Consider the following 55,419-nt stretch of genomic DNA (forward strand, 5'->3'; position numbering starts at 1 on the left):
ATCGGCAGGGGTGGCGCTGAGGGTGTTGTTGCGGCCCTTGCGGAAGGTGGTGCCGATCGGGTGGACGGGCGGCAGATACACCACGTCGAAGCCCATGGCGGCGATCGGCTCCAGCCGCCGGGCGGCCGTGCGGAACGTGCCGTGCGGGCGCTCGGGCGTACCCTCCGAACGCGGGAAGAACTCGTACCAGGAACCGAACAGCGCCCGCTCCCGCTCCACCAGCAGCGGCAGCGGATCCGACGCGCTGATCAGCTCCCGCAGCGGGTGGCGGGCCAGCACCTGGTCCGTCTCCGGGACGAGTCCTCCGGCCAGCCGCACGGACACCGGCAGCAGGTCGTCGCGGAGCGTCGCGGCGGCCGTCAGCAGCGTCGTGCGGTCGGGGCCTTCCGGCACTCCGGCGGCGGCCCGCTCGTAGAGGTCGGCACCCTCCTCCAGGACCACCCCGGTGTCGATCCCGGCCGGGATCTTGATGCGGGCGTGATGGCGCCAGGTGGCGATCGGATCGCTCCACGCCTCCACCCGGTAGGTCCAGCGTCCCTCGGAGTCCGGGGTGACCTCGGCGCCCCACCGGTCGGTGCCGGGCGCCAGTTCGCGCATCGGGGTCCACGGGCCGTGCCGGCCGTCGGGGGCGGTCAGTACGACGTTGGCGGCGACGACGTCGTGTCCCTCACGGAACACCGTCGCGGTGACCTGGAACGTCTCACCGACGACCGCCTTCGCCGGACGCCTGCCGCACTCCACTGCGGGACGGACGTCCCGGACCGGGATACGGCCGATGGCCGGGGTCGCACTCATCAGGTCTCACCTCCGCCGTAGTCGCGCCGGGCCCGCCGATCGGGCCTGGGTCCTGCGCCGGACGGGGGCTACCTCCCCGCCCGGGTCTCCGGTGACCGCCGTATCGACGGCGGACCGGGCCGGGTGCGCCCCGGCGTGCCGGTGCGTGCCGTCGCCCCGCGGCCGGCGCCGAGATAGTGCTCGGCGGCGTCCGCGGCCTCCCGCGCGCACCGCTTCCCCATCAGCACGCACAAGGTGTAGCCCGAGTCCTCGAAGGCCGCGCGCACGGCACGGTCGGCGGGGGAGGCGAGCATCATCTGCTCCCAGGTCCGGTACCGCCGCAACTGCCGGGTCACTTCGGCCTTCGAGGGCAGCAGCATGACGCCGTCCGCCTGCCGGGGCTCGCGAGCTTCCATGGCTACTCATGGTGCACGGACCACGACCCAACGTCCTGTTGGAGGTTCAACTACCGCATCGGGAGCCCCATCACTCTCATCGGCCCCTCGTGTTGCACGAATGGACTAACCCCTGCACCGTGGAGGTGACTCAGAAGCGAACCGTGCTCACGCTCCGCATCCCTCAGCCCGGCCCACCCGGGTGTTCCGGCAGCGCGAGCCTCGCGGTGAGGAGCCAACGAGATGAAGACCGCAGTGCCCTGCTACTACCACCTCGACGTGGAGGTCAGCCCCGAGCGGGTCGGACAGGTCAGGCGCATCCTGGCCGCTCACCTGCGGTACTGGGACCTCGACACACTCGTCGACCCCGTCTGCCGCGGCGCCGAGATGCTGCTGCGCGCCATCGACGAGCACGCGACGGACAAGAACACCTCCATCGAGATGTGGTGGAACGGCCAGCACCTCATCACGGCCGTGGGGGGCCACGACCGGGACCTGCGTCCCGACCCGGACCTGCGCGCCTGCCTGGGCCGCATCGCCGCGATGAGCGACGGCTGGGGGTGCTGCGCCACCAACGGGGGCGGCAACGTCATCTGGTTCTCGCAGCGCGCCCGCGCCGACGAGCGCGCCCCGCTGGTGCCGGTCGCGCCCGCGCCCAGCCTGCGTGAGGGGCTCCAGGTGCCGCGCGCGGTACCCGTCGCCGTACTCGCCGGCGCCGCCGGGGGCGCCCGGTGACCGGGGGGCGGAACAGGAAGGCAGGGGTGCCCGTGTGGAGCGGGCATCCCTACCCGTTGGGTGCCGAATTCGACGGCCAGGGCACCAATTTCGCCGTGTTCAGCGAGGTCGCCGAGCGCGTCGAGCTGGTCCTCGTCGACGACGCCGGACGGGCCCGGCAGCTGCCGCTCACCGAGGTCGACGGGTTCGTCTGGCACGGTTACGTCCCCGGGGTCGGCCCCGGCCAGCGCTACGGCTACCGGGTGCACGGGCCCTGGGCCCCGGCCGCCGGACACCGCTGCAATCCCGCGAAGCTGCTCCTCGACCCCTACGCCCGCGCCGTCGACGGACAGGTCGACAACCACGCCTCCCTCTTCGAGCGGGCGGGCGACCGCCCCGATCCGGCCGACAGCGCCGGGCACACCCTGCTCGGCGTGGTCACCGACCCGGCCTTCGACTGGGGCGGCGACCGCCCGCCCCGGCAGCCGTACGCCGACACGGTCATCTACGAGGCGCACGTACGCGGCCTGACCCGCACCCACCCCGACGTACCCCCCGAACTCCGGGGCACCTACGCGGGACTCGCCCACCCGGCGGTCGTCGGGCACCTCGTCGACCTCGGGGTGACCGCGGTGGAGCTGATGCCGGTCCACCAGTTCGTCCAGGACGGCGTCCTCACCGACCGGGGCCTGTCCAACTACTGGGGCTACAACACCATCGGCTACTTCGCGCCCCACAACGCCTACGCGGCGGGCGGCACCCGGGGTCAGCAGGTCAGCGAGTTCAAGGCCATGGTGAAGGCGCTGCACGCGGCCGGCCTGGAGGTCATCCTCGACGTCGTCTACAACCACACAGCCGAGGGCAACGAGCAAGGGCCCACGCTCTCCTTCCGGGGCATCGACAACTCCTCGTACTACCGCCTCGTCGACGGCGACTGGGCGCACTACTACGACACCACCGGCACCGGCAACAGCCTGCTGATGCGCCACCCCTACGTCCTGCAGCTGATCATGGACTCACTGCGGTACTGGGTGACCGAGATGCACGTCGACGGCTTCCGCTTCGACCTGGCGGCCACCCTGGCCCGGCAGTTCCACGAGGTGGACCGGCTGTCGGCGTTCTTCGACCTGATCCAGCAGGACCCGGTGATCAGCCGCGTCAAACTGATCGCCGAGCCGTGGGACGTCGGTGAGGGCGGCTACCAGGTGGGCAACTTCCCGCCGCTGTGGTCGGAGTGGAACGGCCGCTACCGGGACGCCGTGCGGGACTTCTGGCGCGCCCAGCCCGGCTCGCTGGGCGAGTTCGCCTCCCGGCTGACCGGCTCCTCCGACCTGTACGCCCGCAGCCGGCGCCGGCCGCGCGCCAGCGTCAACTTCGTCACCGCGCATGACGGGTTCACCCTGCGCGACCTCGTCTCGTACAACGACAAGCACAACCAGGCCAACGGCGAGGGCAACGGGGACGGCGAGAGCCACAACCGGTCCTGGAACTGCGGCGTGGAGGGCGAGACCGGCGACCGGGCGGTGCTCGCGCTGCGCGCCCGCCAGCAGCGCAACCTGCTGGCGACGCTGCTGCTGTCCCAGGGCATCCCGATGCTGCTGCACGGCGACGAACTCGGACGCACCCAGCGCGGCAACAACAACGCCTACTGCCAGGACAACGAGTTGTCGTGGATCGACTGGCGGCTCGGCGACGACCAGCGCCACCTGGTGGACTTCACCCGTCGGCTGCTCGCCCTGCGCGCCGCCCACCCGGTGCTGCGCCGGCGCCGCTTCTTCCTCGGCGAGACGGTCACCCACGCCGACCAGCCGCTGCCCGACCTGGTGTGGCTGCTGCCGGACGGGCGGGAGATGACCGACGCCGACTGGCAGGAGCCGGACGCGCACTGCCTGTCGGCCTTCCTCAACGGCGACGCCATCGCCGAACCGGACCAGTGCGGCCGGCCCGTCGTCGACGACTCCTTCCTGCTGCTGTTCAACGGCCACTGGGAGCCGGCGCGGTTCCGGCTGCCCCCGGCGGCCTACGGGGAGCGGTGGACCGTGTGCGTCGACACCGCCGAGCCGGACGGCGGCCCGGACGAGACCGAGTACAAGGCGGGTGCCCTGGTGCGGTTGATCCCCCGCAGCCTGATGGTGCTGTCGCGGCCCTCCCGCGGCCGTCCTTCGCGCACCCCGCGTTCCTCGCGCGCCCGGGCCCCGCGTTCCACGCGCGCCCGGGACTGACCGGCGCTCCCACGCGACCGCGGACCGGCCCACCAAGGGGCTGGTCCGCGGTCGTCGGTTCGGGGACGGGTCAGCGGCGCGAGCGGGACGTCACCGTGAACTGGGCGCCGTCCGGGTCGCGCAGCACCGCCTCGTCCTCGGTCACCTGCAGCACGCTGCCGCCGTGCTTCTCCGCCGTCCGCGCGCAGACCTCCACGTCGGGCGCGGCGAAGTGGACCTGCCAGTGCGGCCGGATCGTCGGGTCGGGCGCCGCCTCCAGAGCCCCGGAGACGATCCGCGCCACCACGTCGCCGCCGCTGCGCAGCACCACCTCGTCGCCCTCGTAGTGCACCTCGCAGCAGCCGGGCAGGTCGGTGGCCCAGTCGAGGATCTCCCCGTAGAAGATGGCGGCCGCGAACGCGTCGCGGGTGTGCAGCCGGATGAAGGCCGGTGCCGAGGAGCGCCACAGATCCCAGTTGCCGATCAGCTCGCCCTCCCACACCCCGAACGTCGCGCCGTCCCGGTCGGCGAGCAGCGCGGCCCGCCCGGGCGGCAGCGAGATCGGCCCCACCGCCGCCGTGCCGCCGCGCTCGCGCACCCGGGAGGCGGCCACGTCCGCGCTGGGCACGGCGAAGTACGGCGTCCAGGCGACGGCCATCTGCCACATCGTGGCGACCGCGGCGATCCCCGCCACCGGCATCTCGTCGGCGAGCGCGATCCGGAAGCGGTCGCCGAGCCGCCCCTTGCGCCACCGCCAGCCGAACACCGCACCGTAGAAGTCCTGCGTGGCCTCCAGGTCACGGCTGGTCAGACTCACCCAGCAGGGCGCTCCGAACACGGAGTGCGTGGTGACCCGGGTCGTGCCGGGAGGGGAAGACGGCTGGTTCATGGGCTCGCGTCCTGATCTGGTCGGCTGCCGGCCGGGGGTGGGGTGGTCGTGCTCCCAGTGTCCGACGGGAACCGCTCGGGGCGCCTGCCGAGAGGGCCGGTGGCACGATGGAGTCGTGGCACGAGTACCGCGGGGCACACCCGACGAAACTGCCGCGCAACTGCGCGAAGAGGTCGACCAGCTCAAGGAGGCGGTCGCCTCGCACGCTGTCGTCGACCAGGCCATCGGCATGGTCGTGGCCCTCGGCCGGGTCTCGCCCGACCAGGCGTGGACGGTGCTCAGGGAGGTGTCCCAGCACACCAACATCAAGCTGCGCAACGTCGCCGAGCTGATCCTCCTCTGGGGCCGCACCGGACGGATGCCGCTGGAGATCCACGCGGCACTGGAGGACTGCCTGGACCGGCTCGGCCCCACCCAGATCCCGGGGGCGCCGCCGACGGAGTGAACCGGCCGGGACGGACCGCCGGCCCGTCCCGGCCGGTTGCTCAGCGCCTTCGCCGCTCAGCGTGCCCCGTCTTCAGCGCGACCCGGCGAGGATCTCCTCGCGCAGGCGGTCGAAGCAGCCGTTGAGCAGCCGTGAGACGTGCATCTGCGAGATGCCGAGGTGCTGGGCGATCCGGCTCTGCGTCATCCCCAGGAAGAAGCGCAGGTAGAGGATGGTCCGCTCACGCTCGGGCAGCGCGCGCAGACAGGGCGCGGCGGCGACCCGGTCCACCACCGTGTCGAAGCCGGGGTCGCGGTCGCCGAGCGCGTCCTGGAGGGCGTAGCCCTCGGTGCCGGGCAGCTCGGCCTCCAGCGACAGCGCGGAGAAGCACTCGAGGGCCTCCACGCCGGTGCGGACCTCCTCCTCGGTGAGCTGCGCGTGGTCCGCGATCTCCGCGACCGTCGGCTCCCGGCCCTCGGTGACCTGCGCCAGCTCCTTCACCGCGTGCCGCACCCGGTTGCGCAGGTCCTGGACGCGGCGCGGCACGTGCAGGGTCCACATGTGGTCGCGGAAGTGCCGCTTGATCTCGCCGGTGATCGTCGGTACCGCGTACGCCTCGAAGGCGCGGCCACGCGTGGGGTCGTAGTGGTCGACGGCCTTGACCAGGCCGAGTGCCGCAACCTGGTAGAGGTCCTCCAGCGTTTCGCCGCGGCCCCGGAACCGGACGGCGATGCGCTCGGCCATCGGCAGCCATGCCTGGACCAGTTCGTCCTTCAGTGCCTGGCGTTCCGTGCCCTCGGGCGTGGAGGCCAGCCGGGTGAAGCCGGCGGTGGTGTCCGGGGCGTCGTCGTGCGGATGCGGTCGCGTTCTGACGGTGGGACGCATCGTGCGCGCCTCCCTCAGGGGTGTGCCGTGGGGACGGGCACCGTGGGAAAGCGCGCTCGGACCACGCAGAACTGCCGGAGCCGCCGCGCGGGAACCCGCGGAGGTGCCTCCGGTCCGAAGCACATCTGGTCTCGTTCCCCCGACCGGGTGGTTCGAAACACGTACGGGCGAACCGATGATCTTGCCGGTCGACGTGATGTGCGGCACGCCCGCCCGGGCGGCTTCGGGGAGCGCCTGGCGGATTACCGCTGGGCAGCGCTTGATCATCGATCAAAAGGGGCGATTGCCCTGGCCACAGCGCATTCCGCTCATTTGACAGTGTGCTGAGCACACGGATAGGAAGCAGCCCGGGAGCAGGCGAGAGGGCGGATTGTGTACGAGCCGAACGTGGTCGGGGACTGGCAGGAGTACGAGGAGCATGCCGGTCTGCGTCTGCGCGTCCACCGACTGGAGCGGGGCGAGCCGCCGCGCGGACGCGACGACGCCGCCGACGGACTGACCTACTTCCGGCTGCGCGTCACCGTGGAGAACCGCGGCGACCGGCCCCGCACCGTCCATCTGGAGGACGGTCAGATCGATGTGCGCACGGGCCCCGACGGGGAGAGCGCGTTCGTCGACTGGCGCAGCACCCAGTTCATCGAGGGCTTCGACGTCTACCCGCTGCGCCGGGCCACCGCCGTGCTGTACGCGGCCGGCCCCGAGGCGGCCCTCGGCCAGATCGACGTCCAGATCCAGCTGCGCGTCGACGACGAGTGGAGCGAGCGCCGGATGTGGACCGGCCGTATCGGCGCCCAGGGGGAGTCCGTCGCCGCCCCGGCCGGTGGCGCGGCACACGACGGGCTCGCCGACGGGCTCGCGCACCAGGTGAGCTGCTTCCTGCGCCGCCAGGCGGAGGAGGGCACCGCCTGACCCGGACGGGGATCAGTGCGGGATGCCGTCGATCAGCTCCCGGGCGCCCTGCCGCAGCAGGGTCACCGCGACCGAGGTGCCCAGCGTGGCCGGGTCCAGGGGGCCCGCCCACTCGTGGGCGTTGAGCCGGGTCTTGCCGTCGGGGGTGAACACACACGCGCGCAGCGACAGGTCGCCGGACCGCTCCGCGTGGGCGTAGCCGGCGATCGGGCTGTTGCAGTGCCCTTGCAGGACGTGCAGGAACATGCGCTCGGCCGTCGCCTCCCGGTGGGTCGCGGGGTCGCCGAGGGCGCTGACCGCCTCTATCAGGGCGGTGTCGCCCTCGCGGCACTGCAGGGCGAGGATGCCGGCGCCGATCGGCGGCATCATCGTCTCCGGCGACAGCACCTCGCTGATCACGTCCGTCCGGCCGATGCGTTCCAGGCCGGACACGGCGAGCAGCAGCGCGTCCGCCTCCCCGGCGGCCAGCTTCTCCAGCCGCCGGTTGGCGTTGCCCCGGAACGGCACGCACCGCAGCTGCGGATGGCTGGCGGCCAGCTGGGCGGCGCGGCGCACCGAGGAGGTCCCGATCCGCGTCCCGGCCGGCAGCTCGTCCAGGGTCAGTCCCCGAGGGTGCACCAGGGCGTCACGGATGTCGTCGCGCTTGAGGAACGCGGCGAACACGGTGCCCGCCGGCAGCGGACGGTCCGCCGGGACGTCCTTCACGCAGTGCACCGCGAGGTCCGCCTCACCGGCCAGCAGCGCGGCGTCGACCTCCTTGGTGAACGCGCCCTTGCCCTCCACCTTCGACAGGTCGCCCAGCCACTTGTCGCCGGTGGTCCGCACCGGCACCACCTCGGTGCGCACGCCGGGCTGCGCCGCGGCCAACTCGGCGCGCACCCGTTCCACTTGGGCCAGCGCCATGGGCGAGTCCCGGGAGACGATCCGGATCAGGCGGTGAGAGGGCATGCGGGACACGATAGACCCTCGCGCGGGCTCACCGGTCCACGTCCGGGAAGTACCGCACCTTGTGCACGGCGCGCGCCCCGAGCCGGTCGTAGAAGCGGATCGCGCCCTCGTTCCAGGCCGGGGGACGCCACTGTTCCGGCCGTCATGGGCGGCCGGCCCCCCGGTGGACCAGGGGGCCGGCTCCCTCGGACGGTGCTCAGGCGTAGGGATCGAAGGCGATGCCCGACGGTTTGGCCTCCGCCAGGTGGCCGGCGAACGAGGCGTCCTTGAGGCCGAAGTGTGCGCTGCCGAAGTCGTGGGAGCTCAACTTGTCGCGCAGGCCCGCCGGGTAGCCGTCCCAGCCCACCAGCGGCGGGTACTGCCAGGTGCCCCGGTGGTTCTCCGGCGGCTCGTCGTTGCCGTTCGCGAGCCGGAAGCAGTGGGTGCCGATGCCGTCCTTGTGGTAGACGACCTTCGCGTGCGTGCCCTCGAAGCGGACGGTGGAGGCGGCGTGCACGGTGAACGACCCGTGGTTGGACGTCGCCACGTACCGGACCTGGCCGCCCTGCACCCACACCACCACGTGCTCCCAGTCGTGCCGGTGCCCGCCGAGGCTGATGCCCGGCAGCGCCTGGTCCTTCTCGAAGTACAGGCCGTAGAGGTAGGCGCACCAGTCGTGGTCGCACTTGGCGCGCGAGTAGCTGTTGGTGTTCTCCAGGTCACCGGCGTCGCGGCAGTTGCCGTTGAGCGCGCCGGTCGGCTTCAGGCCGCCGTTGACCGTGCCGTCGGGGCCGATCGCGGCGGAGGAGTAGCAGCCGTCGGTGTCGTAGTCGAACGCCGGACGGTACGTCAGCTCCTCCTGGGTCGCGTTCTGCGGCAGCGCCGGGGGCGGCGCGGCGTGGGCCACGGTGGGGACGGCGAGCACGAGCGCCGCGGCACCGGCGAGTCCGGTGAGCCATCTCCTGCGGTGTGCCTTGAACGACGGTGACGCCACTGCGTCCTCCTCGAAGAATCCGAGTGCAGCCCAACGGCTGGGATGCAAAACGGAGTTCAGCTTCCCGGCTTATCGCGTCCATGCCAAGAGGAGGGGGTGTACTCGCGGTGAAGCCCGGCTCGACAGACGGGTGGGCGGGAGCCGGCCCGGGTCAGCCGGTGCCGTCGGGGACGTCCGCCGCCGACTCCTCGGGCGTGAGATCCGGCCGCAGCCGCAGCCAGGACGGCTGACGCAGCAGCCCCGAACGGGTCCGGGTGCTGTGCCGGACCTCGCCCACCAGCCGGGGCTCCACCCAGTGCGCGCCCGTGACCTGCGGCACCGGGTCGAAGGGGCAGCGGGGCGTCGCGATGTCCCGCAGCCGCGCCGCCAGATCGGCCCTCTCGGCCTCGCTCCAGCCGGTGCCCACACCGCCGACGTACCGCAGGGCCGTCCCGGCGCGCTGCCCCACCAGGAGGGCGCCGAAGGTTCCCGTCAGCCGGCCCCTGCCGGGCGACCATCCGCCGATCACCACGTCCACGCCCAGCATGTTGCGGATCTTGATCCAGTTCCGGGAACGCACACCGGGCTCGTAGGGCGAGTCCAGCCGCTTGCACACCAGCCCCTCCAGGCCGTGCTCCCGGGTGGCCGCCAGCGCCTGCGGGCCGTGTCCGACGAGCGCCGACGGCGTGGACCACGTGGGCCCCGTCAGTTCCAGGCCCTCCAGCTCGGCGCGACGCCGGACGTACGGAAGCCGCAGCAGCGCGCGCCCCGCCAGGTGCATCACGTCGAACAGCACCAGGTGCACCGGCGCCCGGGCCGCCAGCCGCTCCGCGCGCGCCGGCGCGTGCGCCAGTCCCATCCGCGACTGCAGCGCCTGGAAGTCGGCCCGCCCCCGCGCGTCGAGCGCCAGGATCTCCCCGTCCAGCACCGCGGGCGTCCCGCCGAGCGCCGTGCCCAGCGGCCGCAGCTCCGGATAGGCCCCGGTGATGTCCTCCCCCGAACGGGCCCGCAGCACCAGGCCGCCGTCCCCGGGCAGATACACCACGGCCCGTTGGCCGTCCTGCTTGGTCTCGTACGCCCACCGCGCGTCCTGCGAGGCGGACGGCAACCCGCCCGGGGTGGCGAGCATCGGTGCGATCAGGGGCAGCTCCACGGGTCACTTGTCGACGGCTCCGCCCGTGCGCACGCCCCCGGGCGGCTGGTTTCCCCTGAACGGGGCAGCCTCCGCCGCCACCGCGCTCACCGTCGTCGACCTCGGCGCCGCGACCGGCGCCGGCGAACGCACTCTCAGCGGTTCTCTTCCGCGCCGAGTCCGGCATGACCTCCCCCCAGTGGCGCACCCGGTCCCGCCTCCACCACGCCCTGCGCCTGCTCGCCGACGGCGCCCCCGTCACCGTCGTCGCGCACCGCTGCGGCTGGTCGTCGGCCGGCGCGTTCACCGGCATGTTCCGCCGGCCGTCCGGCCGCACGCCGGGGCAGCACCGGCGGCACGGGCAGCGCCACCCGTGACGGCGTCCGCCGAGGGGCGCCTGCCACCACGCCCCTACCGTCGAGTAATATCGCGCGCCCGTCCATCGGAGGAGGAACCGTGCCCCGGTCCGAACGCTCACCCCTGTTGCTCGCCGGCCTGCTGGCCGCGGCGGGCGCCGCCCACTTCGCCGTGCCGAGGAACTTCGACGCGATCGTGCCGCGTGCCCTGCCCGGCTCGCCCCGTGCCTGGACCTACGCCAGCGGCGCCGCCGAACTGGTGCTGGCGGCCGGGGTGGCGCTGCCGCGCACCCGGCGCGCCGCCGCGCTGGCCACGGCGGCGTTCTTCGTCGGCGTGTTCCCGGCCAACGTCAAGATGGCGCTGGACTGGCGCGAGCGCCCCGCCCCGCAGCGGGCGGCGGCCCTCGGCAGGCTGCCCCTGCAGGTGCCGCTCGTCCTGTGGGCCCGCGGGGTGGCCGAGCGGGCGGAGGGCCGGGCATGAGCCGCGTCCCGAAGGCCGGTGACCGCGTCGACGACTTCACGCTGCCCGACGAGACCGGCACTCCGCGCACCCTGACCACACTGCTCGCCGACGGCCCCGTCGTCCTGTTCTTCTACCCGGCCGCCCTCACCCCCGGCTGCACCGCTCAGGCCTGCCACTTCCGCGACCTCGCCGCGGAGTTCGCCGAGGCCGGCGCGCGGCCCGTCGGCATCAGCGGTGATTCCGTCGACCGGCAGCAGGAGTTCGCCGGACGGCACACCCTCGGCATGCCGCTGCTGTCCGACGTGGACGGCGCGGTGCGGGACCGGTTCGGGGTGTCACGGGGCTTCGCGCTGGCGCCGACCAAGCGGGCCACCTTCGTCATAGCCGAGGACCGCACCGTCCTGGAGGTGGTCCGCAGTGAGCTGCGCATGAACACCCACGCCGACCGGGCCCTCGCCGCGCTGCGCGCCCGCCGCGCAACCGGTTGACCCGCCCGCCCGCGTCCGCAACCGCCGGGCCGACGGGCCACCCGCGCCGCTGACTGTCGACCGCTGACCGCTGACCGCTGACCGCTGACCGCCGGGCGGCGGGACCCACCCGTCCCGGCGGTCCCGCCGACCGCTTGACGCCCAGCTCACCCAGGGCTGGGGCGGCCGGCGGACCGTCGTCGGCAAGACCCTCTGGGCCGAACGGGGGCGACCGCCGCCCCCGTGAACCGGTCGGCCGGACGCCGCGCGCGGCCCGGACGGCCGCGCCGGTCAGAAGTTGGAGATCACACTGGTGAGGACATCGCTGATGACCTTCGGGTCCTGCGCCTTGTAGGCCCGGCCCCCGCCGGCGGCGGCGATCTTCTCCAGCACCGTCCGGCCGCCGGCGTCCTGCTCGTCCGCCTCGGAACCGTAGGCGATGGTGAAGATCCGGATCTGTTCCTTCATGCCGTCGATCCGGGCGAGCACGTCGTCCAGCGTCGGCGTGTCCGGCACCCCCTCGTTGCGCCCGTCGGTGAGCAGCACGAGCGCGTTGATGGAGTCCGCCGCGTAGCCTCCGCGCAGGGTGGCCAGGGCCGCGTCGACCGTGCCGTACAGCCCGGTGGCGCCGTTCGGGACGAGCCCCTTCACCTCCTTGGTGAGCTGCTCGCGGCGGGACCCGCCGCCCGCCAGGCCGGCGGACATCGGCCCGATGGGCACCAGCGATTGGTAGTGGTGCTCGCCGTCGATGTTCGCCGCGTTGGAGAACCGCCACAGCCCGACCCGGTCGGCGTCCCCGAACCCGCCGAACAGCGCAGGCTCGGCCTCCTTCAGCAGTTCCATCTTGGTCCTGCCGGTGCCCGGCACCTTGTCCTCCATCGACAGCGAGGTGTCGATGACGACGAGTACGTTGGCGGGCCGGCGCAGCCGGGACCACGCCTGCTGGATCCGGTCCAGGACCGGCCCCTGCGGCGCGCGGTAGGGGGAGAGTTCGGTGTCGGGCAGGGCGCCGTTGTCCGTGGTGACCTCCGAGCCCGGCAGCCGGTCGTGGGTGCGGAAGCCGTAGGGCGCGAAGTACCGGTCGAACACGGCACGGGTGTGCAGATGGGCGAGGAAGTCCGCGGCCACCGTCTGCTTGGGCGCCGGCAGCCCGTTGAGGACGACGTACGGGTGGTCGCTCTCCGGATTGCTGTCCTTCGGGTACAGCGAGACCAGGGGAGTGGTCGGCGGGCTGGTGCGCGCGCACCCCCGGGTGCCGTCGGTGGAGTACGAGCCGCACGGGTAGCCCTGGTTGTAGGCGACGACCGCGGCCTCCTCCACCGTCACCGCGGATATGTAGTCCAGCGCCTCGTCCGAGCCGCCGTGGTCGTCGGCGGCGCGCAGGTTGGACAGGAACGTCAGCGTGTCGTCCCCGTAGTGCACCACCGACTTCTCGATGTCCCGCACCAGCGCCTGGTTGTCCGGGTCGTCGATGTCCTTGACGGACAGTTCGGCGCTGGTGCCGGTGCGGGCGTAGAACGCGCCGACGGTCGCGTTCAGCCCCGAAGTCGAGTAGTTCGGGTTGGTCTTGCCGAGCTTCAGGGCACCCCACTGCCGCTGGCCGCGCTCGGCCCAGAAGTTCTTCGGGTCCTGCGCCCACCGGGCGAGGTCCTTCCAGCCGATCCGCTGCTCCGGCCAGCCCAGCGCCTGGGCCATCTTCTTGGGCATGGCGATGGTCAGCGGGCTGGTCACGATCGGCTCGGCCGTCTCCGGCAGCACCTTCAGCGCCTGGGGCGTGGCCCGCGACCGGGCGAGGGCGAGCCAGTCGCGTCCGGCGGGCGACCACACGTCGGGCGTCGGCCCGTCGTCCTCCGACCAGCCCCGGGACAGCGCGCGCATCCCGGTTCCGGAGTTGACGCCGGCGACGACGACCTTCACACAGTGCCCGTCGCTCCTGCGGGCCCCGTACCCGGTGGCGGCGTCGCCGAGCGGCGTCGACAGGTCGACGGACGCCGCGATCCGCAGGGTGACGTCGGCCTGTGCCGCGGGACACGGGGCCAGCGCCGAGCCCGCCTTGGTGGTACGGACCCCGTCCTCGCCGTCGTCCGACCCGCCGGACGGCAGCAGGGCCAGGACGAGCGCGGTGACGGCCGCGGCGACCCCGAGCACGGTCGCGGTGGCCGACCGCCGCGAGCCGAACGGCCGGGACAGCAGCCGGAACGTCCCGCTCCCCGACGGCTTCGCCGGCCGGCGGCCGGGCCGCGGCCGGGGAGCCTCACCGTCCGCCGTCGGGGCCGCACCACCGGCGGCTGAGCCGGATGCGGTGCCGGGCGCGGCGCCGCCGGGGTGCAAGGGGATGCCGGGGGAGGCGGATGCCGCAGGGGACGTGGATGCGGTGGGGGAGGGGGATGCGGCGGCGCCGTCGGTCCGCGGTGTTCCGGCACGGGCGCCACGGGACCCGGTCCCGGCGCCCGGCGCCGCACCGGCGTCGTCCGCACGGGACCCGCCGCCGGCGGAGGCACCCCGGGGTCCGGTGCCGCGGGCGGGTTCGGTGCCGGCGTCGGCCGCGAACGGGCCGTCACCGACGGTCCGCGGTCCGGCGTCGGCCGGGGGCGGCGTCCCGTCGACCGGAGCGGGGGAAGAGCGGAACCCCGCGTCGCCCGTGCCCGCCGCGGGCCCGTGTCCCGTCGCACCGGCCGCCCCTGTGCCGCCCGTGCCGCCTGTGTCGCCGCCCGTGCCGCCGCCCGTGCCGCTCGCGACGGCCGTCGGCCGTACCGCCGCGTCGGGGAGCCGCACCGCGGGCGGCACCTCGTCCGTGACCTCGTTCCCGGCCTCGTTGCCCACCTCGTGCACGACCCCGGCCGGACGACGGTCCGTCGGTGCGCCGACCGGCGGTCTGTCTGCCACCTCGGCGAACGCGCCCACCGGTGTCCCGCCCCACGGGGTGAACAGGACCAGCGCCTGGCCCACTTCGCGCAGCACCGCCACGGCCACCAGCGCCGCGTGCTCGGCCGCCATCCGCTGCTTGCCGGCCGCGTCCGCGGCGTGCTTGCGCCCGTCCGCCTTGTCGCTGATGCCGCGGATCGTCAGGGTCTGCATCCGCGAGACATGCGCCGCCTGACTGACCCCCGCGCTCTCCATCTCGATCGCGACGGCGTCGCTGTAGTGGTGCGCGAGCTGTTCCTTGAGCGGCGAGCGCGGATCGTTGAGCACCACCTCGCCGGCCGCGATCGGCTTGTGGTGCACCCGGAACCCCGGCTCCTCGGCCACGCGCATCGCGCGCTGCATCAGCCAGTGCGGGGTCTCCCACACGCGGGGCCGGGCGAGGCTGACCCCCGGGTCGTGCTTCTCGCTGTGGTAGGCGTAGATGTGGGTGCCGATGACCACGTCGCCGATCTCGACGTCGTCCTTCAACGAGCCCGCGACGCCGACGAACAGCAGCGCCGCGGGGCGGAACATCGCCCGGGCCTGCTCGGTGATCACGGCCGCCGCGATGTTGCCCTGCCCGATCAGCGCGAGCGCGGCCCGCCACCCGGTACCGCGCAGCCGGCCGACGTCGAAGACGGTCCCCGCGTCGTTCTCCCGCTGTTCGACGTGCGCGAGATGCCGCAGCATTGCGTCGTACTCCAGACGCAGTGCGGTGAGGATTACCACGGTGGGACGAGAGTCTGTCACGTGATCGACCGGGCCTCTGCTTCGACTCCTTGACGCGCGAACTGGGGGACATACGGTAACCCCGTGGTGGCACAGGGGCAGCAAGTCCGCCGATTCCCATGACCGTTCAGCCGAAATCGTGATGACCTCGACCGGTGTGCGGCGACCGTGCGACGGTGCCCTGTCGCCATCGCGCCCGTCCGCTGCCACGATCTTCCCGGAGCGGTAATCCGACCACGACCCGCGGAGCGCGCATGACGACGGACCGGGAGACAGCCGAGGAACCGACCGCGCTGGATGTGAGACCGGCCGCCGGGCACATCGGCGCCGAGATCGGCGGCGTCGACCTGGCCGGCCCGCTCGACGACGCCACGGTCGCCGCGATCAGGGCGGCCGTGCTGCGCTGGAAGGTGGTCTTCTTCCGCGGCCAGGAACTCGACCACGCCGCTCACGTGGCGTTCGCCCGCCGGTTCGGCGAGCCGGTCGTGCTCGGCCGGCGCGGCGGCGCCTCACCGGCCGACGTCCCCGAGGTCGAGACCACCGCCGACCGGCTGGAACTCGGCGGCCGGTTCGGCATGGAACACGAGGAGTGGCTGCGCCGCCGCCGGCACACCCTGCTGCGCGGCTGGCACTGCGACCACGGCGCCCGCGTCGACCCGCCCGCGGCGACCGTCCTGCGCGCCGAGACCGTCCCCCCGTACGGTGGCGACACCACGTGGGCGAACCTGGCCGCCGCGTACGCCGGACTCTCCGAACCCGTACGGCGGTTCGTCGACGGGCTGCGCGCCGAGCACCGTCTCGGCGTCGGCTACCAGGCCCGAACCGGCGACGACGCCTACCTGCGCCACCTCCTCGACCACCAGGTCGCCTCCGTGCACCCGCTGGTGCGCATCCACCCGGAGACCGGCGAACGGATCCTGTACGTCAACGGCTACTACGTCGAGCAGATCGCCGGCCTGTCGCGCCCCGAGAGCCGGGCCGTGCTCGACATGCTGCTGGAACAGGCGGTGCGGCCCGAGTACACCGTCCGCTTCCGCTGGGAGCCGGGCTCCGTCGCCTTCTGGGACAACCGGGCCACCATCCACCTCGCCCCGGCCGACACCACCCGTCTCGACGCGCCCAGGATCATGCACCGGGTGATGCTCGCCGGGGACGTGCCGGTCGGGGTGGACGGCAGTCCCTCCGAGCCGCTCGTCGGCACCGCGCCGGGCCGCTGGTGACCGGCCCGGCGCACGCCGGGGGTCTCAGGCCGCCCGGATGCCGGGCGGCGGCTCCTCACCGACCGTGGGGCCGCTCCCGGCCAACGCGATCACGACCTCGTCCTCGACGGGCGGGTCCACCTCCTGCGCCCGGTTGCCCGTGGCGGCGTAGCAGCGCAGCCGCACCGACTCGGGGGAGACGTCCACGCGCAGGAAGGACTTGAAGAACGGCGGGCTGTACGTCGCGGAGCCCGGTGAGAACAGCTGCGCGTACATCTTGCGCACCGGCAGCCGGAACCGCCTGGCCCGGCCGGGCCGACGCCCGGTGCCCAACAGGCCGGCGACCAGCCGCGTCCGCCGCGTCACCCGCGCCCCGGGGGCCGGCGCGCGGCCCGGCCGGATGCCGAGCCGCTCCTCCACCACCGCCGTCGCCTCGTCCTCGCTGAGGGCGAGGAAGCGGCGCAGCCGCAGCCGGCGGGCGTAGAGGCGGCTGTAGAAGGCCAGGGAGTCCCCGCGCAGCGGATAGCAGCGGAAGTCGTCCTCGGCCACGCCGGCGACGTCGACGCGCGGGATGGTGTGCGTGGCGTGCGTGAAGGCCCCGCCGCCGCCCGAGACGACATACTGCAGGGTGCGTCCGTCCGGCAGCCGCACCGGATAGCGCTGGTAGTTGTGGATGTCGCCGCCGATCACCGCCACGTAGCGGTGCTCCGGCGCGCGCACGATGTCGTCGACGGTGCCGCCGCCCTCGACGGGGCACGGGTGGTGCTCGCCGTCGACGTACAGCGGCGAACCCGTGATCAGGATCTTGTGGCGGGGCCCCCGGGACACCTCGCGCAGCCACGCGCCCTGTTCGGCGTCGAGCGTGCCGAGCAGCCCGGTGTCGATGCCCACGATCCGCACCGGCCCCGCGTCGATCGCCCAGTACGGCCCTGGCTGGACGGCTCGCAGAACCGGCGCGGAGCGGACCCCCCGGGCCTCGGAGAGGCGTTCGCCGTCCCCGGGGCGTGGCCGGTGCCACAGCAGGGAGCGCAGCCAGGCGCGGGTGAGCGGCCGGGGCCGCGGCTCGGCGGGCAGCGGCGGCGCGTCGTCGCAGAAAACCCGCATGAAGGCGCCGAGGCCCTCGTACCAGTCGTGGTTGCCGGGGATCGCGTAGATCGGCGCCGGATAGTCCCGGTAGGGCCGGAAGAACTTGGTGTCGTAGTCGTCGGCGCTGCCCACCGGATAGATCACATCGCTGGCCACCACCGCGAAAGCGGAGCCCTCACCGGCCGTCAGGAGTCCGGGCACCACCGCGTACTGGGGCTCGCCACCCTCGCCGGGGTCGCCGATCACCATGAAGGAGAAGCGGTCCGGGTCGTCGCGGCGGATCACCTTGTCCGCGGGCGCCCCGGCCGCCGCCCGCTGTGCCACCCACCGGGACCGGATGCGGCCGGTGGGGTCACCGAACCAGGAGGCCAGCACGCCGTTGCGGGCGGCCCACAGCAGCCGCGGGTCGAGCCAGGAGATCTTCTCGACCCGCCCCGGCATCAGCCGCCGGTAGGTGCCCCGGTCGGCGGCGCCCCAGCCGGCGCCCGCCGCGGTGTCGCGCGAGGAGTCAGACATCGGTGCACCGTAACAACGCCGCCCGGCCGGCGACACGGCGGGTGACGATCTGACCTACCGTCACCGCCGTGTCCCCGACGCTTCGTTGCCTGCGTCGCCCGGGGCGATGCCGCCGCTCCCGCCGCTCTCACTCGAACCTGGCCGTGTCCCCCGCGCCCCGCCGTACGATCTCCGCCTCGCCGCCCGAGAAGTCGATGACGGTCGTCGGTTCGGTACCGCAGTCCCCGGAGTCCAGCACCGCGTCCAGCACGTGGTCGAGCCGGTCCTTGATCTCCCAGCCCTGGGTCATCGGCTCCTCCTCGCCGGGCAGCAGCAGCGTGCTGGACAGCAGCGGCTCGCCCAGCTCCGCGAGCAGCGCCTGGGTGACCACGTGGTCCGGGATGCGCACCCCGACGGTCTTCTTCTTGGGGTGCTGCAGCATCCGCGGCACCTCCTTCGTCGCGGGCAGGATGAAGGTGTAGCCGCCCGGCGTGGACGCCTTGATCGCCCGGAACACGTCGTTGTCCACCCGCACGAACTGCCCGAGCTGCGCGAAGTCCTGGCAGACGAGCGTGAAGTGGTGGCGGTCGTCGAGCTGGCGGATGGTCCGGATCCGGTCGATGCCGTCCCGGCTGCCGAGCCGGCAGCCCAGCGCGTAGCAGGAGTCCGTCGGGTACGCGACCAGGGCGTCCGCCCGGATGGCGGCCGCGACCTGGGAGAGGGTGCGCGGCTGGGGGTTGTCGGGGTGCACGTCGTAGTACTTCGCCATCCGCCGAGCTTATGCCCCGGGCCGGGCCAGGGGCGCCCGCGAGGGCACGCGTCCCGCGTTCGGGCAGGTGGCGACGGTCCCGGGCGGCGCCGACCGGTGAGGTAACGTCCCCGACCGACGGCCCGGAACCCACCCGGGACACCGCAAAGCCACTTTGGGACGGCCCCGAGCCCCCACGGGACGGCCCGGAGCCCCCACGGGACGGCCCGGAGCCCCCTCGGGACGGCCCGGAACCACCCGGGCCCCGTACCAGCGCCGAGGAAGCCCGGGCCGCGCACCAGCGTCGGGGGACCCCGGTTCCAGCCGTGCGCCGGGCCACCAACCCGGCTCCGCACCAGCGACACAGCGACTCCAACGACACAGCGACACCAGCGACGAGGAGAGACACCCACATGCCCGGCCGGGACGACACACCCCGCCCCACGGACGCCCCCTGGGCGGAGCAGCTCCTCGACCAGCTGCAGTCGGCCGACGGTGACGTCGAGAAGGTGGTCGGCTGGCTCGCCGCCACCGTCGAGGCGGCCGTCTCGCTGCGCGACGGCACCGGAACCCTCCTCGCCGGCCCCGGCCTCCCCGCCGAACCGGGCCTGGTCGCGGACGTCGCCGGCGGCCGCCTCGCCTCCGCCGCCTGGACGGACGGGGGCCGGCACCTGCGCCTGATCCGTCTCGACCAGCCGTCCCCGGGCCCGGCCGGCGTCCTTGCCGTCTCCCGCCCGGAGCCCTTCGACCGCCGGGCCTCCGACATCGTCGCCCGCACGGCCGCCGTCCTCGCACTGCTGCTGCGTCTTCGGGACACCGCCGCCACCGGCCGGCGCCTGGAGCGCGCCACCGCGGACCTGCGGCTCGCCGTCCTGCAGCTGCTCATGGTCGAGGACACCGTCGCCGCCCGCCGGGTCGCGGCCGGCTGCTGGCCCGGCCTCCTCGACACCGACACCGCATGCGTCTACGTCGTGGAGACCCGCCCCGAGCGCCGCGACCGGCTCGCGGCCGAGTGCCTGACCGCCACCGACGACCGAGCCCTGGTGGTGCGCTGCCCGGCGATGGACGGGCATGTCATCGTCGTGGCCGTCGACGACACCGTCGCCGCGCGCCTGCGGCCCCTGCTGGAGCGGCACCCCGGCACCTTCCTCGGCGGCAGCGCCCCGGTCGGCCTCGACCGCACCGCCACCGCCTACGGGCAGGCCGTCAGCGCCCTCGCGGTCGCCCGTCACCGCACCGACAGGGCGGCCGTCTACGCCGAACGCACCCGCCCCGAACGCCTGATGGACACCGCCGCCCTGCACGGCTGGACCGCCCGCCTGCTGCGCCCGCTCGACACCCTGCCGCACCACACCCGCGCCGAGCTCCTCGCCACCACCCGCCTCGGCCTGGAGTTCACCGCGGTCGGCACCGCCAAGGTCCTCGGCGTCAGCCGCAACACCGTGCGCGCCCGCATGGAACGCGTCGAGGGGCTGCTGCGTACCGACTTCACCGACCTCGCCGCGCGCGCCGCCGTCCACCTGGCCCTCAACACCCAGGCCGTCCGCCCCGCGGAGCCGCCCGCCTCCGACGCCCCCGCGCCGGACGGACTCGGCGCCCTGCTGGCCGGACCGGCCCTGCGCGTCTGGGCGAGCGACCTGCTCGCCCGCCTCGACACCGACGCCCGCGATCTGCGCCGGACGCTGCGCGCCTGGATCGCGGCCGGCGGCAACGCCGAACGCGCCGCCCGGCGGCTGCGCGTCCACCCCCAGACCGTGCGCGAGCACGTGCGCAGCGCCGAGCCCGTCCTGGAACGCCAGCTCCTCGCCGGCGGCCGGGACCTGTACGAGGTGGTCCTCGCCCACCTGGCCCTCGGGGAGCTCGACGGCCCCGGGCTGCCGGCGCCCTGACCGGCCCGGACGGCTCCGGGCCGAACGGGGCCTTCCGGGCGGATCTGTGCACGGGTGAGTCCCGCGCCCCGCCGAGTGGGCATCGCCACGATTCACAACCCGGCCACCCGCCCCGTATGTTCGATGCGTCGGGGCGCGACCGGGGCGGGGGACCGGTCGCGCCCCGACGCGGGTCAGCCCCGCAGCCGGACCGGGACCTCCTGCCAGCCGAAGGCGATGAACGACGGCACCTGCCTGAGTTCACCGCTCTCCAGGGCCAGTTCCGGGAACCTCTCGAACAGCGCGGGCAGCGCCGTCAGGGCCTCCATCCGGGCCAGCGGGGCACCGATGCACCGGTGCACGCCGATCCCGAACGCCAGGTGGTCGTCCGCGCCGCGCGCCGCGTCGAACACGTCCGCGTCCGCCCCGTAGTGCGCCGGGTCCAGACCGGCCGCCGCGTACGTCGTGATGATGGCGTCGCCGGCCGGGATCGTCACGTCGCCCACCATCAGGTCGGACACCGCGAACCGCAGCGGCAGCGAGGCGATCGACGGGTGCACCCGCAGCGTCTCGTCCACCACCGCGTCCCAGCCGAGTTCCCCGCGCCGCACCGCCGCCAGCTGCTCGGGCCGGCGCAGCAGCGCCACCACGGCGTTGCCTATCAGGTTCACGGTCGTCTCGAACCCGGCGCCGATGACCAGCAGCAGCGTGTACAGCAGCTCCTCGTCGCTCAGCCGGTCGCCGTCCTCGTCGCGCACCCGGATCAGCTCGGTGGTCATGTCGTCACCCGGGTGCTCCACCTTGTGGGCGATCAGCCCGCCCAGCACCGCGCCGATCTGCTCCTGCACGAACGCCGCGTGCTCCGGAGTCGGGTCCGAGGTGTCCATGATGGCCGCGATCAGCCGCGCGGTCGGCTCCCGCATCCCGTCGGGCACGCCGAAGAGTTCACAGATGATCCGCATCGGCAGCGGATGCGCGAACGCCGCCTTCAGGTCCGCGGCGGCCTCGCCCGCCTCCATCGCGTCCAGCAGCTCCGCCGTGATCGCCTCGACGCGCGGCCGCAGCGCCTCGGTGCGCCGCTGGGTGAAGCTCGGCGCGACCAGCCTGCGCAGCCGGGTGTGGTCCGCGCCGTACGTGGAGAGCATGTTGACCACGCCGACCCAGCCGAGGATCCACGCCCAGGACGGGTGTTCGCCGAGCTGCGGCCACAGCCGCCAGTGCCGGCGCGGGTCCTTGCTGACCCGCGGATCGAGGATCAGCCCCCTCAGCGTGTCGTACCCGGTGGGCGCCCACGCCGGGATGCCGCCGGGCAGCTCCACCGGAACGATCGGGCCGAGGGCGCGCAGCCGGGCGGTCTCGGCCGGGATGTCGGCGCCGAACGGGTCGAGGGCGATGCGGTCGGTCACGGTCACGACGGGACTCCTGGCTGGTCGGGGGTACGGGGGCTGAAGCGGACCGGCAGCGCGGTCAGCGACCGGTGGAACGGGCCGGGCCGCCAGTCGAGCCGCTCGCGCGGCAGAGCGGGATCGAGGTCGGGCAGCCACTGGGTGAGCCGTTCGATCGCCTCGGTGACGATCAGCAGCGTGTGCTGCCTGACCGGGCAGGCGTGCGGGCCGGCGCCCCAGGACAGGTGCGAGGCGTCGTGGGGGTGCCGGGCACCGGCGGACTGCGGGCCTGCGGGACGGGCCAGCGCCCCGAAGGACACCACCACCGGGATGGCGTCCCGCAGCCACACCCCGTGGAAGGCCATGGGCTCGCGGGCGTAGTAGACGCCGTAGTTGGTCAGCGGCGTCTCGTGGTGCAGCACCTCCACCACGGCGTCCATGACGGGCCGGGCGCCGCTGGTCAGCGTCGAGTAGTAGGCGGGGTTGCCGAGGATCCGCGACAGCGTGTTCGACAGCAGGTTCGCGGTCGGCTCGTAGCCGGCGCCGAGGGTGAGGAACACCTGCCAGGTGACCTCCTCGGCGGTCAGCCCCGCCGGATGGTCCAGCAGGCGGCTCGGCAGGTCGTCACCGCGCCGCGCGGTCTTGGCGGCGATCAGCTCCAGCACGTACCGGGCGTACTCCGCCTCGCCCTCGGCGGCCTGTGCGCCGCCCTCCATCATCCGCAACAGGCCCTCGTTGAGCCGGTCACCCTGGCTGTCCGGCAGCCCGAACAGGTCGTTGAAGACCAGCGCCATCAGCGGCCGCGCGAACTCCCCGACCAGGTCGGCCTCGCCCTTCGGCCCGATCCGCCCGACCAGCAGCCGCACCGCCCGGTGCACCCGGGCGCGCAGGTCGTACGGTTCGACCAGGTCGAACACGTCCAGCAGGGTGCGCCGGTAGCGGGTGTGCGCCGCGCCGTCGGCGAACAGGGCGTTGGGCCGCCACCGCATCATGCCGAGCACCGGCGCGTCCGCGGGCACGGTCGCCTCCCAGGCGCGCGGGTCGTGCGAGAACCGCCGCGTGTCGTGCAGCACCTCCAGCGCGGCCCGCCGCTCGGTGACGACGTAGGCGGGGATGCCCGGCGCGAGCTCCGCCCAGCCGACCGGGCCCTGGGCGCGCAGTGCCGCGTAGTGGCGTTCCGGGTCCACCGCGAACGCCTCCTCCCACAGCCGCACCGGCGCCGAGCGCGAGAAGTCGTCCCGGTCCGGGGGGTAGGGGGTCATCGGGCCTCCGCCGGGGCGCGGTCGATCAGGTGGTCCACCAGCGCGAGCAGCGCGTCGACGGACGAGTCGGCGTCCCGCGCGTCGCACGTCACCATCGGCGTCTGAGCCGTCAGGTCCAGCGCGCGCCGCAGCTGGTCGTCCCGGTAGTGCCGGGGCGCGTCGGGGAAGGCGTTGAAGGCCACCGCGTACGGCAGCCCGCTGTCCTCCACCAGCCCCAGCACGTCGAACGAGGCGTCGATACGACGGCTGTCCACCAGCACCAGCGCACCGAGCGCCCCGTAGGAGATGTCGTCCCACAGCGACCGGAACCGCTCCTGGCCGGGCGTTCCGAACAGATACAGCACGACCCCGCCGGGCAGACTGATCCGGCCGAAGTCGATGGCGACGGTCGTCGTGGACTTGTCCCGGACCCCGGCCAGGTCGTCGACCTGCGCGGACGCCTCCGTCAGCCGCTCCTCGGTGTGCAGCGGGCGGATCTCCGACACCGAGTCGATCAGGGTCGTCTTGCCCACCCCGAACGGCCCGGCGACCAGGATCTTCACCAGATCCCGGGCGCTGTCGGGGAGATGGACGCCGTCGGCGGTCCCGGTGGTGCCGGAGGGACGGGCGTCGGGGCTCGGGAACGAGTCGCTAGTGCTTGAGGGCGCGCAGGCCATCGGCCACTCTCTTCAGCAGGTCGGGTTCGAAGCGTTCGGCGGGCGGAATCGGCGCGCGGGCGAGGACCAGGTCCCGGTCGGCGAGACCGGCCGCCAGCACGCGCACCGCCGACACCGGCAGCCGCAGCAGTGCCGCCGCCTCCACCAGCGCCAGCGCACCGCCCTCCAGGACGTCGAGCAGGGCCAGTTCGGCAGCGGTCAGCCCGCCGGGGACCGGCGCCTCGCCGCGCGTCAGTACCGACAGCCGCTCCAGCTGGGGGCGGCTCGGCCGGGCCACACCGCCGGTCGACAGATAGGCGGGGACCAGGGGGCGCCCGGCCGGACGGCCGGTCATGCCGGCGGGATGTCGTCGGCTCCTCGGGGGGCGGCCACCATGGCCTTCTCGCCCAGCCGTGCCACCTGGGAGTGCACCCGGTGCGCCAGCAGGTCCAGCCGCACCTCGCCGTCGCCGTAGGCGGCGACACAGGTGCCGTGGTCGGTCGGCACGATCAGCACGTATCCGTGGTCCGACTCGATGACGATCTGGCGCACCTCGGCCCCCTCGGCGTCGGCGAACGCCGCCGCCGCCGTGCGGCAGGCGCCCTGCACGGTGCTGGTGATCGCGGCCACCCGCTCGGCCGACGGCTGCGACAGCGCGTCGGTGTAGCCGGTCACCAGTCCGTCCCGGGTGAGCATCACGGCGGCCACGACGTGCGGCACCTGCAGGATCGGCTCCAGCACCCATGCCGTGTCGCCCGCGTTGCGGCTGGTCATCGAGGTGCGCCCCCTTCGTGATCGTTCTCTTCGTGCTCGTCGTCGTGCATACGGTCGGCGACCGGGTCGGGGCCGCCGGCCCGGTGGTCCCAGGGCTCCGCCGCGGCGGGGGCCGAGGCGGCCGCCGCCATGGAGCGGGCCGCCTCGGTGCCCGCCTGCAGCGCGCCGAGCGCGGCGGCGGACTCCTCCGGACGGCGGGCGGGCCGACGCGGGGCCGGCGGGCGAGGGGCGGCGGGCGACGGCGCGGACCCGCCGCGGTCACGGCGGCGCCGCTGCGGCAGCCCCCCGGAGTCGGCGACCGGCAGGTGCTCGCCGGCCCCGGTGACCTCGTCGTCGGCGCCGTGGGCGTGGGCCGCCGACGCCGGCGCCGCCGCCGGCGCGGCGGTCGGCTCGGGGGCCCGGGTGGTGCGCGGGGCGCTGGCCGCCGGAGGACGCTCGACCGGGTCGATACGGCTGAGCAGATGGCTGTCGATGCGCAGCACCGCCCGCACCCCGCCGTACGGCGACGCCGACGACACGTCGACCCGCAGGTCGAACTGGCGGGTCAGCCGCCCGATCGCGGCCAGTCCCATGCGGGGCGGGTCGCCGAGGTCGGTCAGCAGGATCGGCTCGTCGCCTGCCACCAGCCGCCGGGCCCGCTCCCGCTCGTCCTCGGTCATCCCGAGGCCCGCGTCGTCGACCGTCACGCACACGCCGTGGTGGACGTGCTCCAGGCTCACCAGCACGTCGGTGTCCGGGGCGGAGTGCCGCAGCGCGTTGTCGAGCAGCTCGGCGACGATGATCGCGACGGGCTCCACCGCGTGCGAGACGAGGGCGGTGCCGGGTTCGAGGTGGTGGTGCACCTTGACCCGGTGGTAGCCGGCCAGCCTGGCCTGGCCGCCGGTCACCGCGTCGACGACGTGCGACTCCTCGCGGGCCAGGCCAACCCAGGCGCCGCAGACCACGGCGGCGACCTGCGCCCGCCGCAGCGACTGCTCGTTCTCGTGGTCGAGCCGGAACAGCGTCTGCGCCAACTCCGGGTCGTCGTAGCGCTGCTGCAGTCCCCGCAGGGCGTCCTGGAGCCGGTACAGCGCAGCCTGGATCTCCCGGGTGGCGCCCCGCATGCCGGCCTGCGCGGCCGCGTCCACCCGGGTGCGTTGCGCGACCACCTCGGCGCGCAGCGCCGCCAGTACGTCGTCCAGCGCGGCACCGAGGGGCGTCCCCGCCGTCAACGGTTGCAGGGGACCCGGCACGTCGAGGTGCGGGTGGGCGACCTGACGGACGGCGGCGGGTACCCGGCGCGACGCCAGGTGCTCGACCTCCGCCGTGGACGCCGCGACGGTTCCGTCGAGTTGGGTGCGCAGCGCGGCGATCTCCGCGCGCTGCCGGGCCTGTTGCCGCCGTGCCCGCAGCAGACCGCCGCCGAGGGCCAGCGCGGACAGGGTGCCGGCGGCGAGGCCGCCGACGGCGAGGTCCGGTAATTGGATCATCGATACGGTTCCAGAGGATCTTCCAGGAGCGGGGCTGCCGGGGGCGGGGCGCTGACGAGCACAGTACACACCGTCATCGAACGCTCTCGCACGGTCGAGCGATACTTCGCCCGGGATGCGCCCGCCTTCTGTTCACATCTGCGGCGAGTGACCGAATTGCCTTACGGCAACGAAGAGTTGGGGTGCCCGAAATCACTCGCCCCGTTGGCCGGAACGGTACCGTGCCACGCGTGGTCCCGTCACCGGCGTACGACCATCACATCGATCCCGGCCTCCGCTCGGGGACTCCGGTCACCCGGGGCGGTGAGTGGCGCCGTACGCGCGTACCGCCGGCCCGCCCCCGGCGTTGCCCCGGCATGGACAGAACCTCCCGCCTGCGCCGCCGCCCCTCGGCGCCGCCCCGGCCCCCACCGTCGTCGAACCGGGCCCCGCGGCATGGAGCCGTGCGCCGATCTACGCCGATCTCGTCCGCGAATGGCGCGCCCAGGGGCGCACCGTCCCCGGGCAACCGGACTTCCTGCCGGTCCTGTCCACGGGTCCCGGGCCCCGCGACCGCGTCGACGAGGGCGCGCCCGCCCGCACCCGTCGCTGACTCCGGGGGCGCGACAAGGGTGCGACGGGGTGCGCCGGGGGCGGGCGTCCGCCCGAACTCGTGCCGGACGCCGGGGCCGCGAGCGGCCCGTCCGGTCCTGCCCGGCGCCGGGGCCTGCCGGGCCGTCACGCCTCCAGCGGCGGTGTCAGCACGGCCAGGGTGCCGTTGGCGCGGCGCAGTGCGGCCTCCAGTCTCGTCGGCATGTGCAGCAGCCCGCTGCCGTCCGGCGGGACGAGCCACTCCAGGCTCCGGGTGGGCCGGTACGGCGGCGGCACGGCGATCCAGGCACCCCGGCCGGAGTGCCGCACCCCCGCCCCGACCCACAGGCTGCCGGGCTCGGGCGGCAGGAAGAAGCCGACCCGGCGCGCGGCGGTGTCGACCAACGTCGGCCCCGGCAGGGGCAGCGCGGGCTGCCACAGCAGATCCAGGGCGAGCAACCCCAGCCGGTCCGGGACGCTCAGCACGTCCCAGAACCGGCCCGCCGCCAGCAGGGCGATGCCCTGACCCTGGTCCCACTCCCGCTTGCAGGCCCGGGGATCCGTCGCCGCGGCGGCGAGCCACTCCACGCCGCGGTTCCACATCGCATCGCTCATGTCCGGCTCCGTGTCCGTCCGTGCGGCCGCCTGGCATATGCATGCTGGTAGATATTTCTACGTGGCGGAAGGGGTGGCGTGGCCTGGCGTTTCGCCCTGTTTCGTTCGATGCCCGCGCCCTTGTTCGGCCCGTGCCCCGCGGGGTACCCGTCCCGCGCTGCAGCCGACGACCAAGCGCACGCAGGGAGGAGGCCCGTATATGGCCACCGGTACCGAGACCGGCGATGTGATCGGCACCCGGGACAAGGACTACAACCTGATCTGGTACGTCGAGGCGTGCCTGGACAACGCGCTCCGCCTGGAGACGTACATCCAGGATGCCGAGCGCACCGACGACTCCGAGCTGGCGGACCTGTTCCGCAAGGCTCAGGCGGACAGCCGCAAGGGCGCGGAGCTGGGCAAGGATCTGCTGCGTTCCCGCCTCACCGGCTGACCCGCCGGTCGAGGACCCGGGCTCGTGCACGGGCCCGGGTCCTCGCACGTCCGGCCTCCGGGCGGGCCGCTGCGAACGGCCGAGCCACGGCCGGCCGTGCCGACCGCCTCCGGGGGGACAGGCCCCCCACCGTCCGCCAAGGCGGCCGGGCGGCGGGCCACGGCGTCCGGCCGTCGGTCAGCGCCACCACGACGTCCGGCCGAGGCCGCGCCCGCAGTGCCCGGTCGAACCCCGCGGGCAGATCCGGGTCTTCCGGGATGCGGGCGCGGGACGGGTGGCTCTAGGGTTCGCAGACGTGGCCACCTTGCTGATCGTCCATCACACTCCCTCTCCCCACTGCCAGGCGCTGTTCGAGGCGCTCCTCGCCGGCGCGAGCGCGCCGGAGATCGAGGACGTCCGCGTGGTGCGCCGGGCGGCCCTGGCCGCCACCGCCTCCGACGTCCTGGAAGCCGACGGGTACCTGCTGGCCACCCCCGCCAACCTCGGCTACATGTCGGGGGCGCTCAAGCACTTCTTCGACCAGGTCTACTACCCGTGTCTGGACACCACCCGCGGCCGGCCGTTCGGCTACTGCGTGCACGGCGGCAACGACGTGACCGGCGCGGTGCGTGGCATCGACGCCATCACGACCGGGCTGGGCTGGCGCCGCGCCGCCGAACCGGTCACGGTGACCGGGGCTCCCACCAAGGCGGACGTCGAGGCGTGCTGGGAGCTGGGGGCGGCGGTCGCCGCCGGCCTGATGGGCTGACCGGCCGGACCCCCGGTGCGGTCAGCCCATCAGGGGCAAGGACACCGTGCGTGCCGTCCCGTCGGGCCGCTGCTCGGTGTACGTGAGGCCGATCCGGCCGTAGCGGCGCTGCTCGGGATGGGTCTTCCAGCTCTGCGGCCGGTCCAGCCGCACCGTCACCGGATAGGCGTGGAAGGTACCGGCGGCGCAGTACGGGTCGCAGTCGTTGAGCCAGTTGACGCCGGTGGCCACCGCGACGTCGGCGTCCCACCGCTTCCACCGGAGCGAGGCGAGCCGACTGTTGCCGTCGCCGCAGGCGAGGACGAACTCGCCCGGCCGCACCCGTGGGTGCCCGAGGCAGTCGACGAGTACCGTCCGGCCCGCGGCGGAGGCCGCCACGCTCGGTGCCGTGGCCCGCGCCGCGGGAGCCTTCGGAGAGGCCGTCGCCGCGCCGAGGGAGGCGGCGAGCCCGAGCGCCGCGCAGAGGGCGACCGTCGATGTCCTGGTGTGTCCGCGCATGCGCCGCTCCCCGGCCGGTCCGATCAAGTGGGCCCGGCGGCCTTCCGGCCGTCGGCACCACACCCCTCGACGCTACGACGGCCCGGCGCTCGCGACCACTCGGACGGAGCAAGGCGGTCGGAAGGGTTACGCCCCCCTTTCCAATCTGGTAGTAAAGCTTCCTAACAATTGTCGAGCGGATGGAGTACCCCGTGGTGCACACCCCCCGCCGCACGGTCCTCGCCCTCATGGGCGCGCTGACCGTGACGCCGCTGCTCGCCGGCTCACCCGCGGCTGCGACCCACGCGTCGCCCGCCGCCGTCGGCCTGGACGACCCGGCCAAGAAGGAGATCGCCATGAAACTGGTGTCGAGCGCGGAGAACTCCTCGCTCGACTGGAAGGCCCAGTACGGCTACATCGAGGACATCGGTGACGGGCGCGGCTACACCGCCGGCATCATCGGCTTCTGCTCCGGCACCGGTGACATGCTCGACCTCGTCCAGCTCTACACCGACCGCGAACCGGGCAACGTCCTCGCCCGCTACCTTCCCGCCCTGCGGCGTGTCGACGGCACCGACTCGCATGCCGGCCTGGACCCGGACTTCCCGCGCGACTGGCGTCGGGCCGCCCGCGACACCGCGTTCCAACGCGCCCAGAACGACGAACGCGACCGGGTCTACTTCAACCCGGCCGTACGCCAGGGCAGGACGGACGGCCTGCGTGCCCTCGGCCAGTTCGCCTACTACGACGCGATCGTCATGCACGGCGACGGCGACGACCCGACCAGCTTCCGCAACATACGCCGACGGGCCCTGCGCACGGCGAAGCCGCCGGCCCGGGGCGGCGACGAGACGCGGTACCTCGACGCGTTCCTGGACGCGCGCGTATGGGCGATGCGGCAGGAAGAGGCCCACAGCGACACCAGCCGCGTCGACACGGCCCAGCGCGTCTTCCTGCGCAAGGGCAACCTCGACCTCGACCCGCCGCTGGACTGGAAGGTCTACGGCGACCGCTACCACATCGGCTGACGCCCCGGAGCGGTACCACCGCCGGAATCTCGCCCCGCGGTGGTACCGCACGGCCCCGCAGCCCTCCCCGGCGCTCTCCCAGCCGTTGCCCGGCGCTCTCCGGCGGCCTCCCACGTGCCCGGACAGGGGCCGCGGACGGCCGGTGAGTGGCCCGGCTCACATGGCCATCAGCGCCGCGCACCGACACCATGGTCCCGTTCACCGGCAGGCTGAAGGGATCCGTATGTTCCGCAAGGTGCTGGTCGCCAACCGAGGCGAGATCGCGATCCGGGCGTTCCGCGCGGGCTATGAGCTGGGCGCGCGCACCGTCGCCGTCTTCCCGCACGAGGACCGCAACTCGCTGCACCGGCTCAAGGCCGACGAGGCCCATGAGATCGGCGAGCCGGGACACCCCGTGCGCGCCTATCTCTCGGTCGACCAGATCGTCGGCGCGGCCCGCCGCGCCGGAGCCGACGCGATCTACCCGGGCTACGGCTTCCTGTCCGAGAACCCCGAGCTGGCCCGGGCCTGCGAGCAGGCCGGCATCACCTTCGTCGGGCCCGGCGCCGACACCCTCGAACTGACCGGCAACAAGGCCCGCGCGGTGGCCGCCGCCCGCGCCGCGGGCGTCCCGGTGCTCGGCTCGACCGCCCCCTCCACCGACGTCGACGAACTCGTCCGCGCCGCCGACGACATCGGCTTCCCGGTCTTCGTCAAGGCCGTCGCCGGCGGCGGCGGACGCGGCATGCGCCGCGTCGAGGACCCCGCCCAGCTGCGCGAGGCCATCGAGGCGGCGTCCCGCGAGGCGGCCTCCGCGTTCGGCGACCCCACCGTCTTCCTGGAGAAGGCGGTCGTCGATCCCCGTCACATCGAGGTGCAGATCCTCGCCGACGGCCAGGGCGGCGTCATCCATCTCTACGAACGCGACTGCTCCCTTCAGCGCCGCCACCAGAAGGTCATCGAGCTGGCGCCCGCCCCCAACCTCGACCCCGCCCTGCGGGACCGGATCTGCGCCGACGCCGTGCGCTTCGCCCGCGAGATCGGCTACCGCAACGCGGGCACCGTCGAGTTCCTCCTCGACCGCGACGGCAACCACGTCTTCATCGAGATGAACCCGCGCATCCAGGTCGAGCACACGGTCACCGAGGAGGTCACCGACGTCGACCTGGTCCAGGCCCAGCTGCGCATCGCCGCCGGGGAGACCCTCGCCGACCTCGGGCTGTCCCAGGAGACCGTCACCCTGCGCGGTGCCGCCCTGCAGTGCCGCATCACCACGGAGGACCCCGCCAACGGCTTCCGCCCGGACACCGGCCGCATCACCGCCTACCGGTCCCCGGGCGGCTCCGGCATCCGCCTCGACGGCGGCACCACCCATGCCGGCACCGAGATCAGCGCCCACTTCGACTCCATGCTGGTCAAGCTCACCTGCCGGGGCCGCGACTTCACCGCCGCGATCGGCCGCGCCCGGCGCGCCGTCGCCGAGTTCCGCATCCGGGGCGTGGCCACCAACATCCCCTTCCTGCAGGCGGTGCTGGACGACCCCGACTTCCGGGCCGGGCGCGTGACCACCTCCTTCATCGAGGAACGCCCGCACCTGCTGACCGCCCGCTCCTCCGCGGACCGCGGCACCAAGCTGCTCACCTACCTCGCCGACGTCACCGTCAACAAGCCGCACGGCGAGCGGCCCGACCTGATCGACCCGGCCACCAAGCTGCCCCCGCTGCCCGACGGCGAGCCGCCCGCCGGTTCCCGCCAGCGCCTGGTCAGCCTCGGCCCGGAGGGCTTCGCCCGCTGGCTGCGCGAGTCGCCGACCATCGGCGTCACCGACACCACCTTCCGCGACGCCCACCAGTCGCTGCTCGCCACCCGGGTGCGCACCAAGGACCTCCTCGCCGTCGCCCCGACCGTCGCCCGCACCCTGCCCGGACTGCTGTCCCTGGAGTGCTGGGGCGGCGCCACCTACGACGTCGCGCTGCGCTTCCTCGCCGAGGACCCCTGGGAACGGCTGGCCGCCCTGCGCGAGGCCGTGCCCAACCTGTGCCTGCAGATGCTGCTGCGCGGCCGCAACACCGTCGGCTACACCCCCTACCCGACCGAGGTCACCGACGCCTTCGTGCACGAGGCCGCGGCCACCGGGATCGATATCTTCCGCATCTTCGACGCCCTCAACGACGTCGACCAGATGCGCCCCGCCATCGACGCCGTAAGGGAGACCGGCACCGCCGTCGCCGAGGTCGCCCTGTGCTACACCTCCGACCTGTCCGACCCGGGGGAGCGGCTCTACACCCTCGACTACTACCTGCGGCTCGCCGAGCGGATCGTCGAGGCCGGCGCCCACGTCCTGGCCGTGAAGGACATGGCCGGACTGCTGCGCGCCCCCGCCGCCGCCACGCTGGTCTCCGCGCTGCGCCGCGAGTTCGACCTGCCGGTGCACCTGCACACCCATGACACCGCCGGCGGCCAGCTCGCCACCTACCTGGCCGCGATCCAGGCCGGCGCCGACGCCGTGGACGGTGCCGTCGCCTCCATGGCCGGCACCACCTCGCAGCCGTCGCTGTCGGCGATCGTCGCCGCCACCGACCACTCCGACCGCCCCACCGGCCTCGACCTCCAGGCCGTCGGCGACCTGGAGCCCTACTGGGAGAGCGTCCGCCGCATCTACGCGCCCTTCGAGGCGGGCCTCGCCTCCCCGACCGGCCGCGTCTACGACCACGAGATCCCCGGCGGTCAGCTGTCCAACCTGCGCACCCAGGCGGTCGCGCTCGGCCTCGGCGACCGCTTCGAGGAGATCGAGGCGATGTACGCCGCCGCCGACCGGATCCTCGGCCGCCTGGTGAAGGTCACCCCGTCCTCCAAGGTCGTCGGCGACCTCGCCCTGCACCTGGTGGGCGCCGGCGTGGAACCGGAGGACTTCGAGGCGACACCGGAGCGCTTCGACATCCCCGACTCCGTCGTCGGCTTCCTCCGCGGCGAGCTGGGCACCCCGCCCGGCGGCTGGCCCGAGCCGTTCCGCACCCGGGCCCTGCGCGGCCGCGCCGACACCCGGCCGATGCCGCAGCTGACCGCCGAGGACCGCGAAGGCCTCGACAAGGAACGCCGGGCCACCCTGAACCGCCTGCTGTTCCCCGGCCCCACCCGCGAGTTCGACACCCACCGCCAGGCCTACGGCGACACCAGCGTCCTTGACAGCAAGGACTTCTTCTACGGACTGCGCCCCGCCAAGGAGTACGCCGTCGACCTGGAGCCCGGCGTGCGCCTGCTGATCGAGCTGCAGGCCGTCGGCGAGGCCGACGCCCGCGGCATGCGCACCGTGATGTCCACCCTCAACGGCCAGCTCCGGCCCATCCAGGTCCGCGACCGGTCGGCCGCCACCGACGTTCCCGTGACCGAGAAGGCGGACCGCGCCAACGCCGGGCACGTGGCGGCGCCGTTCGCCGGCGTGGTCACCCTGTCGGTCGCCGAGGGCGACGAGGTCGACGCCGGCGCCACCGTCGCCACCATCGAGGCGATGAAGATGGAGGCCGCCATCACCGCACCCAAGGCCGGCCGCGTGGCCCGGCTCGCCATCAACCGCATCCAGCAGGTGGAGGGCGGCGACCTGCTCGTCGAACTGGCCTGACCGGCTCAGGTCTCACGAACGGGCGCGTACTGCTCGGCGTCCACGCCGAACGTCCAGGCCACGCCCTCCCTCGCGGTACGGACCGTGGGCGGCACCCGCAGCCAGTAGGTGCGGTGGGTGCCGTCCGGCTCCGGCGTGGAGTTGACCACCTCCACCATCACCACCGGTTCGTCGCCCTCCAGGTCGATCCGCCACAGGACACCGGTCTCGTCCCGGTGCACCGGACGCGCCCCCGAGTCCGCCAGATATCGCTCGTAGCCGTAGAACTCCAGCATCACCCGGCGCAGTTCGGCGTTCTCCTCCTCCCGGATGCGGCGCGGGGTCAGCGTCCGAAGCTCCGCCAGGAACGCCGCCGGCACCGGCATGCCCCGCCAGGCGTGCAGGGCGAAACCGTCGGAATAGGCCAGCGCCGGGCCGTCGCCCCGGTCCAGCCGTCCCGCCTCGTCCCGGTGCAGGGTGACCGGGCGCTCGCACACCACGGCCACCTTCGCGAACGGCCACCACCAGCCCGCGCTGCGGCACACCTCCGCCAGCCCGTCGAGCGACGACCCCTCGGTGGGGAAGGCCGCAAGCCACGGCGCGTCGTGCTGACCCAGCACCGCGTCCAGCAGCACCAGCCGCACCTCGGCCGAGCCGTCCGCACCGGCCTCCTCCAGCACCCCCGCGCGGATCCGGTCCACCAGCGCCTGCGTGAGGTCCCACAGTCTGCCGCCGGTCGCCGACCAGTGCGCGGCCCAGCCCTCGGCGCCCAACTCCTCGTGCAGCCGCCGCCGCTCCCGCACCCAGGGCGCGCTGCGCACCGCCTCCCGCACCCCGGGGCCCGGGTCCACCAGGGCCCGCACCAGCGCCACCCCCTCCCGGGGCGAGGCCGCCCACACCACCCGCTCCGGCTCGGCCAGCCCGGCGTTGCGGTACGCCAGTCGGATGCCGGCCTCCGCCCGCGCCCGGTCGGCCGGCGCCGTCGAGGCCGCCCACCCGCGCCACCGCGCGACCGCGTCCAGGTCCGTCCCCCGCTGTACGTCCGCCACCCGCGTCACCATCGTCGCCTCACCCTCGATCCGCCTCTGTCCGCCTCTGTCCGTCACCCGCGACACCGTGCTGCCGGGCCTCAGTCCGCCACGATCCGCACCGAACCCGGCACGTACTCCCGCTGCCGGATCACCCGGTACCACCCCTTGGGCAGGGCGATCGCCGCGTGCTCCTCGTGCACCACCCGGCCGCCCTTGGGCAGGCGCAGCAGCATCGGCCCCAACGGCCCCGGTTCGCGCACCAGAACGCCCGGCCCGACCACCGCGTGGGCATGGCCCGTCACCTCGCCGAGCGCCAGCACCAGCCGGCCCCGACCGTCCCGCGGCTCCCCCGGAGCCCCCGCGACATGAGGCGGAACCGCCTCCTCGGCCACGGGCACGATCAGCACATCTCCCTGCCGGTACATCGGCGCTCCCCTCGACGGCGGCACACGACGCACCGCCTCCACACCGCGACCGTACGACCCGCCACTGACAACGCCCCCCGAAAGCCGCCCCGCCGCCGCGCGTTGTCAGTGGCGGTTGGTAGAACTGCGGCATCACACCGCATCCCGATCAGGAGCAGCCCCCATGACCCTCGGCGACCACCTGCAGTCCCTGCACGGGCTGCCCGCGTACACGTTCCCCGCACCGAAGGCGACGAAGGCCGACCGGCTCCCGGAACCGGCCTCCGTCGCCTGGCGCGTCACCAGCGACGTGTACGACGCCGACGAGCCGTGGGAGCAGGCCTTCGCCCGGTTCCTCGGCACCGTCGACCCCACCGGCGTCCGCGCCCTGATCGTCGGCGCGTGGCAGGAGGCCTACGACACCGACTCCTCCTCCGTGATCGAGGCGCTGCTCGCCGCCCGCGACCGGCTGCCCGCCCTGCGGGCGCTGTTCCTCGGCGACATGGGCTCCGAGGAGTGCGAGATCTCCTGGATCAACCAGACCGACGTCACCCCCCTGCTGTCGGGCTTTCCCGACCTGGAGGAGTTCGGCGTGCGCGGCGGGTCCGGGCTGGAGTTCCCCGCCCTGCGCCACGAGTCGCTGCGCACCCTGACCGTCGAGACCGGCGGACTGCCCGCGGCGGCGGTACGCGGCATCGGCGCCAGCGACCTGCCCGCCCTCGTCCACCTCGACCTGTGGCTGGGCACCCCCGACTACGGCGGCGACAGCGAGATCGCCGACCTGGAGCCCGTCCTGTCCGGCGCCCGCCTGCCCAGCCTGCGCCATCTCGCCCTGCGCAACAGCGAGATGCAGGACGCCGTCGCCGCGGCCCTCGCCGCCGCGCCCGTGGTGGCCCGGCTCGAGACGCTCGACGTGTCCATGGGCGTCCTGACCGACGACGGCGCCGCCGCGCTGCTCGGCGGGCAGCCGCTGACCCACCTGAAGAAGCTCGACCTGCACCACCACTACGTCTCCGAGCCCTTGCTGGAGCGCCTGCGGCAGACCCTGGAACCCGCGGGTGTCGAGCTGGACCTCGACCGCGCCGACGCCGACTGGGACGAGGACGACGACGGCACCGTGTGGCGCTACGTCGCGGTGGGCGAGTGACCCGCCGTGCCCGACGCACCCCCCGCGCGGCCACGGCGCACTGAAGGCTCCGGCGGCCGCACTCCCGCCCGCTCGGCCCGCCCGGCGGCCCGCTTCGCGGTGGTCGGCAACCCCGGCAACCGCCGGGTCGCGCTGTTCGCCGACGCCGTGCGCACCGCCGGACTGTCCGCGCCACGCGTCGTCGCCTGGGCGGACGTCCTTGCCGCCGGCGGCGCCGACTTCGCGCCCGAGGAGATCGTCCGGCTCGACTCCCCGGGCGAGGACGCCCACGTCGACCGGCTGCTGCGCGGCACCGACGATCCCACCCGGGTCGAGGGCTCGGCCCGCTGGTACGCCGCGTTCACCGCCGCGCTGGGTGACCTGCGCGGCGGCGTCCGCCTCGACGACCCTGCCGACCTCGCCGTGCTGTTCGACAAGCGCCGCTGCCACGCCGTGCTGCGCGAGGCCGGCGTGCCCGTCCCCGCGTCGCCCACCTCGGGGGCCGACGCGGCCCCGGTGCGCGGCTGGGACGACGTCCGCGCGCTGATGCGCGAGCACCGGATGCCCCGGCTGTTCGTGAAGCTCGCCCACGGCTCCTCCGCCTCCGGGGTGCTCGCGGTGGAGTCGGCCGGCGGTGGCCGGATTCGCGCCACCACCTCCGTCGAACTCGCCCCCGACGGACGCCTGTTCAACTCGCTGCGGATCCGGCGGTACGACGACGAACGGAACATCGCGGCCATCGTGGACACCCTCGCCCCCGACGGCCTCCACCTGGAGCGCTGGCTGCCCAAGGCCGCACAGCGCGGCCGGGCGGCCGACCTGCGGGTCGTCGTGACCGCCGGACGCGCCACGCACGCCGTCGTGCGCACCAGCGCCTCCCCGATCACCAACCTCCACCTGGGCGGCCGGCGCGGCGACCTCGGCGAGGCCCGCGCCGCCCTGTCCGCGGCGGGAGCCCCCTGGACGGACGTCCTGGCCGTCTGCGAACACGCCGCGGCCTGCTTCCCGCACACCCTGAGCGTCGGCGTCGACCTGCTGCCCGCCGTGGGCTGGGGCCGCGTCGCGGTCGGTGAGGTCAACGCCTTCGGAGACCTGCTGCCCCGGCTGACCGGCCTGCCCGGCAGCGGCGCCGAGGGCCGGGACACCTACGCGGCACAGGTCGCCGCCGCGCTGCGCCGCCACGCGCCCGCCCACCACGAGCAGCACGGACACCGCTCCGACCGGCACGACCAGCACGACCAGCACGACCGGCACGACCGGCACGACCTGCACGACCTGCACGACCGGCACCATGACAGAACGGACCCCCATGCGATCGCCTGAACCGGACCCGGCGGCACCGGACATGCCCCTGCCGGACCCGTGCCCGGACCCGGACCGGCCCGACATGAACCGGATCGTAGGCAGCCACGACCTGCTGCTCGTCACCCTCGACACCCTGCGCCACGACGTCGCCGCCGAACTGGCCGCCGCCGGCCGCATCCCCCACCTCGCCCGTCATCTCCCCGGCGGCCGCTGGTCGCGGCGGCACGCCCCCGGCAGCTTCACCTACGCCTCCCACCAGGCGATCTTCGCGGGCTTCCTGCCCACCCCAGCCGCCCCGGGCCCGCACCCCAGACTGTTCGCCGCACGGTTCGCGGGCAGCGAGACCACCGCCGACGGCACCTATGTCTACGACACCCCCGACCTGGTCTCCGGCCTAGCCGCGGCCGGCTACCACACGGTGTGCATCGGGGGAGTGGGCTTCTTCAACAAGCGCGGCCCGCTCGGCTCAGTCCTGCCCGGACTCTTCCAGGAGTCCCACTGGGAGCCGGAGTTCGGCGTCACCTCGCCCACCTCCTTCGAGGCCCAGGTCGCCCGCGCCGAACAGGTCGTGCGGGAACTCCCCGCCGAACGGCGCCTCTTCCTCTTCGTGAACGTCTCGGCACTGCACCAGCCCAACTGGTTCCACCTGCCCGGCGCCACCCGCGAGGCCGGCGACACCCGGGAGACCCACGCGGCCGCGCTGGAGTACGTCGACCGGCACATCGGGCGCCTCTTCGCCGCCGCGAGCAGCAGACGCCCCTGCTTCGCCATCGTCTGTTCCGACCACGGCACCGCCTACGGCGACGACGGCTACACCGGCCACCGGCTCGGCCACCCCTGCGTGTGGACCGTGCCCTACGCGCACTTCCTCCTCCACCCCGAGCACCGCACCACCGCCGAGGCCACCCGATGACGCCCACCGTCTCCCCCTACCAGCAGTACGTCTACGCCTACCCGCACAAGACGGCCTACCGCCCGCTGCCGGACCGGCCGTCGCTGCGCAGCCTGTGGGCGGGGGAGCCCAAGGACGCCCTCTCGCTCTACGCGCACATCCCGTTCTGCGAGGTCCGCTGCGGCTTCTGCAACCTCTTCACCCGGATCGGCGCCCCGGAGGGCCTGACCACCGCCTATCTCGACGCACTGGAACGCCAGGCGACCGCCGTCCGGGAGGCCCTCGGCGACAGCGCCGAGGTGCGGTTCGCCACCGCCGCGTTCGGCGGCGGCACCCCCACCTTCCTCACGGCGGCCGAACTGGAGCGGCTGTGCGACCTCGCCGAGCACCGCATGGGCGCCGACCTGCGCGCGATCCCGCTCTCCGTGGAGGCCTCGCCCGCCACGGCCACCGCCGACCGCCTGGCCGTCCTGGCCGAGCGCGGCACCACCCGGCTCAGCATCGGCGTGCAGAGCTTCGTCGACTCCGAGGCCCGCGCCGCCGTACGCCCGCAGCGCCGCGCCGACGTGGAGGCCGCCCTCGGCCGCGTCCGTGATACCGGCATCCCGGTACTGAACATGGACCTGATCTACGGCATCGACGGCCAGACCGACGCCACCTGGCTGCACTCCCTGGACGCCGCCCTGGCCTGGCACCCGGAGGAGCTGTACCTCTACCCGCTCTACGTCCGCCCCCTCACCGGTCTGGGCCGGCGCGGGCCGGCCGCCCCGGACCCCGCCTGGGACGCACAGCGCCTGCGCCTGTACCGCCTCGGCCGCGACCACCTCCTCGCCCACGGCTACGTCCAGCACTCGATGCGCATGTTCCGCCGCGCCGACGCCCCGGCCGAGGGCCCCGACGACTACGCCTGCCAGACCGACGGCATGATCGGCCTGGGCTGCGGCGCCCGCTCGTACACCCGGCACCTGCACTACAGCTTCGACTACGCCGTCGGCATGTCCGAGATACGCGGCATCATCGACGACTACGTCTCCCGCCCCGCCGCCGACTTCGCCCGCGCCGAACACGGCCGGCGGATCGACGGGCACGAGGCGCGCCGCCGCCACCTCCTGCAGTCCCTGCTGCAGGCGCAGGGACTGCCCGTCGACGACTACCGCACCCGCTTCGGCAAGCTGCCCCACGACGACTTCGGCACCGAACTCGACCGGTTCGCCGACCGCGGCTGGCTGACCGGGGACGGCGCCCACCTCCGGCTCACCCCCGAGGGCCTGGCCCACTCCGACGCGATCGGCCCCGAGCTGTTCTCCGCGGCCGTACGGGCCGCCATGGCCCAGTACGAACGGAAGTAGGCCGTACCGCGATGGACCTCACCCTGCTCTACCGGGGCCCGCTGGCCTCCTGCGACTACGACTGCCCGTACTGCCCCTTCGCCAAGCGGCGCGACAGCACCGGGCAACTGCGCGCCGACCGCGCCGCCCTGGAGCGCTTCACCGACTGGGCCGCCGGCCAGACCGGCGACCGCCTGTCGATCCTGTTCACCCCCTGGGGCGAGGGACTGGTCCGCTCCTGGTACCGGCGGGCGCTGGTGCGGCTGTCCCACCTGCCGCACATCGCGCGGGTGGCGATCCAGACCAACCTCAGCTGCCGCACCGACTGGCTCGCCGGCGCCGACCGCGACACCCTCGCCCTGTGGTGCACCTACCACCCCGGGCAGACCCCGCACGACCGCTTCCTGGCCAAGGCCCAGGACCTCGCCGGTCAGGGCGTCCGCTTCAGCGTCGGGATCGTCGGCCTGCCCGAACACCTCGATGCCGCCCGCCGGTTGCGCGCCGAGCTGCCCGACCACGTCTACCTGTGGGTGAACGCCGCCGAGGGCCGCGCCTACGACGACGAGGAGGCCGCCCGCTGGACGGCCCTCGACCCGCTGTTCCCCTACAGCCGCCACCCCCACCGCAGCGCCGGACTGCCCTGCCGCACCGGCGAGTCGGTGCTCTCGGTCGACGGCGAGGGCACCGTCCGCCGCTGCCACTTCGTCCGCGCCGAACTCGGCAACCTCTACGACGGCTCCTACCGCGCGGCGCTGCGCCCGCGCGCCTGCCCGCTGGCGGTCTGCGACTGCCACATCGGCTACGTCCACCTGGAGACCCTGCCGCTGTACGACGTCTTCGCGGGCGGCGTCCTGGAACGCGTACCGGCGACCACGCCCCCGGTGCTCCGGGCACACCGGATCGCCGGGTCGTCCACGTCGGCCCGGTGACGGTCTTGGCGCCGCCGGTCGACCACGGCGCGCCGCGAACCCGGCGACGGACGTGCGGGGTCCGAAGGCCCCTCACCGACAGCGAGGAAGGCCCCTCACCGACAGCGAGATCGGCGCCTGCTCAGAGCCGCGCCAGCAAGCCGGTGACCTGTTCGCGCACCACCGGGCGGACGCCGCCGGAGAGCGCGCCGAGGCCGGTGCCGGCCAGCGCACCGAGCACCGCGGCGGGGTCAACATCGTCGCAGGCGACGTTCCCCGTGTGGACCTCGTAGCCGTCGCGGACGGCGACCCGGAGCCGGCGCCCCCCGTCCTCGGCGTGCACGGCGGCGGCGACGACCACCGGCGGCGGGCCGCCCACCTCGCCGGGCTCCTTGTGGTAGGCGTCGGCCAGGGGCGCGCGCCAGCGCAGGCACAACAGCACGGGACGCTTCGCGACCACCTCGGCGAGGTCCGTGTCGTAGACGCCGTTCTGGTCCAGGACGGTCGCCCGGGCGTCGAGGACCAGTGCCGGGGGCAGCAGACAGCGCAGGGAGCTGCCCACGATGTTGCCGCCGACGGTGGCCGTGCGGCGGACGGCGCCCGTGCCCACCGTGCCGGCCGCCCGGCGCAGCACCGCGGGCACCCGCTCGTCCACCTCGCTCAGCAGCGCGGCGGACCCCAGTTCCTCCGGCCCGACCACGGTGGCCTCCGGCACCTGACGCAGCGACATCACCTGCTGGGGGAACCCCTCCCGCTGGAAGGACGCCCACAGCAGCGTCGCGCCGCCGATCGGCACCACCCCCTGGGCGACGTACTCCCGGACTTCCGACACGGACGTTGGCACACGCAACAGCACGGCAGCCGACCTGCTTTCCCGGAGGGTGCGCGGTGGGGGCGCGACACATGATCAGTGGCACCCGCATTCTCCCCGCGCGGGCAGGGGCGCATACAGAGGTCACGGCATCACATGCACGCCCCGGGTGCGCGGGGCGCGGACGGACGGCCGTGCGCCGGGCGGGAAGCACCCGCCCGGCGGGCGTCGGCCGGCCGGCGCCGGGACGCTGCCCGGCGTCACGCCCGGAGGGGGCCGGCCATCTCGACGATGTCGTCGGCTGCCACGTCGTGCAGCCGGATGGCCAGGTCCTCCAGGGCGCGGCTGGCCGCGAGTTCGTCACCGACCTCGGGGATCGGCCGGTCGATCGGATTGCGCCGCGCCGTGCCCCGGCCGGTGAGGGCGGCGGTGTCGCGGGTGCTCAGCACGGCACGCGCCCGCGTGTCGTCGCCGTCCTCGGTGATGTAGATCTGCACGGTCCACTGCTTGGCTTCCACTGTCATCGCCTCCGTGAGCGTTTCCCCCACCTACAGGCTGCGACCGCGCCGGTGACGCGTCCAGTGCCGACCGGCCCTGTCCGGTTCCGCATGCCCGCACGGTGACGGACGGCGGTCAGCGGTTCACGGTCAGCGGCACGGTGTCCACGGTGACGGGCCTGCCGTCCTCGGGGGAGAGGTAGTACGCCGTCAGCAGTCCGGCCCCGCTGCGGGCGGCCCGGTACGGGAACCGCACGTCGAAGGTGCCGCGCGTCCCGGTGCCGGACGTGGCCATGACCCGTACGTCGGCGGCCACCCGGCCGGAGACGTCCGTGACCTTCAGCCGGAACTCGGCCTCGAAGGTGTTGGCGCTGCCCCGCACCCGCACCGGCGTGCCGACGCTCTGCCCGATGAGCGGCGACTCGATCAGCACGGCCGGTGAGACGTCCTCGAAGTCGGCCCGTCCGACGGGGTGGTTGAGCAGGATGCCCTCGCCGCCGAAGGCCGTGACGGGCTTGCCGTCGAGCCGGAAGCTCACCTTGTCGATCGTCGGGTAGCGGGTGACCGTGAACACCACCTGGGCGAGGCGTGCCCGCATCGACAGGGTGCCGCCACCGTCGTCGTAGCGTCCGGAGAGGTCCACGGTCGCCACCCGGTCGTGGACCGCGATCGAGCGCAGGGCCGTGCCCGAGGGGATGGCGGTGGTACGGCCGTTGTGGCGCTCGTAGCCGCTGGGCCCGGCGAGCAGGGCGCGCAGGGCACCGGCCGCGGTGGCCGGCGTGGTCACCGTGCGCGGCGCGGCCGAGACGTGTTCGCCGTGCAGGAAGTACACCGCCGTGGCGACCCGAGCGGGGGCGGGCGTGGCGGGGCGGCTCGTCGACGGTGACGCCGTCCCGGTGCGCGGGCGGCTGCTTGCGGTTGCGGAGGGTGAGGGGACACCGGTCGTGGCGGGGGAGGGCGAGCGGGACGCCTTCGGGGGGCCGGTCGGTGACGTGCTCCCCCCGGAGGAGGAGTCGCAGGCCGTGAGGGACGCCAGCGGCAAGGCCGCCAGCGCCGAGACCAGAACGAAGAAGACGCGCCCTCGAGGGCGCGGAGCCGGTTTGTCGCCAGTCATGGCAGCCTCCTCCGACCCTTCCAGCGAACTCCGTCGGCCGCCCGTCCGCCAGGGCCGAACGGCCCTTCCCGCGATTTGGCGCACCGGCCCGACGAGGTGATTGGATCTACGGGGCGGGGGCGTCGGCCCTTCGCCGCGGAAAACAGAACGACGACAACGAGAAAGCTGGGAACGGGGAACATGCGAAGGACCATGACCGGTGCCGCCCTGCTCGTCACGGCGGCCGTGCTGCTGACCGGTTGCGGCAGCGGGGACGGCGACGGCAAGGACGACAGGACCGAGGCGGCCGCCACCGCGGCCGAAAGCCCGTCGAAGCAGGCCGCTCCCGGGGGCGCGACCCACGAGGTGACCCTGGAGGTCACCGGCGAGGGATCGACGCAGATCATGTACCACGCCGAGAGCGACGGCTTCGACCAGCAGCAACTGCCCTGGTCCAAGACGGAGACCGTGGAACTCACGCCCGCCGAACAGAAGCTGGGCTACCTCCTCAGCATCGTCCCCGGCTCGGTGAAGGCCGCGGACGGGACGTTGAGCGCCGCCCCCTGTGTCATCAAGGTCGACGGCAAGCAGGTCGCCGACAACGACGGGGGCAAGGACCCCAAGGGCTGCAACTACACCCTGAAGTAGCCGCTCCCCCCGGGGACCCGGGGATCAGCCGGTGCGCAGCCGGGCGGCCGCCGTGCTCCAGGCGGTGGTGACCGCCCGGTGCGCCTGGACGGTCCGGGCGCACCGGTCCCCGGACAAGGTCACCGGCGCGCCCGCGTGCGCGTGCAGCCGGGGCCGCCGCAGCGGAGAGCTGAGCAGCCCCGTCCACTGCCGGACCGGCCCGCCGGAAAGCAGCCGGCGGGCGCCCGCCTGCCCCAGCGGGATCACGGCCGCCCCGGTCTCCTCGGTGAGCCGGGCCAGACCGCTGCGGAAGGCGCCGGGCGCGCTCTCGGCGGAGCCTGCCCGGTGAGGGAGGCCGCCCTCCGGGTAGATCAGCAGGACCCGTCCCCGCTCCAGCGCGCGCACGGCGAGCCGCAGCGCCTGCGCCGCCCGTCGGTCGTGCCGGTGGACCGGGATGTGGCCCTCCCGGGACAGCAGGCCGCGCAGCACCGGTATCCGCCACAGCCCGGCCGCCGCCATCACCGTGGGACGGACGCCGAGGCGGTGCAGTGCGGCGAGCACCACGGCGGGGTCGGCAAGGGAGGTGTGGTTCGCGGCGACGATGCTGCCCGGCGCGAAGGCCGCCCCGGCATCGGCGGTGACGGTCAGCCGACCGGCGGCCGGGACGAGCGTGTGGGCGAGACGGGCGAGCATGGTTCTCTCCTGGCAGGGCGGACGGGGCCGAGGACGTGACCGACATCGTCCGCGGTCCGGCGGCGGGCCCGCCTGAGTACGCGTACTCGGTTCCGCCCCGGTACCGCACGCGGAGCGTGCCCCCAGGGCGCTGGTCCGCCGGCCTCCCGGGCGCTGGACCCCTGGCACCGGGGGCCGACGAGCGGCCCCTGCGCCGCATCCGGCCGCCCGGCTCGCCCGCCCGCACACCGACCGGCTCGCCCGCCCGCACACCGGTCGGCCGGCTCGCCCGTACGGCGGCGCCGGGTCGTCCGTCCACCCGAGCGGGTCAGTTCCGCCCGGCCGTCGAAGCCGGGTCGCCGTCCACCGGAACCGGGCCGATCGGCCGGTGTGCCGGCGCCTACCGCTCCGCCCACGTCCTGCCCTGCCGCGCGCAGGAGCACCCGCCGCACCGGCCGGCCCGCACCGCCGCCCACGGCCCCCCCCCGGGGCGCATCCGCGCAGGTCCGGCCCGGACAGGCGCCCGCACGGCGGGTGCGCCGGGTGAGGGCACCGGATGTAGGGTGTGCGTTCGAGATCTTGACGGGTTCCCACCGGGACGGACACGGCGAACGGCGTCGCGGCGGGCGGTGAGGGGACGGCAGTGGCGGGACTGGCACAACGGGTGCGGCTGTGGGCGCCGGCGCTGCTGGCCACGCACCCGGCCCGAGCGGTCGTGATGGCCTTCGCCCTGGTCACACTCCTCGGCGCGGCCCTGCTGACCCTGCCGGTGTCCTCCGCCGACGGCACCGCGACGGGCTTCGTCACCGCGCTGTTCACCTCCACCTCCGCGGTCTGCGTCACCGGTCTCGCGGTCGTGGACACCGGCGGCTACTGGAGCGGTTTCGGCCAGGGCGTCATCCTCGCGCTCATCCAGGTCGGCGGCTTCGGCATCATGACGATGGCGTCCCTGCTGGCCCTGCTGGTCTCCGGACGGCTGCGGCTGCGCATGCAGCTCACCGCGCAGGCGGAGACCAAGAGCCTCGGCATCGGCGACGTACGCCGCGTGCTGCTCGGCGTCGCCCGCATCACCGTCGTCGTCGAACTCGCCGTCGCCGCCCTGCTCGCCCTGCGCTTCCGCTTCGGCTACGGCGAGGGCATCGGCAGGGCCGTCTACCTCGGCTGCTTCCACGCCGTGTCGGCGTTCAACAACGCGGGCTTCGGGCTGTTCCCCGACAGCCTGACCCGCTACTCCCAGGATCCCTGGGTCTGCCTTCCGGTGGCGGCCGCCGTGATCCTCGGCGGCCTCGGCTTCCCCGTCCTGCTGGAGATACTGCGCCACCGCCGGCGGCGGCGCACCACCGGCCGCCGCAACTGGTCCCTGCTCACCAAGCTCACCCTCATCACCACGGTCGTCCTGCTGCTCGCCGGCACGGCCCTCACCTGTCTGCTGGAATGGTCCAACCCGGGCACCCTCGGCGCGCACAGCGTGCCCGGCAAGATCCTCGACGGCTTCTTCCACTCGGCGATGAGCCGCACGGCCGGGTTCAACGCGGTCGACATCGGGGCGATGCACGCCTCGACCCTGCTGATGACCAGCGTGCTGATGTTCATCGGCGGTGGCAGCGCCGGAACCGCCGGTGGCATCAAGGTGACCACGTTCGCGGTGCTGGCCGCCGCCATGCTCGCCGAGGTGCGCGGCGAACCCACCTCCTCCATGCTGGGCCGCCGCCTCGCTCCCCACACCCTGCGCCAGGCGCTGACCGTGGCCCTGCTCGGCGTCGGCATCGTGATCGGGGCCTCGCTCGCCCTGCTCACCCTCACCCACGAGACGACGGAGGCGGTGCTGTTCGAGGTGGTCTCCGCGTTCGGGACGGTGGGCATGTCCACCGGCATCACCGCCGGCCTGCCCGTCTCCGGGGACCTGCTGCTGACCGTCCTGATGTTCGTCGGCCGTCTCGGCCCCATCACCCTGGTGTCGGCGCTGGCGCTGCGTGAACGCACGCGCCGCTACGAACTGCCCGAGGAGCGACCCGTCATTGGTTAACTACCTGCACTCCCTGCGCCAGCGGCGGCGCAAGCGTCTCTCCGACACCTACAGCCGGGTCACCGGCGACCAGCGGGTCGCGGTCATCGGTCTCGGCCGCTTCGGCTACTCGCTGGCCAGCGAACTGATGCGCCGCGGCTGGGACGTGCTCGGTCTGGACACCGACGCCCGGCTGGTCCAGAAGTACAGCGACAGCCTCACCCACGCCGCCGTCGCCGACTCCACCGACATGGAGACCCTGCGCCAGCTCGGCGTCCACGAGTTCACCAGCGCCGTCGTGTGCATCGGCACCGACGTCGAGGCGTCCATCCTGGTCAGCAGCAATTTGCTGGAGGCCGAGGTGCCCAACATCTGGGCCAAGGCCGTCAGCCGTCAGCACGGCCAGATCCTCGAGCGCCTCGGTGTCCACCATGTCGTGCTGCCCGAGCACGAGATGGGCGAACGCGTCGCCCACCTCGTCACCGGCCGGATGCTCGACTTCATCGAGTTCGACGACGACTACGCCCTGGTGAAGACCGTCGCCCCCGACATCGCCACCGGCGTCCCCCTCGACCACAGCCAGGTCCGCAGCCGCTACGGCATCACCGTGGTCGGCATCAAGCGCCCCGGTGAGGACTTCACGTACGCCACCGCCGAGACGGTCGTCCAGAAGGGCGACGTCATCATCGTCACCGGCAAGACCCATGCGGTCGAGGCCTTCGCCGAGCTCGCCTGACAGCGCCTGACAGTGAGGATGTGGCGTGGTGCCCGGTGAGCGGACCGAACCCGCCCCGCCTGCCCCAGGCGGAGCCGGGAACAGCACGCCGAGCCCGAGCCCAGCCCGGAGTCGCTGTCGCGAGGCGGCGGCTCCGTCGCCACCGCCTCGGATCACGTGAGAGTCGTCGCCGGTCGCCGACCCGGTCGAGCCGGCCCTGTCACCCGGTGGTCCGCGACGCCGCGTCCCGCTCCGCGCCCGCCGGAACGGGGGGAACGAGAGCGGCCGACGGCCCCGCCTGCGGCGGCTCCTCGGACGCCTCCTCCAGATGGCGCGCGCTGGGATCGCCCGGCCCGCCGGCCGGCGCCCCCGCACCGGTGGACAGCCACGACCAGGCGCACAGCGCCAGGGCCACCGCGGCCGCCGTGGCGAGCACCCGGACGACCCGCCGGGCCCGGGCCGGACCGTCCAGCTCCCGCCAAGCCGGAGCCGGCCGCGGGCCCTCCGGCACCCACAGACTGCCGACCGCGTCCACCGTGGGCCCCTTCGGCTGCCGGTCCTCGCCCCCGGCCGCCCGGCGGGCGCGCTCCCGCGCCGAGAGCTCCCTCGGGGCGGAGTCACGAATGGCGTCCTCGGTGTCCGCGAGGAACTTCAGCCACACGTCCTCCGCGCCGGCTCTTGCGCCGTCCGGACCCTCGGGGGTCGCGTCGTCCCCCGGCCGTCGGATCGTCACGGTCCTCACCTCTCCCTGTGCGTCGGCCCGCCCGGACCACGCCCGTGCGGCCCGTCCTCGCCGTCGGCTTCCAGCCGGACGAACGGGACGGCCCGGCCCGCCGCGCGGTACGACTCCTCGCCGCCGGCCGGCAGCCCCATGAAAGCGCACAGCCGGCGGGCCGTCCGCGGATGACGGCGCGCGTAGTCGGCCATGATGGCCGCACCCTCCTCGGACGGCAGGAAGTGGGCGGTGACGGCGTGGCGCCGGTTGCCGAGCTGGATGAGCGTCTTCGGCTGCGCGCGCAGGTTCCGGTACCAGGCGGCCTTCGGGCCGAAACCGGAGGCGACCGTCCAGCTCGGACCGGCCGGATCGTGGGAGACCACCTCCACCACCGTCATCCGCCCGAGGCCGGTGACCCGGCCCGTGTGGTGCAGCAGGAGCAGCCGCTTCCCGAAGAGAGGTCCCAGTCCCACGCGGAAGAACAGGATCGGCGCCCGGAAGAACAGGCGACGCCAGCCGGTGGGCGGCCGCAGCCGCAAGGACGGGATCTGTCTGTCTGCCATGGTCGCCTTCCGCGGGTCGGGAACACCGGGTGTCGGACTCGATTGGGTAAAGGACCGGGAGGGAGGCCCACCGCACCCGGGCAACCTTTGCATAGTCTAAAGGTGGGGGAGGGGCGCCTGCGAGGGCAAGGGGCGGCTCTCGGACGCCGCGACACGGCTGGAGCACGCGTGATCGACAAGAGGACGCCGTCCACCGGGACCGTGTTGTCCTGGATGCCGGCGGTGGTGATGGCGCTCGTGGCCGTCGCGGACGTCGTGGCGGGCCCCGGGGTGGGCTTCCTGCCGCTGGTCTCGCTCGGGCCGGCCTTCGCCGGACTGGTCGGCGGCTGGCGCCGTACCGCGGTCTTCGGCCTCGCGGCCATGGTGCTGTGCGCCGCGCTCGGCTGGTACGACCGGCTCTTCGAGGAGCGCCGGGGCTACTCCGCGGTGGCCTCGGTCGCCGGCGTCACCGGAGTGGGCATCGCGGCAGCCGTGATGCGCTCGCGCCGCGAGGGCGAACTGGCCAGCATGCGCTCCATCGCGGAGGTCGCCCAGCGGGTCCTGCTGCGCCCCGTGCCGCTGACCGCGGGGCCGCTGCAGGCGGCCGTCTCGTACACCTCGGCGGTCGCCGAGGCGCGCATCGGCGGTGACCTGTACGAAGTGGTCGCCTCCCCGCACGGTATCCGCGTCATCGTCGGCGATGTGCAGGGCAAGGGACTGGCGGCCGTGGAGACGGCCGCCGTCGTCCTCGGCGCCTTCCGCGAGGCGGCCCACGACGAACCCGATCTGGTGGGGCTCGGCGAGCGCCTGGAGCGCAGTGTGGCCCGCGAACTGGAGGGCGAGAAGTTCGTCACTGCCATCCTCGCCCAGATCGGCACCCGAGAGGAGGCGGTTTTCCTCAACTACGGTCACCCCGCCCCCCTGCTGGTCCGCCGGGACGGCGGCGTGCAGTTCCCGCAGCCGCCCGCCTTCACCCTGCCGCTGGGCCTCGGCGCACACGCCGGAGACGCCCCCGAGCCCTACCGCGTGCGGTTCGCCCCCGGCGAACAACTGCTGCTGTACACCGACGGCGTCACCGAGGCCCGCGACGAAGAGGGCCGGTTCTATCCGCTGGGGGAGCGGTCCCATCTGCTCAAGGATCCCGATGCGCACCGGGCCCTGGAGGCCCTGCGCACGGACATCGCCCAGCACACCGGCGGCCCGCCGCACGACGACGCCGCGATGCTCCTGCTGCGCTACCACGGGCACGGCGCGGGCGAGGGGAGGGAAAATCCGTTCCCACCGCGTGAGTCGTCGGGCGAGGCGGCGCGGTAGAAAGGACACATGCCGGAGCGCGAGACCCCCGCGGGGGCGATGGACGATGTCGATGCGGTGACCCGTGCGGTGCTGACCGCGTCGCGGCTGCTGGTGGCCGTGTCGGCCCGCTCGCTGGCCGCGGTCGAGGACCGGGTCACGCTGCCGCAGTTCCGGATGCTGGTCGTGCTGTCCACGCGCGGCGCCACCAAGCTGGTCGCGCTCGCGGAGCTGCTGCAGGTGGCGCCGTCGACCGCGATGCGGATGGTCGACCGGCTGATCGCGGCCGGCCTGGCGGACCGGCACCAGAACCCCGACAACCGCCGCGAGACACTGCTGCAGCTCACCGACGAGGGCCGCCGCACGGTCGAGGACGTCACCGCCCGGCGCCGCACCGAGATCGCCGCGATCGTCGAGCGGCTCAGCCCCACCCAGCGCCTCGCCCTCATCGAGGCCCTGGCCGCCTTCAACGAGGCCGGCGGCGAGCCCCTCGCCTTCGGGACCGACGACGCGGGGCCGCCTCCGCTGGGGTGGGCCGTGGACGTGCCGGTGTCCCGCGACGTGTGACACGGGGCCTCGCGGTGTGCGGGACGCGCTCCGGCGACGCATGACCGTGGCCCTGCGGTCCCCGGGCCTGCCGTCGGCCCGGGGACCGCACGGCCACGGCCCGCTCACACCGCGGCGCTGGGGACGGCCGCGGTGTGCACCGCGCGCAGGGCGCTCTGATGGCTGAGCCAGCCCACCGGCTTGTCCCGGTCCGCGGCGAGCACCGGGACCCCGGTGCCCGGCGCCGAGAGCAGGACGTGCAGGGCCTGGGCGAGCGGCTGGTCCTCGGTCACCGGCGCGGGCGGCTGCGCCAGCGCCCCGACAGATGACGGCGCCCCGTCCGGCTGCTCCGCCAGCGCCTCGGCGACCGCCTGCGCGGACACCACCCCGACATACGCCCCGGCGCCGTCCACCACCGGCAGCGCGCCGTGCCCCGAGCGGCTCAGCAGGTCGGCCGCGTCGACCAGGGCGAGTGACGCGGGCAGGGGCGCCGGCAGCGGCTCCATCGCGGACCCGACGTGCTGCGCCCCGAGCCGGGCCCCCTGCGCGGGGCCCTCCAGGTCGACGCCGCGCCGGCGCAGCTTGAGCGTGTAGATGGTGTCGCCGGACAGCAGCCGACTGGTCGCGGTCGCCAGCACGATCGCCAGCATCAGCGGCAGGATGATCGAGTACTCCCCGGTGAGCTCGAAGAGGATCACCACGGCGGTGATCGGCGCGCGGGACGCCCCCGCGAAGACGGCCCCCATCCCGACCAGGGCGTACGCCCCCACCGCACCCGCGGTGCCGGGCAGCAGGTCGTGAACGCCGATGCCGTACGCCGAGCCCAGCATCGCCCCGATGAACAGGCTCGGCGCGAAGACCCCGCCGGAGCCCCCGATGCCGATCGTCAAGCTGGTCGCCAACGCCTTCCCGGCCAGCAGCACCAGCAGGAACCCGATCGCGTACCCGCCCTCGGTGGCCTTCTCCAGCACCGGGTAGCCGACGCCGTACATCTCGGGCAGCGTCAGCAGCACCACGCCGAGCGCCAGCCCGCCGACCGCGGGCCGCAGCCACTCGGGACCGCGCCACAGCCAGTCGCAGGCGTCCTCGATCAGGTACAGGAACCGCGAGAAGCCCACCCCGACCACCGCGGCGACCACTCCGAGCAGGGCGAAGAGCCCGTACTGGGCGAGGTGGTCGACGTGGAAGTCGGGCAGGTCCAGGAACGCGACGTCGCCGAAGGCGGCCCGGCCGATCACGCTCGCGGTGACACTGGCCAGCACCGTCGCGCCGAACGCCTCCGCGCTGAAGGTGCTCAGGATCAGCTCCATGGCGAAGAACACGCCGGCCAGCGGCGCGTTGAAGGTGGCGGCGATGCCGCCCGCCGCGCCGCAGGCGACCAGAAGCTTCAGCCGGCCCTCGGCCGCCTTCGTCACCCGGCCCAGCGTGGAGCCGAGAGCCGAGCCGATCTGCACGATGGGGCCTTCGCGTCCCACCGAGCCGCCCGAGCCGATGGTCAGGGCGGAGGCGAGCGTCTTGACGACCGCGACCTTCGGGCTGATCCGCCCGCCGCGCTGGGCCACCGCCAGCATCACCTCCGGCACGCCGTGCCCGCGCGCCTCCCGGGCGAAGCGCTGCACCAGCGGGCCGTACAGCAGGCCGCCGAGCACCGGGGCCAGCAGGACGAAGTACGGGCCCAGCCACGGGACGTGCGGATGGCCGGCGCCCGGCACGGCCGCGTAGTCCTCGTGGCCGGAGAACAGACGGGTGAAGGCCGTGATGCACCACCGGAACACGATGGAGCCCACACCGGCGCCCGCGCCGATCGTCACGGCCAGTGCCATCAGGCCCCATGGCTTGGAGCGGAGCCCGGGCATCGCGGGCCCGGCCGACTTGATGGTGCGCATCTCCTTTGCCTCCCTCACGTTTGCATTATGCAAAACGTGTCAAGTCGCACGGCCGCCGGGGTCCGGTCCGGCCGTCTGTGAGCGCTCTTTTTGCACTGTGCAACAATTGAGTCATGGTCACGGCAAGCGCGTCGGGGGAGCATCGGTACATGGCGGACGCGTCCGAAGAGCGGCGTACCAGGTCGGCGGGGCCCGGGCTGGGGCCCTGGGACTGTCCGCAGCCGCCCGGACGCGCGCGTGGGCGGACGGCGCCGGTGGTCGTGCACCAGCCGTCCGGTGCCGGAGGCCGCCAGGTGTCGGTCGGTGGCCGGCCGGTGGGCGTGGCGTGGAGTTTGTCGGACGTGCTCGGCGTGGTGCGGCGGATCGGAATCGCCCTGAACCACGAGGAGGCCGCGACCACCCCCCTCATCGAGTGGCGCGGCGGCGGCACCACCGCCTGGCCCCGTCCCCGCCCCGCACCCCCGGCGGAGCCGACCGCGGCCCCGTGACCACGGCCCGCGGGGCCGGCAAGAGATCACCGCTCGTCGAAGCCGCCCGGCCGCTGCGCCGGCGTCTGACTGGGCACATCCCGACACACCGGCGACTCCGGCGGGGCGGTGGGCGTGCGTCGGCAGCCGCTGCGAGACGGGCTGCGCGCGGAGTGATCCGAGCCTCACCGCCCTTCCCGGCGCTCGGCCGCCGCCCGTCCGGCACGCGCCGGACACCCCGTGCCGGCACCGTGGCTCTCAGCCGCGGCGGCCCGCTGCTGGGCGCCATCGGTCAGGGCCGCGGCCGTCCGCGGCGCGGCGCCCTGCTTTTCTCTGCGAGACCGAGCCTGGCTCTCAGCCGTGGCGATCCGCCGCTGGAGCCGTCGGTGAGGACCGCGGCCGCCCTCGGCGCGGCGCCCTGCTCTCCTGCGAGACCGGCCGTCGGCCGACGAGCAGCGTCGCCCGCGGCCGGCGTACGACACATCCCGGCCCCCCGGGCGGGAGCGCCGGTGTGGCACGGGCGTCACAGCCCGGGGCGACGCCCCGAGCGGCACTGGTCCGGCCGCCCTCTCCCCGCTCAGCGGGGCGGGGGCGCCGGCCTCGCGCGCCCGGAGCGCTGGGGCTGCGTACCCGGCGCCGCGAACAGCGGGCCGAACTCGTCGGGCAGGCAGCCGCGGAGGTCCGCCTCCAGGCCGCTGTCCTCGTCGGTGACCCGGGACAGCACGGTCTGCGACAGGAACAGGGCCTGCTCCGGTGTGCCGCCCGCCGGCCCTGCGACCTCGGCCAGCAGATCGGTCAGCCGGTTCGCCTGACCGCGCCCGGAACCCCCGCCGGCCACCAGGGCGACGTGCTCGTGCGCCGGCACGGCCTGGCGCAGGTGCTCCCGCCGCCGGTCGTCGAGACGCCGGCTGAGCGCCGCGAGCACGAGGTGCACGGCCGCGTCGGCCGCCTCGGTGTCGTCCAGTCGGGCCCGCGTCGACACGTCCTCGACCAGTTGCTCATGGCTGATCATGTTGCCTCCCGCTGGTGCGGCCGGGGCGGGCGGGCAGGCCCGCGCCCGGTCCCCTGGGACTCCGTCGCGTCGAGTGCCCCGCTGACGGACATGAACCGCGGAAATGGTGGCAATCCGGGCAAGACCCGACGCCCGAGGAAGCGGAAGAGGGAACACCACGCAGGGGCGGGGCGGACCACGACCCCTTCATCGGACAGCTTCAGGCACGGGCCCGCCTCGACAGCCGGGGCAGCGCCGAGGCCGCGCCCCGGGTCACGCCGGAGACCCCTCGGCGAGCGCATCCCCCTCCTCGCCGACCGGCCGGCTCGCCGCCCAGCTGCCAGGCGAGATCGGGAAGCACCTGCGCCGTGTCGCGTCCGCGCCGGACCAGGCGGCGACAGGCGACCGGCGTCCGGCGTCCGGATGGACCGCACAACGTTCCTCGACCGTGTCGCCCGACGGGCGGGCGAGGACCGGACCCGGACCCGGGCCGCTCACGAGGCTCGTGCCGTCATGGAACTCGCCGACGAGGCCACCCGGGGCGGCCTGACCGACAAGCTCCGCAAAGCGCTGGACGACGAGCTCGCCCGCACCCTGTTCCCCGACGGCTCCCACGCGGCTGTCTCAGCTCCGGGGGCTCCGGCGGCCCCACCTGACGCCCGACGGCGGCCGGGGCGCCCGGCCCCGGCCGGTCGTCGCCTCGCGCCGCGGGGTTCACCACCCGCGTCGGCGGCCGTGACGGCGCGGACGACCTCCGGAGGGATCAGCTCTCGTCGTCGGTGTCCGAGCGGGCCTTCGCCGCCCGCCGCAGCCGGTGATGGCGCGCCGGGGCCGACGCCTGCTGGGTGACCGCGTCGCCGACCATCGTCCGCACGACGTCCGTCAGCCGGTGCAGGGCGTGGTGCCGTGCGGGACCCGCGCCGGGATCCTCGCGCAGTTCCTTCAGCAGCGCCCAGCACAGCACCATCATGACCACCACGAACGGCAGCGCCACCAGGATCGTCGCCGTCTGCAGCGAACTCAGACCGCCCACCACCAGCAGCACCGCCGCCACCGCCGCCATCAGCACGCCCCACATCACGACCAGCCAGGACGGTGGATGCAGCGCGCCCCGGCTGGTCAGGGAACCCATCACCAGCGACGCGGAGTCGGCGCTGGTGATGAAGTAGGTCATCACCAGGACCATCGCGACGAACGACGTGACCGTCCCGATCGGCAGTGCGTCCAGCATCGCGAACAGCGACGCCTCCGCACCGCTCTCCACCGCGCCCGCCAGGTCCGCCTCCCCGGTCGACTGAATCCGCAGCGCCGAACCGCCCATCACGCAGAACCAGATGACGGTCGCGCCGCTCGGCACGAGCAGCACCCCGATGAGGAACTCGCGGATGGACCGGCCGTGCGAGATCCGGGCGATGAACGTCCCCACGAACGGCGCCCACGACAGCCACCACGCCCAGTAGAAGATCGTCCACGCGCCCAGCCACTCCTGGTCGGAGAAGGCCCCGGTGCGCGTGGCCATGGGCAGCAGGTTCTCCAGATAGCCGCCGACGGACGCCGGGATGGTGTCCAGGATGTAGACGGTCGGACCGAGCAGGAAGACGAACACCATCAGCCCCGCCGCGAGCACGATGTTCAGCGTCGACAGCCACTTCACGCCCCGGTGCAGACCCGAGAACGCCGACACGACGAACGCCGCCGACAGCGCCCCGATGACGACCAGTTCCGTGTTCCGGCTGGCGTCCACCCCCACCGTGATGTCCAGCCCTTCCGCGACCTGCAGCGCCCCGAGGCCGAGGCTGGTCGCCGTGCCGAAGACGGTCGCGAAGACGGCGAGCAGGTCGATCCCCCTGCCCTGCCACGACGCCGCCCGCCGGGCCCCGATCAGCGGGACGAACGCGGCGCTGAGCCGGTTGCCGCGCCCCTTGCGGAACCCGGCGTACGCCAGCGCCAGCCCGGCGACCCCGTAGATCGCCCACGGGGTCAGCGTCCAGTGGAAGAACGAGTACTCCATGGCCGTGCGCGCCGCACCGGACGACTCGGGCCGCACCCCGCTC

Annotated in this window: 53 protein-coding genes and 2 pseudogenes (1 of these 55 only partly in view); 25 read left to right on the forward strand and 30 right to left on the reverse strand. The window is 74.2% G+C overall.

Annotated elements, in window-relative coordinates; genetic code table 11:
- Together AC3ET3_RS19425 and AC3ET3_RS19430 are read right to left on the reverse strand one after the other, a co-directional pair.
- On the reverse strand, window positions 1–795 hold a 795-nt coding region (locus AC3ET3_RS19425; RefSeq protein WP_435612551.1), incomplete at its 3' end, for a maltotransferase domain-containing protein.
- A gap of 68 nt (window positions 796–863) precedes the next feature.
- Entirely contained in the window at window positions 864–1,154 is a 291-nt protein-coding gene (locus AC3ET3_RS19430) for a DUF5133 domain-containing protein (RefSeq protein WP_432135409.1), read from the reverse strand.
- A gap of 258 nt (window positions 1,155–1,412) precedes the next feature.
- Here AC3ET3_RS19430 and AC3ET3_RS19435 point away from each other — a divergent pair, with 258 nt between their 5' ends.
- Together AC3ET3_RS19435 and glgX are read left to right on the forward strand one after the other, a co-directional pair.
- Window positions 1,413–1,904: a pep a2 gene (locus tag AC3ET3_RS19435; protein WP_432135398.1), complete on the forward strand. Its 492-nt coding sequence runs from the start codon at window positions 1,413–1,415 to the stop codon at window positions 1,902–1,904.
- Window positions 1,905–1,930: 26 nt separating this feature from the next.
- Entirely contained in the window at window positions 1,931–4,105 is a 2,175-nt protein-coding gene (gene glgX, locus AC3ET3_RS19440; RefSeq protein ID WP_432135397.1) for a glycogen debranching protein GlgX, read from the forward strand.
- Between the two features lie 70 nt (window positions 4,106–4,175).
- On the opposite strand, the gene AC3ET3_RS19445 is transcribed toward glgX, so the two are convergent.
- On the reverse strand, window positions 4,176–4,973 hold the full coding sequence (locus AC3ET3_RS19445; RefSeq protein WP_432135396.1) for a VOC family protein: 798 nt from the start codon (window positions 4,971–4,973) through the stop codon (window positions 4,176–4,178).
- A gap of 115 nt (window positions 4,974–5,088) precedes the next feature.
- Here AC3ET3_RS19445 and AC3ET3_RS19450 point away from each other — a divergent pair, with 115 nt between their 5' ends.
- The gene (locus AC3ET3_RS19450) at window positions 5,089–5,418 is read left to right on the forward strand and encodes an ANTAR domain-containing protein (protein ID WP_432135395.1); all 330 of its coding nucleotides are present in this window, start codon (window positions 5,089–5,091) and stop codon (window positions 5,416–5,418) included.
- Between the two features lie 72 nt (window positions 5,419–5,490).
- On the opposite strand, the gene AC3ET3_RS19455 is transcribed toward AC3ET3_RS19450, so the two are convergent.
- Entirely contained in the window at window positions 5,491–6,282 is a 792-nt protein-coding gene (locus AC3ET3_RS19455) for a SigB/SigF/SigG family RNA polymerase sigma factor (protein ID WP_432135394.1), read from the reverse strand.
- Window positions 6,283–6,654: 372 nt separating this feature from the next.
- Here AC3ET3_RS19455 and AC3ET3_RS19460 point away from each other — a divergent pair, with 372 nt between their 5' ends.
- Entirely contained in the window at window positions 6,655–7,191 is a 537-nt protein-coding gene (locus AC3ET3_RS19460; protein ID WP_432135393.1) for a hypothetical protein, read from the forward strand.
- A 12-nt stretch (window positions 7,192–7,203) separates the two neighbouring features.
- On the opposite strand, the gene hemC is transcribed toward AC3ET3_RS19460, so the two are convergent.
- From hemC to ligD, 3 genes are all read right to left on the reverse strand, one after another.
- Entirely contained in the window at window positions 7,204–8,139 is a 936-nt protein-coding gene (gene hemC / locus AC3ET3_RS19465) for a hydroxymethylbilane synthase (protein WP_432135392.1), read from the reverse strand.
- A 196-nt stretch (window positions 8,140–8,335) separates the two neighbouring features.
- Window positions 8,336–9,112 (reverse strand): NPP1 family protein, encoded by a 777-nt coding sequence (locus tag AC3ET3_RS19470; protein ID WP_432135391.1) that lies wholly within the window; start codon window positions 9,110–9,112, stop codon window positions 8,336–8,338.
- 151 nt (window positions 9,113–9,263) lie between these two features.
- Entirely contained in the window at window positions 9,264–10,244 is a 981-nt protein-coding gene (gene ligD, locus AC3ET3_RS19475) for a non-homologous end-joining DNA ligase (protein ID WP_435612552.1), read from the reverse strand.
- 94 nt (window positions 10,245–10,338) lie between these two features.
- Here ligD and AC3ET3_RS19480 point away from each other — a divergent pair.
- From AC3ET3_RS19480 to AC3ET3_RS19490, 3 genes and pseudogenes are all read left to right on the forward strand, one after another.
- Window positions 10,339–10,600, forward strand: a pseudogene (locus AC3ET3_RS19480) (helix-turn-helix transcriptional regulator); the annotation flags it as partial.
- 79 nt (window positions 10,601–10,679) lie between these two features.
- Window positions 10,680–11,060, forward strand: a complete 381-nt coding sequence (locus AC3ET3_RS19485) for a DoxX family protein (RefSeq protein ID WP_432135389.1) — start codon at window positions 10,680–10,682, stop codon at window positions 11,058–11,060.
- The gene (locus AC3ET3_RS19490; RefSeq protein WP_432135388.1) at window positions 11,057–11,530 is read left to right on the forward strand and encodes a peroxiredoxin; all 474 of its coding nucleotides are present in this window, start codon (window positions 11,057–11,059) and stop codon (window positions 11,528–11,530) included. The genes AC3ET3_RS19485 and AC3ET3_RS19490 overlap by 4 nt, the downstream gene beginning before the upstream one ends.
- Before the next feature lie 270 nt (window positions 11,531–11,800).
- Here the strand turns inward: AC3ET3_RS19490 and AC3ET3_RS19495 are convergent, their stop codons facing one another.
- Window positions 11,801–15,142 carry a phosphorylase family protein gene (locus AC3ET3_RS19495; protein WP_435612553.1) on the reverse strand — a complete coding sequence of 1,114 codons (3,342 nt, stop codon included), beginning with the start codon at window positions 15,140–15,142 and terminating at the stop codon, window positions 11,801–11,803.
- A 254-nt stretch (window positions 15,143–15,396) separates the two neighbouring features.
- Here AC3ET3_RS19495 and AC3ET3_RS19500 point away from each other — a divergent pair, with 254 nt between their 5' ends.
- Window positions 15,397–16,362, forward strand: a complete 966-nt coding sequence (locus tag AC3ET3_RS19500) for a TauD/TfdA dioxygenase family protein (protein ID WP_435612554.1) — start codon at window positions 15,397–15,399, stop codon at window positions 16,360–16,362.
- Window positions 16,363–16,386: 24 nt separating this feature from the next.
- Here AC3ET3_RS19500 and AC3ET3_RS19505 read toward each other — a convergent pair whose 3' ends face one another.
- Together AC3ET3_RS19505 and AC3ET3_RS19510 are read right to left on the reverse strand one after the other, a co-directional pair.
- Complete coding sequence (locus tag AC3ET3_RS19505) at window positions 16,387–17,943, reverse strand: metallophosphoesterase family protein (protein WP_435612555.1); 1,557 nt, start codon at window positions 17,941–17,943, stop codon at window positions 16,387–16,389.
- Between the two features lie 127 nt (window positions 17,944–18,070).
- Complete coding sequence (locus AC3ET3_RS19510) at window positions 18,071–18,691, reverse strand: L-threonylcarbamoyladenylate synthase (RefSeq protein WP_432135384.1); 621 nt, start codon at window positions 18,689–18,691, stop codon at window positions 18,071–18,073.
- A gap of 392 nt (window positions 18,692–19,083) precedes the next feature.
- On the opposite strand from AC3ET3_RS19510, the gene AC3ET3_RS19515 reads away from it, so the two are divergent.
- On the forward strand, window positions 19,084–20,559 hold the full coding sequence (locus AC3ET3_RS19515) for a helix-turn-helix domain-containing protein (RefSeq protein WP_432135383.1): 1,476 nt from the start codon (window positions 19,084–19,086) through the stop codon (window positions 20,557–20,559).
- 173 nt (window positions 20,560–20,732) lie between these two features.
- Here AC3ET3_RS19515 and AC3ET3_RS19520 read toward each other — a convergent pair whose 3' ends face one another.
- The 7 genes from AC3ET3_RS19520 to AC3ET3_RS19550 form a co-directional block, all read right to left on the reverse strand.
- Window positions 20,733–21,950 (reverse strand): cytochrome P450 family protein, encoded by a 1,218-nt coding sequence (locus tag AC3ET3_RS19520; RefSeq protein ID WP_435612556.1) that lies wholly within the window; start codon window positions 21,948–21,950, stop codon window positions 20,733–20,735.
- On the reverse strand, window positions 21,947–23,185 hold the full coding sequence (locus AC3ET3_RS19525; RefSeq protein WP_432135381.1) for a cytochrome P450 family protein: 1,239 nt from the start codon (window positions 23,183–23,185) through the stop codon (window positions 21,947–21,949). Before AC3ET3_RS19525 ends, AC3ET3_RS19520 begins: the two co-directional genes overlap by 4 nt.
- Window positions 23,182–23,841 (reverse strand): GTP-binding protein, encoded by a 660-nt coding sequence (locus AC3ET3_RS19530; RefSeq protein ID WP_432135380.1) that lies wholly within the window; start codon window positions 23,839–23,841, stop codon window positions 23,182–23,184. Before AC3ET3_RS19530 ends, AC3ET3_RS19525 begins: the two co-directional genes overlap by 4 nt.
- Window positions 23,816–24,175, reverse strand: a complete 360-nt coding sequence (locus AC3ET3_RS19535; RefSeq protein WP_432135379.1) for a DUF742 domain-containing protein — start codon at window positions 24,173–24,175, stop codon at window positions 23,816–23,818. The genes AC3ET3_RS19530 and AC3ET3_RS19535 overlap by 26 nt, the downstream gene beginning before the upstream one ends.
- On the reverse strand, window positions 24,172–24,594 hold the full coding sequence (locus AC3ET3_RS19540; RefSeq protein ID WP_432135378.1) for a roadblock/LC7 domain-containing protein: 423 nt from the start codon (window positions 24,592–24,594) through the stop codon (window positions 24,172–24,174). Before AC3ET3_RS19540 ends, AC3ET3_RS19535 begins: the two co-directional genes overlap by 4 nt.
- A complete protein-coding gene (locus AC3ET3_RS19545) occupies window positions 24,591–26,063 on the reverse strand; it encodes an ATP-binding protein (protein WP_432135377.1) in 1,473 nt (490 codons plus the stop codon). The genes AC3ET3_RS19540 and AC3ET3_RS19545 overlap by 4 nt, the downstream gene beginning before the upstream one ends.
- 717 nt (window positions 26,064–26,780) lie before the next feature.
- Window positions 26,781–27,248 (reverse strand): hypothetical protein, encoded by a 468-nt coding sequence (locus AC3ET3_RS19550; protein ID WP_432135376.1) that lies wholly within the window; start codon window positions 27,246–27,248, stop codon window positions 26,781–26,783.
- A gap of 199 nt (window positions 27,249–27,447) precedes the next feature.
- On the opposite strand from AC3ET3_RS19550, the gene AC3ET3_RS19555 reads away from it, so the two are divergent.
- Complete coding sequence (locus AC3ET3_RS19555) at window positions 27,448–27,681, forward strand: hypothetical protein (protein ID WP_432135375.1); 234 nt, start codon at window positions 27,448–27,450, stop codon at window positions 27,679–27,681.
- Window positions 27,682–27,790: 109 nt separating this feature from the next.
- Here the strand turns inward: AC3ET3_RS19555 and AC3ET3_RS19560 are convergent.
- Window positions 27,791–27,925, reverse strand: a pseudogene (locus AC3ET3_RS19560) (DUF2201 family putative metallopeptidase); the annotation flags it as partial.
- A 51-nt stretch (window positions 27,926–27,976) separates the two neighbouring features.
- Between AC3ET3_RS19560 and AC3ET3_RS19565 the strand changes: the two are divergent.
- A complete protein-coding gene (locus AC3ET3_RS19565; protein ID WP_432135374.1) occupies window positions 27,977–28,429 on the forward strand; it encodes a flavodoxin family protein in 453 nt (150 codons plus the stop codon).
- A 21-nt stretch (window positions 28,430–28,450) separates the two neighbouring features.
- Here the strand turns inward: AC3ET3_RS19565 and AC3ET3_RS19570 are convergent, their stop codons facing one another.
- The gene (locus AC3ET3_RS19570; protein ID WP_432135373.1) at window positions 28,451–28,927 is read right to left on the reverse strand and encodes a hypothetical protein; all 477 of its coding nucleotides are present in this window, start codon (window positions 28,925–28,927) and stop codon (window positions 28,451–28,453) included.
- Between the two features lie 179 nt (window positions 28,928–29,106).
- Between AC3ET3_RS19570 and AC3ET3_RS19575 the strand changes: the two genes are divergently transcribed.
- The gene (locus tag AC3ET3_RS19575; protein ID WP_432135372.1) at window positions 29,107–29,934 is read left to right on the forward strand and encodes a chitosanase; all 828 of its coding nucleotides are present in this window, start codon (window positions 29,107–29,109) and stop codon (window positions 29,932–29,934) included.
- A 223-nt stretch (window positions 29,935–30,157) separates the two neighbouring features.
- Complete coding sequence (locus tag AC3ET3_RS19580) at window positions 30,158–33,532, forward strand: pyruvate carboxylase (protein WP_432156980.1); 3,375 nt, start codon at window positions 30,158–30,160, stop codon at window positions 33,530–33,532.
- Between the two features lie 5 nt (window positions 33,533–33,537).
- Here AC3ET3_RS19580 and AC3ET3_RS19585 read toward each other — a convergent pair whose 3' ends face one another.
- Both AC3ET3_RS19585 and AC3ET3_RS19590 read right to left on the reverse strand, forming a co-directional pair.
- The gene (locus AC3ET3_RS19585) at window positions 33,538–34,572 is read right to left on the reverse strand and encodes a DUF6745 domain-containing protein (RefSeq protein ID WP_435612592.1); all 1,035 of its coding nucleotides are present in this window, start codon (window positions 34,570–34,572) and stop codon (window positions 33,538–33,540) included.
- A 68-nt stretch (window positions 34,573–34,640) separates the two neighbouring features.
- Complete coding sequence (locus AC3ET3_RS19590; RefSeq protein WP_432135370.1) at window positions 34,641–34,967, reverse strand: hypothetical protein; 327 nt, start codon at window positions 34,965–34,967, stop codon at window positions 34,641–34,643.
- Window positions 34,968–35,130: 163 nt separating this feature from the next.
- Here AC3ET3_RS19590 and AC3ET3_RS19595 point away from each other — a divergent pair, with 163 nt between their 5' ends.
- The 5 genes from AC3ET3_RS19595 to AC3ET3_RS19615 all read left to right on the forward strand — a co-directional run bounded on the left by AC3ET3_RS19595 (window position 35,131) and on the right by AC3ET3_RS19615 (window position 40,526).
- On the forward strand, window positions 35,131–36,093 hold the full coding sequence (locus AC3ET3_RS19595; protein ID WP_432135369.1) for an STM4015 family protein: 963 nt from the start codon (window positions 35,131–35,133) through the stop codon (window positions 36,091–36,093).
- A gap of 99 nt (window positions 36,094–36,192) precedes the next feature.
- Window positions 36,193–37,395 (forward strand): STM4014 family protein, encoded by a 1,203-nt coding sequence (locus AC3ET3_RS19600; RefSeq protein WP_435612593.1) that lies wholly within the window; start codon window positions 36,193–36,195, stop codon window positions 37,393–37,395.
- Window positions 37,396–37,459: 64 nt separating this feature from the next.
- On the forward strand, window positions 37,460–38,290 hold the full coding sequence (locus AC3ET3_RS19605) for an STM4013/SEN3800 family hydrolase (RefSeq protein ID WP_432135368.1): 831 nt from the start codon (window positions 37,460–37,462) through the stop codon (window positions 38,288–38,290).
- On the forward strand, window positions 38,287–39,618 hold the full coding sequence (locus AC3ET3_RS19610) for an STM4012 family radical SAM protein (protein ID WP_435612557.1): 1,332 nt from the start codon (window positions 38,287–38,289) through the stop codon (window positions 39,616–39,618). Before AC3ET3_RS19605 ends, AC3ET3_RS19610 begins: the two co-directional genes overlap by 4 nt.
- Window positions 39,619–39,629: 11 nt before the next feature.
- Window positions 39,630–40,526: an STM4011 family radical SAM protein gene (locus tag AC3ET3_RS19615; protein WP_435612558.1), complete on the forward strand. Its 897-nt coding sequence runs from the start codon at window positions 39,630–39,632 to the stop codon at window positions 40,524–40,526.
- A gap of 121 nt (window positions 40,527–40,647) precedes the next feature.
- Here AC3ET3_RS19615 and AC3ET3_RS19620 read toward each other — a convergent pair whose 3' ends face one another.
- The 3 genes from AC3ET3_RS19620 to AC3ET3_RS19630 form a co-directional block, all read right to left on the reverse strand.
- Window positions 40,648–41,361, reverse strand: coding sequence for an FAD binding domain-containing protein (locus AC3ET3_RS19620; protein WP_432135365.1), 714 nt, complete (start codon window positions 41,359–41,361; stop codon window positions 40,648–40,650).
- Window positions 41,362–41,576: 215 nt separating this feature from the next.
- A complete protein-coding gene (locus AC3ET3_RS19625) occupies window positions 41,577–41,840 on the reverse strand; it encodes a DUF1876 domain-containing protein (RefSeq protein ID WP_435612559.1) in 264 nt (87 codons plus the stop codon).
- 109 nt (window positions 41,841–41,949) lie between these two features.
- Window positions 41,950–42,927 (reverse strand): GerMN domain-containing protein, encoded by a 978-nt coding sequence (locus AC3ET3_RS19630; protein ID WP_435612560.1) that lies wholly within the window; start codon window positions 42,925–42,927, stop codon window positions 41,950–41,952.
- Between the two features lie 180 nt (window positions 42,928–43,107).
- On the opposite strand from AC3ET3_RS19630, the gene AC3ET3_RS19635 reads away from it, so the two are divergent.
- Window positions 43,108–43,554 (forward strand): hypothetical protein, encoded by a 447-nt coding sequence (locus AC3ET3_RS19635; protein WP_432135362.1) that lies wholly within the window; start codon window positions 43,108–43,110, stop codon window positions 43,552–43,554.
- A 24-nt stretch (window positions 43,555–43,578) separates the two neighbouring features.
- Here AC3ET3_RS19635 and AC3ET3_RS19640 read toward each other — a convergent pair whose 3' ends face one another.
- A complete protein-coding gene (locus AC3ET3_RS19640) occupies window positions 43,579–44,226 on the reverse strand; it encodes a lysophospholipid acyltransferase family protein (protein WP_435612561.1) in 648 nt (215 codons plus the stop codon).
- 622 nt (window positions 44,227–44,848) lie between these two features.
- On the opposite strand from AC3ET3_RS19640, the gene AC3ET3_RS19645 reads away from it, so the two are divergent.
- Window positions 44,849–46,231, forward strand: a complete 1,383-nt coding sequence (locus AC3ET3_RS19645) for a TrkH family potassium uptake protein (protein WP_435612562.1) — start codon at window positions 44,849–44,851, stop codon at window positions 46,229–46,231.
- Window positions 46,224–46,946, forward strand: a complete 723-nt coding sequence (locus tag AC3ET3_RS19650; RefSeq protein WP_435612563.1) for a potassium channel family protein — start codon at window positions 46,224–46,226, stop codon at window positions 46,944–46,946. The genes AC3ET3_RS19645 and AC3ET3_RS19650 overlap by 8 nt, the downstream gene beginning before the upstream one ends.
- 199 nt (window positions 46,947–47,145) lie before the next feature.
- Here AC3ET3_RS19650 and AC3ET3_RS19655 read toward each other — a convergent pair whose 3' ends face one another.
- Both AC3ET3_RS19655 and AC3ET3_RS19660 read right to left on the reverse strand, forming a co-directional pair.
- Window positions 47,146–47,658, reverse strand: a complete 513-nt coding sequence (locus tag AC3ET3_RS19655) for a hypothetical protein (protein ID WP_432135358.1) — start codon at window positions 47,656–47,658, stop codon at window positions 47,146–47,148.
- A gap of 5 nt (window positions 47,659–47,663) precedes the next feature.
- The gene (locus AC3ET3_RS19660; protein ID WP_435612564.1) at window positions 47,664–48,203 is read right to left on the reverse strand and encodes a nitroreductase family deazaflavin-dependent oxidoreductase; all 540 of its coding nucleotides are present in this window, start codon (window positions 48,201–48,203) and stop codon (window positions 47,664–47,666) included.
- Between the two features lie 213 nt (window positions 48,204–48,416).
- Between AC3ET3_RS19660 and AC3ET3_RS19665 the strand changes: the two genes are divergently transcribed.
- Window positions 48,417–49,496, forward strand: coding sequence for a PP2C family protein-serine/threonine phosphatase (locus AC3ET3_RS19665; RefSeq protein ID WP_432135406.1), 1,080 nt, complete (start codon window positions 48,417–48,419; stop codon window positions 49,494–49,496).
- 9 nt (window positions 49,497–49,505) lie between these two features.
- Window positions 49,506–50,042 carry a MarR family winged helix-turn-helix transcriptional regulator gene (locus tag AC3ET3_RS19670; protein WP_432135356.1) on the forward strand — a complete coding sequence of 179 codons (537 nt, stop codon included), beginning with the start codon at window positions 49,506–49,508 and terminating at the stop codon, window positions 50,040–50,042.
- A gap of 104 nt (window positions 50,043–50,146) precedes the next feature.
- On the opposite strand, the gene AC3ET3_RS19675 is transcribed toward AC3ET3_RS19670, so the two are convergent.
- Window positions 50,147–51,844 carry a chloride channel protein gene (locus tag AC3ET3_RS19675; RefSeq protein WP_432135405.1) on the reverse strand — a complete coding sequence of 566 codons (1,698 nt, stop codon included), beginning with the start codon at window positions 51,842–51,844 and terminating at the stop codon, window positions 50,147–50,149.
- Between the two features lie 212 nt (window positions 51,845–52,056).
- Here AC3ET3_RS19675 and AC3ET3_RS19680 point away from each other — a divergent pair, with 212 nt between their 5' ends.
- Window positions 52,057–52,395, forward strand: coding sequence for a hypothetical protein (locus tag AC3ET3_RS19680; RefSeq protein ID WP_432135355.1), 339 nt, complete (start codon window positions 52,057–52,059; stop codon window positions 52,393–52,395).
- A gap of 556 nt (window positions 52,396–52,951) precedes the next feature.
- On the opposite strand, the gene AC3ET3_RS19685 is transcribed toward AC3ET3_RS19680, so the two are convergent.
- Window positions 52,952–53,386: a DUF2267 domain-containing protein gene (locus AC3ET3_RS19685; RefSeq protein ID WP_432135354.1), complete on the reverse strand. Its 435-nt coding sequence runs from the start codon at window positions 53,384–53,386 to the stop codon at window positions 52,952–52,954.
- Window positions 53,387–53,788: 402 nt separating this feature from the next.
- Here AC3ET3_RS19685 and AC3ET3_RS19690 point away from each other — a divergent pair, with 402 nt between their 5' ends.
- Complete coding sequence (locus AC3ET3_RS19690; protein WP_435612565.1) at window positions 53,789–54,214, forward strand: DUF2267 domain-containing protein; 426 nt, start codon at window positions 53,789–53,791, stop codon at window positions 54,212–54,214.
- On the opposite strand, the gene AC3ET3_RS19695 is transcribed toward AC3ET3_RS19690, so the two are convergent.
- On the reverse strand, window positions 54,129–55,419 hold the 3' portion of the coding sequence (locus AC3ET3_RS19695; RefSeq protein WP_432135352.1) for a BCCT family transporter. It continues 410 nt past the right edge of the window; 1,291 of the gene's 1,701 nt are visible here — the last part of the coding sequence; its start codon lies off the right edge, out of view; it ends in the stop codon at window positions 54,129–54,131. The two genes, AC3ET3_RS19690 and AC3ET3_RS19695, sit on opposite strands and share 86 nt — an antisense overlap.

The sequence above is a fragment of the Streptomyces sp. bgisy159 genome, assembly GCF_057707805.1.

Bases quoted from the DNA above. Each gene is read 5' to 3' on its own strand.
- AC3ET3_RS19635 (WP_432135362.1), top strand. From the start codon at position 43,108: ATGCGAAGGACCATGACCGGTGCCGCCCTGCTCGTCACGGCGGCCGTG.
- hemC (WP_432135392.1), bottom strand. From the start codon at position 8,139: ATGCCCTCTCACCGCCTGATCCGGATCGTCTCCCGGGACTCGCCCATG.
- AC3ET3_RS19535 (WP_432135379.1), bottom strand. From the start codon at position 24,175: ATGACCGGCCGTCCGGCCGGGCGCCCCCTGGTCCCCGCCTATCTGTCG.
- AC3ET3_RS19515 (WP_432135383.1), top strand. From the start codon at position 19,084: ATGCCCGGCCGGGACGACACACCCCGCCCCACGGACGCCCCCTGGGCG.
- AC3ET3_RS19540 (WP_432135378.1), bottom strand. From the start codon at position 24,594: ATGACCAGCCGCAACGCGGGCGACACGGCATGGGTGCTGGAGCCGATC.
- AC3ET3_RS19640 (WP_435612561.1), bottom strand. From the start codon at position 44,226: ATGCTCGCCCGTCTCGCCCACACGCTCGTCCCGGCCGCCGGTCGGCTG.
- AC3ET3_RS19530 (WP_432135380.1), bottom strand. From the start codon at position 23,841: ATGGCCTGCGCGCCCTCAAGCACTAGCGACTCGTTCCCGAGCCCCGAC.
- AC3ET3_RS19430 (WP_432135409.1), bottom strand. From the start codon at position 1,154: ATGCTGCTGCCCTCGAAGGCCGAAGTGACCCGGCAGTTGCGGCGGTAC.
- AC3ET3_RS19685 (WP_432135354.1), bottom strand. From the start codon at position 53,386: ATGATCAGCCATGAGCAACTGGTCGAGGACGTGTCGACGCGGGCCCGA.
- AC3ET3_RS19625 (WP_435612559.1), bottom strand. From the start codon at position 41,840: ATGACAGTGGAAGCCAAGCAGTGGACCGTGCAGATCTACATCACCGAG.
- AC3ET3_RS19675 (WP_432135405.1), bottom strand. From the start codon at position 51,844: ATGGCACTGGCCGTGACGATCGGCGCGGGCGCCGGTGTGGGCTCCATC.
- AC3ET3_RS19455 (WP_432135394.1), bottom strand. From the start codon at position 6,282: ATGCGTCCCACCGTCAGAACGCGACCGCATCCGCACGACGACGCCCCG.
- AC3ET3_RS19605 (WP_432135368.1), top strand. From the start codon at position 37,460: ATGAACCGGATCGTAGGCAGCCACGACCTGCTGCTCGTCACCCTCGAC.
- AC3ET3_RS19630 (WP_435612560.1), bottom strand. From the start codon at position 42,927: ATGACTGGCGACAAACCGGCTCCGCGCCCTCGAGGGCGCGTCTTCTTC.
- AC3ET3_RS19610 (WP_435612557.1), top strand. From the start codon at position 38,287: ATGACGCCCACCGTCTCCCCCTACCAGCAGTACGTCTACGCCTACCCG.
- AC3ET3_RS19490 (WP_432135388.1), top strand. From the start codon at position 11,057: ATGAGCCGCGTCCCGAAGGCCGGTGACCGCGTCGACGACTTCACGCTG.
- AC3ET3_RS19500 (WP_435612554.1), top strand. From the start codon at position 15,397: ATGACGACGGACCGGGAGACAGCCGAGGAACCGACCGCGCTGGATGTG.
- AC3ET3_RS19670 (WP_432135356.1), top strand. From the start codon at position 49,506: ATGCCGGAGCGCGAGACCCCCGCGGGGGCGATGGACGATGTCGATGCG.
- AC3ET3_RS19550 (WP_432135376.1), bottom strand. From the start codon at position 27,248: ATGAGCGATGCGATGTGGAACCGCGGCGTGGAGTGGCTCGCCGCCGCG.
- AC3ET3_RS19680 (WP_432135355.1), top strand. From the start codon at position 52,057: ATGGCGGACGCGTCCGAAGAGCGGCGTACCAGGTCGGCGGGGCCCGGG.
- AC3ET3_RS19665 (WP_432135406.1), top strand. From the start codon at position 48,417: ATGCCGGCGGTGGTGATGGCGCTCGTGGCCGTCGCGGACGTCGTGGCG.
- AC3ET3_RS19505 (WP_435612555.1), bottom strand. From the start codon at position 17,943: ATGTCTGACTCCTCGCGCGACACCGCGGCGGGCGCCGGCTGGGGCGCC.
- AC3ET3_RS19690 (WP_435612565.1), top strand. From the start codon at position 53,789: ATGGACCGCACAACGTTCCTCGACCGTGTCGCCCGACGGGCGGGCGAG.
- AC3ET3_RS19510 (WP_432135384.1), bottom strand. From the start codon at position 18,691: ATGGCGAAGTACTACGACGTGCACCCCGACAACCCCCAGCCGCGCACC.
- AC3ET3_RS19615 (WP_435612558.1), top strand. From the start codon at position 39,630: ATGGACCTCACCCTGCTCTACCGGGGCCCGCTGGCCTCCTGCGACTAC.
- AC3ET3_RS19555 (WP_432135375.1), top strand. From the start codon at position 27,448: ATGGCCACCGGTACCGAGACCGGCGATGTGATCGGCACCCGGGACAAG.
- AC3ET3_RS19590 (WP_432135370.1), bottom strand. From the start codon at position 34,967: ATGTACCGGCAGGGAGATGTGCTGATCGTGCCCGTGGCCGAGGAGGCG.
- AC3ET3_RS19435 (WP_432135398.1), top strand. From the start codon at position 1,413: ATGAAGACCGCAGTGCCCTGCTACTACCACCTCGACGTGGAGGTCAGC.
- AC3ET3_RS19545 (WP_432135377.1), bottom strand. From the start codon at position 26,063: ATGATCCAATTACCGGACCTCGCCGTCGGCGGCCTCGCCGCCGGCACC.
- AC3ET3_RS19580 (WP_432156980.1), top strand. From the start codon at position 30,158: ATGTTCCGCAAGGTGCTGGTCGCCAACCGAGGCGAGATCGCGATCCGG.
- AC3ET3_RS19585 (WP_435612592.1), bottom strand. From the start codon at position 34,572: ATGGTGACGCGGGTGGCGGACGTACAGCGGGGGACGGACCTGGACGCG.
- AC3ET3_RS19570 (WP_432135373.1), bottom strand. From the start codon at position 28,927: ATGCGCGGACACACCAGGACATCGACGGTCGCCCTCTGCGCGGCGCTC.
- AC3ET3_RS19595 (WP_432135369.1), top strand. From the start codon at position 35,131: ATGACCCTCGGCGACCACCTGCAGTCCCTGCACGGGCTGCCCGCGTAC.
- AC3ET3_RS19445 (WP_432135396.1), bottom strand. From the start codon at position 4,973: ATGAACCAGCCGTCTTCCCCTCCCGGCACGACCCGGGTCACCACGCAC.
- AC3ET3_RS19525 (WP_432135381.1), bottom strand. From the start codon at position 23,185: ATGACCCCCTACCCCCCGGACCGGGACGACTTCTCGCGCTCGGCGCCG.
- AC3ET3_RS19575 (WP_432135372.1), top strand. From the start codon at position 29,107: ATGGAGTACCCCGTGGTGCACACCCCCCGCCGCACGGTCCTCGCCCTC.
- AC3ET3_RS19660 (WP_435612564.1), bottom strand. From the start codon at position 48,203: ATGGCAGACAGACAGATCCCGTCCTTGCGGCTGCGGCCGCCCACCGGC.